Below are 57,671 nucleotides of genomic sequence, written 5' to 3'. Positions count from 1 at the left end.
GGAACTGCCGCTCGATCGAGGCCAGGTCCGGGAAGATGTCCGCATGATCGAACTCAAGGTTGTTGAGGATCGCGGTACGTGGGTGGTAGTGGACAAACTTCGAGCGCTTGTCGAAGAAGGCGCTGTCGTATTCATCGGCTTCGACCACGAAGAACGGCGTGTCGCCCAGGCGCGCCGACACGGAGAAGTTCTGCGGCACACCACCAATCAGGAAGCCCGGGCTCATGCCGGCATGTTCCAGCACCCAGGCCAGCATGCTGCTGGTGGTGGTCTTGCCATGAGTGCCGGCAACGGCCAGTACCCAACGGCCTTGCAGCACGTGGTCAGCCAGCCATTGCGGGCCGGACACATAAGGCAGGCCCTTGTTCAGCACGTACTCCACTGCCGGGTTGCCCCGCGACATGGCATTGCCGATGACCACCAGGTCTGGCGCCGGGTCCAGCTGGGCTGGGTCATAGCCTTGGGTCAACTCGATGCCCTGGGCTTCGAGCTGGGTGCTCATCGGGGGATAGACGTTGGCGTCCGAGCCGGTGACGCGATGGCCAAGTTCCTTGGCCAGCACTGCCAGCGAACCCATGAAAGTGCCGCAAATACCGAGAATGTGAATATGCATGGTCGACCTCGCAAAACATCGAGGCAGGGTAGCCCAGGGCGCGACAAATCGCACCCGCTGTTTCGCTCAGTCGGCCCTGGTGATGCCGTGTTTGCGCAGTTTTCGATACAAGGTATTGCGGCTGATGCCCAGGTGCTCGGCGACGCGGGTCAGGTGCCAGTGTTTTGCCTCCAGGGTCGCCAGCAGCGCATGGCGCTCGGCCTCTTTCAACGCTGCCGACCCTATCGCCGGCAAGCCAGCTCCCACAGGTGCAGCGTCAGCTTCGAAAGCCCTATTTACCCTGTAGGTGCAACTGCCTTCCAGCGCCTGCTCTGGCCCTGCCACCGGCAAGCCGGATCCCCTTGGATTTACAAATGGCTTGAAGCCAGTGTGATCGGGGTGGGAGCTGGCTTGCCGGCGATCGAGGGCAGAGCCCTCGCGGACGACGGCGGGGAGATCCGAGAACATGATTCGGGCATCTTCGCAAAGCGCTACCAATGTACGCAGCACATTGCGCATCTGCCGCACGTTCCCCGGCCAGGTGAAGTCCAGCAGCGCCTGGCGCGCACTGGGCTCCAGCTCGACCCGATGCCCCTGCGCCTCCTGACGCAGCAGGAAGTCCAGCAACTGCGCCTTGTCACTGCGATCGCGCACCGCCGGCAACGCTACCTCCAGGCCATTCAGGCGGTAATACAGGTCCTCGCGGAAACTGCCCTGCTCCACCCGTTCCAGCAGGTGGCGGTGGGTAGCGCTGACAATGCGCACGTCAACCGCTTGCGGTTCACCCCCGATCGGCACCACCTGGCGCTCTTCCAGCACCCGCAGCAGGCGGGTTTGCAGGGCCAGCGGCATGTCGCCGATCTCGTCCAGTAGCATGGTCCCGCCGTCAGCCTGCAACAGCTTGCCGCGCATGCCTTCCTTGCGTGCGCCGGTAAAGCTGCCACCGCGGTAACCGAACAGCTCGCTTTCAATCAGGCTCTCCGGGATCGAGGCGCAGTTGATGGCGACAAACGGCTTGCCGCGCCGCTCGCTGGCCTGGTGCACGGCCTGGGCGAACGCCTCCTTGCCACAACCGGTTTCGCCGCGCAGCAACAACGGCACGTCACGCTCGAACACCCGCACGCAGCGGCGAAAATCGTTTTGCAACGCCGGGTCGAGCAGGCAGATGGCCGGTTCCACCTCGCGAACGGGCTGCCGGTAGGCGGTGGGCACTGACCATACCGGCGTACGGGCCTGGCCACGCAGGCTGGCGAACACCTGGCGGCCGTCCAGGGTGTGTAGCGGCCATACCGTGCTGCCAGCGGGCATGGCGCGGTTGAACAATTCGTCGTGGCTGCAGGCGAAGAAGCGCTGCATGGGTTTGCCCAGCACGCCACCGCGCACAGTACCCAGCAGGTTCAGCGCGCTCTGGTTGGCCGCGCAGATGCGCCCGTCACCGTCGAAGGCCAGCAGCCCTTCACTGAACAGGCCGACCGACTCGGCCTGCAGGTGGAAACGCAGCAGCCACTGCTGCTCGAAATGGCGAAGGAAATAGCAGCTTTCGATCATCTTCGCCGAAAGGTTGACCAACGCCATGGTGTGGAACTGGCTCTGGCGCGAAACATCGGGCCGGGCCGACGATACGTCAAGCACCGCCAGCAGTTCGCCATGCGGGTCGAACACCGGGCTCGCCGAACAGGTCAGGCCGGTATGGCGGCCACGAAAGTGCTCGTTCTGGTGGATGGTCAGGGCCTGGCGCTCGACCAGGCAGGTGCCGATGCCGTTGGTGCCCTCGCGCGCTTCGCTCCAGTCGGCGCCCAGCCACAGCCCGGCACGCTCGAAGCTGCGCCGCTCGGTGGGCGCGCTGACGCAGTTGAGGATTACCCCACGGGCGTCGGTCAGCAGTACCGCGTGGCCGGCCCCGGAAAGCTGCTGGTGCAGGCTGTTCATTTCAGGGTCGGCAATTTGCAGCACCTGGCGCAGGCGCTCGCGGCTTTCCAGCAGGCGCCCGTGCTCAAGCACCACCGGGGCCGCGATCACCGCAGGGTCGAGGTGGTAGTCCTCCAGGCAACGCAGCCAGGAGCGGGCGATGGACGGGTCACTGCCGCCCTCCCCGGCGCCACCATGGGCAACGGTATGGACTTGCTGGGCATGGCGACTGAAATGATTGCTCTGCATTGTTGTAGTTCTCTGCAGATAGAGAGTCACATCAGCATCCTCCACCCGGGAAGGCTTTGCAATGCAGCCTGCCGTGACGTGTCGCAAATGGCACAAAGTGTCACCCCCGCGTGTACCGGCCCTGGCACAACGGCCGCTCACCGGGGCCGGGCAACTGACCTAAATCATTGATTTGCCTAGGGTGCCCAACGCTGGCCCAACCTTTGCTCTACGCTTCTCAACTCCTCAACAAACATAACAGCCAGGAGACACACCATGCGTTACGCACATCCCGGTACCGACGGCGCGAAGGTTTCCTTCAAGAACCGCTACGGCAACTACATCGGTGGCGAGTTCGTAGCTCCGGTCAAGGGGCAGTACTTCGAGAATACGTCCCCGGTGAATGGCAAACTGATTGCCGAATTCCCCCGCTCCACTGCCGAAGACATCGATAAAGCGCTCGACGCTGCCCATGCCGCTGCCGACGCCTGGGGCCGCACTTCCGTGCAGGACCGCTCCAACGTGCTGTTGAAGATTGCCGACCGCATCGAGCAGAACCTTGAACTGCTGGCCATTACCGAAACCTGGGACAACGGCAAACCTGTCCGCGAAACCCTCAACGCCGACATTCCGCTGGCCGTCGATCACTTCCGCTACTTCGCCGGCTGCATCCGCGCCCAGGAAGGCGGCGCTGCCGAGATCAATGAAGGGACCGTGGCTTATCACATCCACGAGCCGCTGGGCGTCGTCGGGCAGATCATTCCGTGGAACTTCCCGATCCTGATGGCGGCCTGGAAGCTGGCGCCTGCGCTGGCCGCCGGTAACTGCGTGGTGCTCAAGCCTGCCGAGCAGACCCCACTGGGCATCACCGTGCTGCTGGAAGTAATCGGCGACCTGCTGCCACCTGGCGTACTCAACGTGGTGCAAGGCTACGGCCGCGAAGCCGGTGAAGCCCTGGCCACCAGCAAGCGTATCGCCAAGATCGCCTTCACCGGGTCTACCCCGGTGGGCTCGCACATCATGAAATGCGCGGCCGAAAACATCATCCCGTCCACCGTCGAGCTGGGCGGCAAGTCGCCGAACGTGTACTTCGAAGACATCATGCAGGCCGAGCCAAGCTTCATCGAGAAGGCTGCCGAGGGCATGGTGCTGGCGTTCTTCAACCAGGGCGAGGTGTGCACCTGCCCGTCGCGTGCCCTGGTACAGGAGTCGATCTACCCGCAGTTCATGGAAGTGGTGATGAAGAAGGTGCTGCAGATCAAGCGCGGCGACCCGCTGGACACCGACACCATGGTCGGCGCCCAGGCTTCGCAGCAGCAGTTCGAGAAGATTCTCTCGTACCTGCAGATCGCCCAGGAAGAAGGCGCCGAGCTGCTGACCGGCGGCAAGGTCGAGAAGCTGGAAGGCTCGCTGGCCACCGGTTACTACATCCAGCCGACCCTGCTCAAGGGCAACAACAAGATGCGCGTGTTCCAGGAAGAAATCTTTGGCCCGGTGGTCAGCGTCACCACCTTCAAGGACGAAGCCGAAGCACTGGCGATTGCCAACGACACCGAGTTCGGCCTGGGTGCCGGCGTGTGGACCCGTGACATCAACCGTGCCTACCGCATGGGCCGCGGGATCAAGGCCGGGCGTGTGTGGACCAACTGCTACCACCTGTACCCCGCGCATGCCGCGTTTGGCGGGTACAAGAAGTCCGGCGTCGGCCGCGAGACCCACAAGATGATGCTGGATCACTATCAGCAGACCAAGAACCTGCTGGTGAGCTACGACATCAACCCGTTGGGCTTCTTCTAAACAGCGTCGCGGCCTTCGCGGGCTCGCCCGCTCCCACAGGTTCATCGTTGCTTCCAGAACCGATGCAATACCTGTGGGAGCGGGCAAGCCCGCGAAGAGGCCGGACCTGATCTACACAAAACCCAGAGCGGCACCGTGCACCAACCGCTCTGGCTCGCTTCCTGCAGTACACATCACCATCGGCCCGAACCCTTCCGGCCACCAAGAAAAACAACAGGTGAATCTATGCCAAGCGATCATTCCGCCGGCTCGCCGGCAGGCTCTTCCGTCGACTTCGAAAAAGTCGGGTCGGACTATTTCCAGCAACGTGAACTGAAAAAAGGCGCCGCCGGCTGGGTACTGCTGGTCGGCCTGGGCGTGGCCTATGTCATCTCCGGCGACTATGCCGGCTGGAACTTCGGCCTGGCCCAGGGCGGCTGGGGCGGCATGTTCCTCGCCACCTTGCTGATGGCCACCATGTACCTGTGCATGTGCTTCTCGCTGGCCGAGCTGTCGTCGATGATCCCCACCGCAGGCGGCGGCTACGGCTTTGCCCGCAGTGCGTTCGGCCCATGGGGCGGCTTCCTGACCGGCACGGCAATCCTCATCGAATACGCCATTGCGCCCGCTGCCATCGCCGTGTTCATCGGCGCCTATTGCGAGTCACTGTTCGGCATCGGCGGCTGGGTGATCTACCTGGCGTTCTATACCGTGTTCATCGGCATCCACATCTTCGGTGTGGGTGAAGCGTTGAAACTGATGTTCATCATCACCGCCGTCGCCGCCATCGCCCTGGCGGTGTTCCTGGTGAGCATGGTGCCCCATTTTGATGCAGCCAACCTGTTCGACATCGCCAAAACGGACGCAGTAGGCGCCAGCAGCTTCCTGCCGTTCGGCTATGTCGGCGTGTGGGCGGCCATCCCTTACGCCATCTGGTTCTTCCTTGCCGTCGAAGGCGTGCCGCTGGCCGCCGAAGAAACCAAGAACCCCAAGCGTGACCTGCCACGCGGCCTGATCGGCGCCATGCTGGTACTGCTGGCCTTCGCCCTGCTGATCCTGGTGGTCGGCCCCGGTGGTGCAGGCTCCGAAGCGCTGAAGGCATCCGGCAACCCGCTGGTCGAAGCGCTGTCCAAGGCCTACGGCGGCAGCACCTGGATGGGCGGCTTCGTCAACCTGGTCGGCCTGGCCGGGCTGATCGCCAGCTTCTTCTCGATCATCTACGCTTATTCCCGCCAGATCTTTGCCCTCTCCCGTGCCGGCTACCTGCCGCGCAAACTGTCGGAGACCAACAAAAGCAAGGCCCCGGTACTGGCCTTGATCATCCCCGGCATCATCGGCTTTGCCCTGTCGCTGACCGGCCAGGGCGACTTGCTGATCCTGGTGGCGGTGTTCGGCGCTACGCTGTCCTATGTGCTGATGATGGCCGCGCACATCACCCTGCGCATCCGCCGGCCGAAGATGGAGCGCCCGTACCGCACCCCCGGTGGCATCTTCACTTCGGGCGTGGCACTGGTGCTGGCGTGCATCGCCGTGGTTGCCGGCTTCCTGGTCGACCCACGGGTGGTAATTGGCGCCGCAGTGATCTATGCGGTACTAATTGCCTACTTTGCTTTCTACAGCCGCCACCACCTGGTCGCGGGCACGCCGGAAGAGGAATTCGCCGCCATCCAGCAGGCCGAAGAGGCCTTGCACTGATTGCCGCCACCCGCCGCGGGGCAACCCGCGGCTCTGGAGATTCTGTATGGCAAGTTTCGTACACACGGTAGGCCACCTGGTCTACCGCTTCGACAGCCTCAAGGACGTGATGGCCAAGGCCAGCCCGGCCCGCTCGGGGGACTTCCTGGCAGGCGTCGCGGCCAGCAATGACGGCGAGCGTGTCGCTGCGCAGATGGCGCTGGCCAATATCCCGCTGACCCATTTCCTCAATGAAGCCCTGATCCCTTACGAAGCCGATGAAGTCACCCGGCTGATCATCGACACCCACGATGCCCAGGCCTTCGCCCCGGTCAGCCACCTGACCGTGGGCGGCCTGCGCGACTGGCTGCTGAGCGAAGAGGCCAATGAAGACAGCCTGCGCGCCCTGGCGCCAGGGCTGACGCCGGAAATGGCTGCGGCCGTGTCGAAGATCATGCGCGTGCAGGACCTGGTGCTGGTGGCGCAGAAGATTCGCGTGGTCACCCGGTTCCGCGGCACCATGGGCTTGCGCGGGCGCTTGTCTACGCGCTTGCAGCCCAACCACCCGACCGACGAGCCGGCCGGTATCGCCGCCAGCATTCTTGACGGCCTGCTGTACGGCAACGGCGACGCGATGATCGGCATCAACCCGGCCACCGACAGCATCGCCTCGATCTGTGCCCTGCTGGAAATGCTCGACGCCATCATCCAGCGCTACGACATCCCCACCCAAGCCTGCGTGCTGACCCATGTCACCACTTCGATCGAGGCGATCAACCGTGGCGTGCCGCTGGACCTGGTGTTCCAGTCCATTGCCGGCACCGAGGCGGCCAACGCCGGGTTTGGCATCAACCTGAACGTGTTGCAGGAGGGTTACGAAGCGGGCCTGTCGCTGAAACGCGGCACCCTCGGGCAAAACCTGATGTATTTCGAAACCGGCCAGGGCAGCGCACTGTCGGCCAACGCCCACCATGGCGTCGACCAGCAAACCTGCGAGACCCGCGCCTATGCCGTGGCCCGCCACTTCAAGCCGTTTCTGGTCAACACCGTGGTCGGTTTCATCGGCCCGGAGTACTTGTACAACGGCAAGCAGATCATCCGCGCGGGCCTGGAAGACCACTTCTGCGGCAAGCTGCTGGGCGTGCCGATGGGCTGCGACATTTGCTACACCAACCACGCCGAAGCCGACCAGGACGACATGGATACCCTGCTGACCCTGCTGGGGGTGGCCGGGATCAACTTCATCATGGGCATCCCCGGCTCCGACGACATCATGCTCAACTACCAGACCACCTCGTTCCACGACGCGCTGTACGCGCGCCAGACCCTGGGCCTGAAGCCCGGGCCGGAATTCGAGGCATGGCTGGCCCGCACCGGCATCTTCACCCAGGCCGATGGCCGGGTGCGCTTTGGTGACAACCTGCCACCGGCCTTCCGCCAGGCCTTGGCACAGCTTGCATAGGGATGACCATGGACCATCGCACGCCTACCCCCGACAACCCTTGGCTGGCCCTGCGCAACCTGACCCCGGCGCGCATCGCCCTGGGCCGTGCTGGTACCAGCCTGCCGACCGGGGCGCAGCTGGACTTCCAGTTCGCCCATGCCCAGGCCCGCGATGCCGTGCACCTGGCCTTCGACCATGCCGGCCTGGCTACCCAGCTGGGTGACCGCGGGCGCGAAAGCCTCGTGCTGCACAGCGCTGCCACTGACCGCCACCAGTACCTGCAGCGCCCGGACCTGGGCCGGCGCCTGAACGAAGAGTCGATTGCCACCCTGCGCCAGCATGCCCAGGCCAACCCCGGCGGCGTCGACCTGGCCATTGTGGTCGCCGATGGCCTGTCGGCGCTGGCGGTGCACCGCCACACCTTGCCGTTCCTGGTCCGTTTCGAGGAACAGGCCGCCGCTGACGGCTGGACCAGCGCCCCGGTTGTGCTGGTGCAGCAGGGCCGCGTGGCAGTGGCTGACGAGGTCGGTGAACTGCTGGGCGCACGGATGACCGTGATGCTGATCGGCGAGCGCCCGGGGCTGAGCTCCCCCGACAGCCTTGGCCTGTATTTCACCTACGGGCCAAAAGTCGGCCTGACCGATGCCTACCGCAACTGCATCTCCAACATCCGCCTGGAGGGGTTGAGCTATGGCATGGCGGCGCACCGCCTGCTGTACCTGATGCGCGAAGCCTGCCGTCGGCAGCTTTCCGGAGTGAATCTCAAGGACGAAGCCGAGGTCCATAGCCTGGAAAGTGAGCACACTGGTAACCAGAAGGGCAACTTCCTGCTCGGCAAAGAGTAAACAACATGTCACGGAAGGCGGATTGCACTTGTGACGCGCATTGGGCAGCATGCCCTTGTAAGCCGCTGGCATTCCGCTGTTTCCCTAAATGGACTCTGAGGGCCGCACATGCGCATCATCAAGGCAACCCTGGAACACCTCGACCTGCTCACGCCATTGTTCGTCAAATACCGTGAGTTCTACGGGCAGCTCCCCTACCCCGACAGCTCGCGCAGCTTCCTGGAAAAGCGCCTGAAGCGGGATGAATCAGTGATTTACCTGGCACTTCCCGATGATGATGACGGCAAGTTGATGGGCTTTTGCCAGCTTTACCCGAGCTTCTCGTCGCTGTCGCTCAAGCGCGTGTGGATTCTCAACGACATCTACGTGGCCGAAGACTCGCGGCGCATGCTGGTGGCCGACCACCTGATGCGTGAAGCGAAGAAAATGGCCAAAGAGACCAACGCCGTGCGCATGCGGGTGTCGACAAGCGCGAACAATGAGGTAGCGCACAAGACCTACGAATCCATCGGGTTTCGTGAAGATACCGAGTTCAAGAGCTACATCCTGCCCATCAGCCAGGATTGACCCTCATGCCTGCCCCGGCCTCATCGCCGGCAAGCCAGCTCCCACAGGTCAACTACTGCCCTGAGCTAGTGGTCAACCTGTGGGAGCTGGCTTGCCGGCGATGAGGCCGGTACAGTCGATACAACTATCCAGGCCCTTCACCGTAACCCCCCGCTACAAACTCCCCGGGCATGATCGTCACTTCGCCGTATAATGCCCCACCTGTCATGTGTGAAAATTTACCCATCCCCAGGTAACCCAGCCTACGCCCAAGAACACAGGTGCTGTACATGGATTTCAACCCGTTGGACCTTATCCTGCATCTCGATGCCTACCTCGATCTGCTGGTCACCAATTACGGTCCCTGGATCTACGCCATCCTTTTCACCGTGATCTTTTGCGAAACCGGGCTGGTGGTAATGCCCTTCCTGCCGGGCGACTCGCTGCTGTTCATCGCTGGCGCCGTAGCGGCGGGTGGCGGTATGGACCCGGTGCTGCTGGCTGGCCTGTTGATGGCTGCCGCAATCCTGGGCGACAGCACCAACTACGTGATCGGCCGAACAGCCGGCGAGCGGTTGTTCAACAACCCCAACTCGAAAATATTCCGCCGCGACTACCTGCAGCGCACCCATGAGTTCTATGAACGCCATGGCGGCAAGACCGTGACGCTGGCGCGCTTCCTGCCCATCCTGCGCACCTTCGCACCGTTCGTCGCCGGCATCGCCCACATGCATTACCCACGTTTCCTGGGCTTCAGCGTTGCCGGTTCAATCCTGTGGGTCGGCGGCCTGGTCACCCTGGGCTACTTCTTCGGCAACGTGCCATTCATCAAGCAGCACCTGTCGCTGATGGTGGTGGGCATCATCATCCTGTCGCTGGTACCGATGATCCTCGGCCTGTTGCGCGGCCGCCTGGGCCGTGCGGCCAAGGCTCACTGAACACTTAGAGAACAGCAGGCATGTGGTCGTTCAGCGCCTGGCGGCGCAAGCGCGCACTGGCGCGCTACCCCATCGAGCCAAAGCAGTGGCAGGCCGTGCGCGAGCGCCTGCCCATGCTGGACGGCATCAGCGACGACGAAGACCACTGGCTGCGCGAAGCCTGCATCCTGTTCCTGCTCGACAAGCACCTCACCTGCCTGCCAGGTGTCGAACCCGACGACGAGCAGCGCCTGTTGCTGGCCGCCCAGGCGCAGTTGCCGCTGCTGCACCTGGGCGAGCTGAACTGGTACCAGGGCTTCCACGAAATCATCCTGTACCCCGACGACTTCAAGAGCCCCCAGCGCCACCGCGATGCCAGTGGCGTGGAGCACGTGTGGGACGGCGAGCACAGCGGCGAGGCCTGGCAACAGGGGCCGATCATCCTGGCCTGGAACGGCGTGCTGGCCAGCGGTGGCTGGGAGGCCTACAACCTGGTCATCCATGAGCTGGCGCACAAGCTCGACATGCTCAATGGCGATGCCAACGGCCTGCCGCCGCTGCACAGCGGCATGCCGGTGGATGAGTGGGCAACGGCCATGCAGCAGGCCTACGACGACCTCAACCGCCAGCTGGACAACAACCCCGACGCCGAAACCGCCATCGACCCGTATGCCGCGGAAAACCCGGCGGAGTTCTTTGCTGTCACCAGCGAATACTTCTTTAGTGCCCCCGACCTGCTGCATCAGGCTTATCCACGGGTCTACCACCAGTTGTCGCAGTTCTACCGGCAAGACCCGCTGGCGCGGCTGCTTCGGCTGCAGGCCGAACACCCCGAGTACCGCGAAAGCCACGCCTGACGGGGCCGCACATCAGGCCAGGCGTGGCATGCCCCGGCAGAATGTGCCTATAATCGCCGCCACTTTTTTGGTCAAACACGGGGGCACTGCCCAATGAGCTACAGCAAGATTCCGGCGGGCAAAGACCTGCCGAACGACATCTACGTCGCCATCGAAATCCCGGCCAACCACGCGCCGATCAAATACGAGATCGACAAGGACAGCGACACCCTGTTCGTCGACCGTTTCATGGCTACCCCGATGTTCTACCCAGCCAACTACGGCTTCATCCCGAACACCCTGGCTGACGACGGTGATCCGCTGGACGTGCTGGTGGTTACCCCTTACCCGGTAGCGCCAGGCTCGGTTATCCGCGCCCGTCCGGTTGGCATCCTGAACATGACCGACGACGGCGGCGGTGACGCCAAGGTCATCGCTGTTCCTCACGACAAGCTGTCGCAGCTGTACGTCGACGTGAAGGAATACACCGACCTGCCAGCCCTGCTGATCCAGCAGATCGAGCACTTCTTTGCCAACTACAAAGATCTCGAGAAGGGCAAGTGGGTCAAGATCGAAGGCTGGGATGGCGCTGACGCCGCCCGTGCTGCGATCACCAAATCGGTTGCTGCCTACAAAGGCTGATACCGGTTGTAAAAAAAACCCGCTCCGGCGGGTTTTTTTTTGCCCGAAGGGGCGACAGCACCTTCATTCGGTAAAAAGTCCTACGCAGTCCTACACCAACGCCCTACAAGCAGGCACTTTTCGTACAAATTCCGTCAACAAGCGGTTCATTTCCTTGCGGGTACCCCGTCGCTACACTCGCCCCCATGAACACTTCCGGCGACCGCCTCAAAGCCCTTCTCCACGAATGTGGCCTGTCCGCTTCTGATTTCGCCGCTCAGCGCAGCGTCACACCGCAGCACGTCAACAACTGGTTCAACCGCGGCGTACCCCTGGCCCGCCTGGACGAAATGGCCGACCTGTTCTGTGTGCATCGGCGCTGGCTACGCACAGGCGAAGGGCCCAAACACCCAAACCCGATCCAGCGCAACCACGCGCCACGCCAGGCACCGGCCAACCCGCCCAGCCCACTGTCGGCACACCGTGCCCGGGAGCTGAGGGTGCCTTTTTACGAACTGCGAAACGGCCTGCTTGCGCCGGTGGCCAGCAAACACCTGCGCCTGCCGGCAAAAGCGCTGAAAGGGTTGGGTGTGCACGCCCATCACGCCATCTGCCTGGCCATGCCCGCCAGCAACATGGTCCCGCTTATTCCGCAGGAGGCCATCCTGGCCGTGGACCTGGGCATGACCCGGGTAATAGAGGGCGAAACCTATGCCCTGCTGCACAATGGCGTGCTCAGGGTAAACAACCTCAGCCTCGGCCCGCAGGGCACGCTGTACCTGCACAGCCATGACCGTCGCAATTACGCCGTCGAACGCTACACCTGCGCCCAGCGCCAGGCGCAGGGCCTGGAGATTATCGGTTGGGTATTCCACTGGTCGCATTTCCGCCAGCAGCGGCCCGGCTGAAACAACCTGTGCCATTTTTTGCTGGGCATCCTGCGCGTGCCCTTGTATGCTACGCCGCACATTAAGCCCCGACCAGCGCTAGCCGCGGTCCAGAGGGCTCGGCGATATCCCACACGGGCATCTGCCATCTCTTTCAGGCCCTTGATGGCCACACAGTTAAGGCGATTGCGGCTTACCATAAATTAGTCGGAAGCGTCCCCGAGAAGCCGGCCACAAGCCGGCTTTTTAATGCCCTCAAAAATGTCGGGGCGCTGGCGAAACCTTCTGCGCCAACGCCCTCTGCGGCCTTCAGAACCGCGTCACTACCCCCACCCGCAGCGTGCGCCCCGGCGCCGGCATGAAGCTTTGCGCCAGCGGGTCCAGATAGTAGCGATCGGTCAAGTTCTGCAGCGAGGCATTCACCTCGGTGTTCTCGAGCAACTTGTATTTCAGGAACAGATCGAACAGCGCAACCGAGCGGTATTCGATCTGCGGCGTGGTAGCACCGGACTGCCAGGGCTTGTCGAGGGTACTGGTCGGCCCGGAGGTGTAGGTCACCCGGCCACCCACGGTCAATGCCTCGTCGAGGAAGCGCACGCCGCCAGTCAGGTTGGCTGAAAACCGTGGCGGGTTCTGGGTGTTGGTGTAAGAGCCCATGAAACTGCCCGGCGTACAGTTGGGCGTGTTCTCGGTCTTCTGGTACGGGTTGGCGGTAGCGCGGAGTTTGCCGGCGAAGTCCGCATCGCAGGTCTCGGTCTTGAGGTAGTAGGTGGCCGAGAGGTCGGTAAACACACGGCCGGCATCGTAGTGTGATTGCAGCTCAAGGCCGCGGGTGCTGAAGCTGTCGGTGTTGCTGAAGGTCATCAGGCCCCAAAGCCCCGGGCTTGGGTCGTAGTAACGGGTGATGTAGTTCTTGATCACGTTGTCGAAGTAGGCAAGCTTGACCGCGGCCGAATCGTGCTCGGTCAACAGGTTGTCGCGCAACGCACTGACCCCGATCTCCCAGCTCTGCGAGCGTTCGGGCTTCAGGCTTTTACCGGGGGAGACTTGCTGGGTACCCTGGCTGGTCTCGAACAAAGACGGCAGGCGCAGGCCCTGGGTGTAGGTGACATAGAAGAACGTGTCGGGCATCAGCTCGACGTTGATGCCGAATGCCGGCGAGAAGCCGCCGCCACTGCTGCTGCCCTGCGGGCTATGGTCGTAGCCTGTGACTACGCTGCTGATGCCTTCGGTACCGACCTCCACGCTGGTCGCGCCGAAGTCGTTGAAACGCACGCCATTGAACGGCTCGTTGCTGTTGCCAAAGACGATGCCGTTGTTCAGCCTGGGGTCGGTGGCATCGGTGTACTGGCCGTTCTGGTCAGGGAACCAGGTCATGCTGCCCCAGCCTTTCGGGCCACTCGCCGAGATGTATCGTACCTCGCGGTCCTGACGCCGGGCGGTGGCCAGCACGGTGTTGTCCCTGGTGCGGAAGTGGCTGTAACGGCCACCGCCCCACAGGGTCAGTTGCTCGATCGGCTGGTACTCGAGCTTGCCGTTGAAGTTGAACTCCTGCCTGGAGGCATCGCGCAGGGTGCGGTTGGCATCGATGTCATGCTGGGTGATAAGCACACTTTTCTGCGGTTGCAGGTCTTCTAGCTGGAAAGCGCCGCCCAGGTCGAGCTTGAAGTCGCCATGGGTCGTCTCGAACCGGGAGACGTTGTTCAGGTCGCCACCAATACGGCGGTTATCCTGGCGGGTCCAGCTGCGGTCAGAACGAAACAACTGCGAAGCAGGCGCCGTCCAGGCTGAGCTCAAGGTGCTGGTTTTGGCGTCTGTCATCCACAGGTTGCTGGTCAGGTCGACCCAGGGGTTACCGGCAGGCAGGTAGTGGTAGCGCGCCGTGTAGGTGTCGATCTTCACCTCGCCCAAGGGGTACTGGTAGATACCCGCGGTGCCGAAACGATAGATGTCGGAAGGCATGATCTCGGCAGTGCGACCGTCGTAGCGGCGATAGCCCAGGTCCAGCGTATGGTCGTCGGCTATCCGCCAGGTTGCCTTCAGCAGGTACGAGTCGGTTTTCGATGAAGAGTTGAGCACTTCTTCGCCGGCGTTGTAGGTCATTGCCACGCTTGGCTGCTCCCGGCCGTCTTCGTCATGGATGCGGTAGCGGTCCTGGCCTTTCTTGCCGGAAAAGTAGTTGCCCTGGTTACGGTGTGCATACGCCGCCACCACGTCCAGCCGCTCTGTGGTAAAGGCAAAGGCAGCGCTGCCAGACTCAGCCTCGGAGCCAAACAGGCTGCCCCGGCTGTCGCGTGGCGGCGCGGTCAGGCTTTCATCCCTGGAGCTGGCGCTGCGGTGGGCGGGGGCTACGCCGTTGTCCCAGAAATCACCCTTGAGGCGCACGCCGACCTGGTTGCCGTCCACCAGAATGTCCTGCACACCGATCGTCTGCATCTCCACCGTGCCGCCTATCGCCCCGGACTTGGTCGACGGCCCTTTGTTCACGGTCAGACTGCTGATCAGGTCGGGATCGATATAGCTGCGCTGCTGGGTACCGCCATAACCTCGATAGACATCCAGGGCCTGCTCAGAACCATCGACCTTGACCGCCACCCGGCTCTGGCCCTGGATGCCGCGGATGTTGACGTCCAGGGCACCGCCATTGCGGGTGTCACCAACCTGCACGCCAGGGATACCGTTGAGCAGGTCGCCCGCAGACACCCGGCCGAAGCGGTCGATCTGGTCGCTGGTCAGGTGCACTGACGAACGTGGCGCTCTGTAGGTTTCCACCTCTGGGCCCTGCGCGGCGGCCTCGACCATCGTCGGCGACAACTCTGCTGCTGCACGGGCAGCGGTGCCCTGCGCCATCAACACGTAGGTGCCGGTAGCACTTGGCACCAGCCGCAAACCGGTATTGGCGAGCAACCGCTGCATGCCCTCGCTGACCGTATACCGCCCTTTCAAGGCGGGCGCTGTTCGCCCGCGAATCAGGGCAGGCTCGTACGACAGCAGCAGCCCGGCCTGGCTGCTGAAGCTGCCGAGGGCTGCCCCCAACGGGCCTTGGGCAATGTTGTAGTCACGCAGCGTGGCGTCGTCCAGGCGGGTAGCCGTGAGCGCAGCCTTGTGGGCATCCTCGGCCAAAACCGCGCTGCTGTGCAGCAGGCCTGAAGCGCAGCAACTGGTCAGCGTGCAACGCAGCACAAAGTTGATGGGCAACAGGCAAGGCCGAGGGCGCGGAGCAGGTGAAGGACAACGTACTGGGAGCATGCTTTTCTCGCTCGTGGGGTTCGCGCCCACCACTGGCAGCGGGCTGTTACCTCCTCTGTCGCACGAGATCGAAAAAAGGATATGAATGGCTAGGAAGCGTCCGAATTTACCGAACTGGCCTTGTGACTTGAGCAATTCTAGTGATAATGGTTTGCATTTGCGACAGCCCATGTATCAATTCAATCGACGATGAATGCCCCCTTCTCCCCGCCGGACAGTACCGAGCCGTGCAGTATCGAAACGCTGTACATCGAGAATCACGCCTGGCTGCGTAACTGGCTTGCCTACCGGCTGAGGTCCTGGGGGCGCGGGGTGGCCGACGATCTGGCCCAGGATACGTTCCTGCGTGTGCTGGCCAGCCGCGAGGGCGCGCGGGTCGAGCCGATTCGTCAACCCCGCGCCTACCTGACGCGCATCGCGAACTGCGTGCTGGTGAGCTGGCGGCGCCGGCAGTCGCTGGAGCAGGCGTGGCTCGAAGCGCTGCTGTTGCTGCCAGAGCCCGAGTATCCGTCGCCTGAGCTGCAATGTGTGATCCTCGAGACCCTGCATGAGATCGACGCAGTTCTGCACAAGCTTCGACCGCGTGCAAGGCAGGCATTCCTGATGGCGACCCTGGACGGCATGAAGCACAAGGACATCGCCGTGGCCTTGAACATAGCGCTGCCGACGGTGAAGAAGTACATCCACGACGGCTACCTGACCTGCCTGACGCAGATGCCCGATGACTAACGGTACTGCAACACCCGACGATGCCATCGCGCAGCATGTGCTTGCCCAGGCAGCCTCGTGGCTGATGCTGATGCAGGAAGGGCCGCTGCTGCCTGCCCAGCAGCTCGAACTGGAACGATGGCGGCTTGCCAGTGATGAGCACGAACGTGCATGGAAAAGGGCGCAGCGCCTGCTTTCACGCCTGGGCAGCCTGCCGCCAACGCTGGCCAGGCACACCCTGCAACGCCCCCCGGGCAGGCGCGCGGTACTGCGCGGGCTGGCGCTGCTGATGGGTGCCGCACCGCTTGGCTGGTGGGGCTGGCGCTCGCAGGTCGGGCGTTTTGCCAGTGATTACCATACGGCTGTGGGCGAGCGCAGACATGCGCGACTGGCCGATGGCACCCAGATCATCCTGAATACCGACAGTGTCCTGCAGCTGCTTTTCGATAGCGCGCAACGGTTGCTGCATCTGCGCCGTGGCGAGGTGTACATCGTGACCGCTGCCGACCCACGGCCGCTGATGGTGCAGACCGTGCATGGGCAGTTGCTTGCACTGGGCACGCGTTTCAGCGTGCGTCAGCTGGCCGATGAAACCTTGCTTGAGGTGTACGAAGGCGCCGTGCAGGTACGACCCGAAAGCACCAGCGTGGCGGGAGTCGAGAACATCATTCGCGCCGGGCAGCAGGTTCGATTCACCCGGGAGCGTCTGGGCCTTGTCGGGGAGGTGCGTGAAACCAGCCTGGCGTGGCAACGCGGCTTGCTGGTGGCCGATGACATGCCATTGCAACAGTGGGCGCAGGCATTGATGCGCTACGCCGACCAGCGCCTGGAGTGCGACCCCGCGTTGAGCGAACTGCGGGTGTCTGGCACCTTCCCGGTCGATGATATGCCGCTGGCGTTGGCCATGCTGGCCCAGACCTATGGGCTGCAGGTTCGCCAAGCTGGTGGGCGCCTGGTTATCAGTCGGTGATCGGGGCGCCCGTCGTCAGTCATTTGGGGCGCGCGGGCTTGCAGAGGGTGTCAAACTGCTCTTCAGGAACTCCTCGCGCACCTGATGCATCTGCAAGTGTGTTTTCCCGGTCGCATAATCCAACCCCGCAAGCCCCATTTCCAGCGCCAGCTCGGGATGCCGGGCAGCATGACGAATACGGTCTGCCAGGCTGGACGGGTTCCCGGTTTCGAACGTCAGCGCGTTGTGCTTGCTGGTTATGTCCAGGACCCCGGATGTGTCAGAACCGATGACGGGAACGCCCTGGCTGAATGCGTCAAAAATGATTCGGGGTTGTTCCTGTTTCAATGTCGGCACCAACAGCCAGTCATGTTGGGCAATGATCCTGAAAAAATCTTTGCCGTAATCAACCGCGTCCTGGAACCTCACCTCGACGCCGCCACGCTTTTCGGCAGCAAAGCGTCGGCAGTGCTCTTTCAAATCACCATCACCCATCAGGGTGACGGTGATATCAACGTCTTCGGTTTTCAGCTGTTCAATGGCTTCAAGGACTACCAGTACACCTTTATCCAGAACAAGGCGGGATGGGTAAAGCACGTTGAGTGTGCGGCTGCGCCTGACTTCGAATCTATGTCTGACGGCCTCAGGGGATGCCATGAATTTCTTGTCGAGCCAGCTGGCAGGGTTAATTAACGTGCGACTGTTATTGCTCCCAAGAAAATATTCCTTGTAGAAGGACTGGGTAAAAATCCTGGCATTCGCCAACTTCAGGCAGCACTTCAATAACAGGGTGTGCACGTGGTGTTCGATGATTGCTCTGAGGGTTCGCGCCTGCCCCTGAGCCAACATCCAGAATGAAGACTCTATGACAATTACCCATTGGAAGCGGAACAACGGCTTGAGCGGCAATAGGTAAAAGGACAAGGGAAATGCCCAACCGGCGCCGTCAGAATGAACGATCCGGGCATGCTTGCAGGCATTGATGACGGTTATGAAATTCGGAAAAAAGTTCTTTAATACTGACGAAAGCCCATAGTCTTTGCGCAACCCATAGAGCCATTTAACATCCAGATGGCTAATGCTTTGCAGCCCGTCGACGTTGCCGCCTCTCTCGACAGGGCAGCACATGCCGAAGTTTTCTATGTAGGTGAGGTGAAGCTCTATATCTTTGACCCACAAGGGGTCTGTAAACAAACCACCTTGCTCGTCTACGACAACAGGAATACGGGTGAACAACATGTATGGGTCTTCAATCATATTCCCCTCACAGGGATGCCAGGACACTAACTTTCAAATTGTTTACATGGGGCTTACTCCTCAATACCAGCCGTCCATCTCAACAACGCTGTAGCGTCCTTGCAGACCTCCTGCGTACGCAGCAAGCGCTCCGTTCGAGTTCACTCTAGTGCGCCTTCACAGATTGCACACGCGGTGTAGCAACAATTTCTCATCGTTTGCCGCTCCTACAGGGACCGCACGCGTACCGGAACGAACCGATCAGAAGTCTTGTACCCACCTGAGGCATGAGCATTATCGTAAATAACACCAAAAATCAATAGTTTGTGATAAATTAAATTTACGCTTAACCCACAGTTAGCAAAAAATGGAGCATTTCTAAGGCTCTTTTTTACATTTCTCGATGCTTCAAGAATGGCTTTCTTGATGCTTCCTTGCAGACTGACAGTTATAAGCGCACAGCTGCTGTGCTCTCGTCAGATCACTCAACATCCACGGACTGTCAATGCTGAGATTAGGGATTGACCACTTGCTGTGGATAGCCAGATCACGGGTTTCCTCCGCGATTTGAAGCCTTACCCGAATGACCCAGACATCTTTCAATCGGAGCGGAGCTTTTTGCCCGATCAATTTTCCTTTGTTCCGAGGCTGATGGCTGCTGGTAGACATGGTATTCATGGCTTGTCCTCCATGCGAGGGAGGACAAGGATGGTCAGCTCGACCCAAAGGCGCTAACCGACCCATTTCGGTCGTTCGTTGATTGAACAACCAGCTAGCCACTACTCCATTTCAAGATTAGTGGATGAACGAACCGCACCTGAACCGATGACACCGACCAGTTGATTCCCCCTGCAAGAAGGGATGCTCCAGTCGTCGCAGACTTTCAGTTCGCCAAGCATACTCGCCCCCGCTGTTGTTTGGCCTGATACATTGCCTGGTCTGCCGCCTTCACCAGCATGTTCGCACTGGAGGCATGCGCAGGCGCGAACGCAAGACCGATACTCGGCGTGACGAAATCGATCAACTTCCCCCCCACACGGACCGGTGCACTCAACACGGCCAATAGCCGCTCGGCCAAGGCGCCTGCCGCCGCCTCGTCGATTGCCGGCAAGATCGCCGTGAACTCATCGCCGCCCAAACGATAGGCCGTATCCTGCTTGCGCATGGCATTGCGCAGACGCTCGGCCATGCACACCAGCAAAGCATCGCCGACATCATGGCCAAAACGGTCGTTGACTTGCTTGAAGCGGTCCAGATCAAGAAACACCACCCCTAGCGGCAAGCGCTGCGCATCCAGCAAGCGCTCAAGTTGCTCATGGAAAGCCTTGCGATTGCCAAGACCGGTCAGTGCATCACGGTAGGCCATGTCCAGCAACGCTTGTTGGTACTGAACGTGCTCACTGACGTCATGCAAGATGCCGCGATAGCCGATCACATTGCCTGCTGCATCGGTGATCCTGGTAAATCGCGTTTCGTAGTAGCCTACCGTTCCATCCGCACGCTGTAACCGAGCGGAAAGCGGCGCGCCTGGTTCGGTGTCGAACACCACTCGCGAACTCGGCCTGCTACCGTGTTCCTGCGGCTGCAGCGCAGCGAATGTGTTACCTGTGACATCCGCAGCGCTGTAGCAGAGCATTTTGCAGAAGGCAGGGTTCATCGATTGGATGCGGGCGTGTGAGTCGAGTTCGAAGTATCCATCTTCCATACCGTCGAGAATGATCCGTCCACGAGCCTCGCTCTGTTCAAGGCGGTCCAGGGTGCGGTTAGCCTCCTGCGCCAACATGCCCAACTCATCATGCCCTGAGTCGGACAAACGCCCGCTCGCTGAATCAGCTCCTACAGCCAGAAACTCCCGATTCAGAGCAGAAATCCGTCGGAGCAGCGTGACATCCAAGGCGAGGTAGATAACCAACCAGGCAAGGCTGATGATTGCAAACATAGCACCCATCAACAGTTTGAGTTGCTGGATGCCCTCGCTGTAGAGATGCCGTTCCCGGTGCAACTGCAACTGCACTTGCGGCTCGCCCAAGCTGTTATGAAATATCAAATCGATACGCTGGTGGCGCTCGTCGCTGATCTGGCGGTTGCCGATACTGATGAACTCGCCATCCGCTGGCGAAGCAACAGACTGGACGCCCCCAGTTTCCCATTGCAGCACTGCGCCCAGTTGCCGTTCCAGTCCGTCATTTCGCTCGGCATCGAGAAAACGCCCCGCAAACAGAGTTTCCCGTGCACTGGGGGGGCCGACATCCACCGTTGCCAGAATGAAAGGCTGACGATGTACAACCATGAGCTGAGGAGAGGATGCCGAAGCCATGGAGCTAGACAAGCGACCGAGCTGACTCGAAACCTCACTCTGCAGTGATTCGAATGACAATGGCTTGCTGTTACCGGTATCACTGAACACTGGGGCCATCGTTCTCCAGGCCGATCGCTGCCCTGTGGGCGTAACCAACGCGAGAAAATCGAAATCTGTACGGTTAAGAATGTGGGATGGCAAAGGGAATGCCGACGCGATGGGGCGAGGCAGCGACTCGGCAAGTTGCTCCAAGCGATCGGCATCGCGCTCAAACAGGTTGTTCAGCAAAGCACGCACACGCTTCGCCTCGCTAACCAACAGGCGCTCGTCTTGCTTGTCCAGCCGTTCGAGCAACACATTATGCGTCGCGAAGAAAGTCAGGCCCAGCACCAACAATAGAGGCGGCGCGAACTGCCAGAGCAGCTTAGTACGTAACGTCATTCTGACTTCCTTCGAAGTGCGTAAAAGTGATGATGTCGAAGCACCCCAGAGCTCTGTTCGTCACCGCAAGCACAGCGCATCACGTTCATCTCCCTCTCCTAGCCCGCCATTGCAGCAGCTACCTATACAGTGCCGCTGTCACTTACGCCGAACGTCCCCGCCACTCACTTCAGTAACTGGCGTGGCCCAGCTAGATTCACCAATCAAGTCCAACCTGTCCACGGAAGTTACAAACGTTCATTTGACCACTGCCGCCGGACATAACGATCAACGCTCGCTGTGGAGGGTAATATAGTGAACTACAATTGCGCAGAGTGCGCCTTCCAATATGCGGGTTGCGCGTTCGCCTTGTCCGGTATGGTCGTACGAAGAGAAGGTGTACACCGAGGCGACCAAGCGCGGCGACGAGTGCCTCGATGTCGCTTACCGTCTCTTTGCTTGTGAGCAGTACGTCCAGATCGTCAGCCATGGCCTCATAGGTAAGGCCTGCTTCGCATTGTTATAGACGTCCAACGCAAGGCACAGCAGCTCAGCTACGCTAACTGGTCCGGCATCACATTCATTGTGTTCCTAGGCTATGCTAAAAATTTACGATGAAAGGACGCGTACGTATGAAAGCTACAACCGTTGCTTCCATAAGCGAGCAAATCAGACTCTGTGAGCAGGCCGCTGCCTCTTTCAAAACCTACCATGAAGCCAAGGGAGTAGTACCTCCTCAAGAACTTGAAAAACTTCGGTTACAGGCTGAATTTCATTACGCGACCATCAATGATTACCTTTTGAGATGCCGGCAGGGCATACATGGGGATAATCACTAGAGGGTTGGTGCAGGTGGAAGCGCTGACAAAACGGAATAGGGGATGTCATGCAAAGCACCTTCTCCTCACCGAAAATTGGATTTGGGGCGCAGGACCTGCCTTACTCCTCCCGACCGGCAGTGATGATTTGCTTAGCGGGAACAATGGGTAGCAAAACCCACGGCTATGGCATTGAAGCAGTCCAATGGGTGGGCGTGGCGTGCTGGCTAATCATCTCTGGGGGGTTAGAGAGCTCGCCGGCAGATGAAGGAACAAATCATTCAAACCTTCCTCCAGCTTTTCTTCTACAAACAACTCACTTCATGACATTCGGGATAAACAGCAAATCGCCGCGCAATTGGCGGACCTATCAAAGGTCGGTACCGCTCAAGCTGACTATCACCCAACTTCTTACGGTAGGAGGCCTCTGACTCTTGAATTCGGGCCGCGTTACAGGCTGGAGAGCGAAACTCGGATGGCCTGAAGGCTGGGGACTTCGTGCCGCTATCACGTATTGTTTCCGTGCTAACGGAAGCCCCAAGAAGAACAGGCTGTGGGATCAAGGTTTCGCCGTGACTCGTCTCGTCCACCTTGAAAATATCAGGCACACAGGGTTGAACTAGTATTACAGACGAGTTGGGTGAAGGTTTGTGTAGGTTGTCAATTTGGAAGGAGTCAAGATGATATCGACCATTAATGCACCCCGCTACCTGCTTCTGATGGTGGCCTTGAGCAGCGTTGGCGTCCACGCCGAGGGGGAGGCGACTGATCAAGCCCCACAAATGATCCGCGTGCTACTGGCGGCCGAGCTGGAAACCACCCTGTCCAGCCAGATGAGCGGCACCCTCGGCGAGCTCAAGACACGCTTCGGTGAGCACGTGGCCAAGGGCGCCAGCCTGGCCCGTTTCAATTGCAACGAGGCCCAGGCACGCGGCAAGGTTGCGGTGGCCGAACTGGCCATGGCCCGGCAGAACCTCGAAGCCAAGAAGCAGCTGCGCAAGCTTGATGCCGTGGGAGATATCGAAGTGGCCGCGGCCAATACCGAAGTGCAGAAAGCCGACGGCGCGCGTGCCATGGGTGAAGCGCAGATGAGCTACTGCCAGGTGCTGGCGCCGTTTTCGGGCCATGTGGCCAAGGTTTACGTAAAGCCCTACCAGACTGTCAGTGCCGGTACGCCGCTGTTCGACCTGGTCAGTGATGGCGCGTTGAAGGTGCGCCTCAATGTGCCTTCGAGCCAGTTGAAAGACCTCAGCCCCGGCCTGCCCCTGCAGGTAAGCGTGCACGAAACAGGCAAGACCTACCCGGCCAAGGTCAGCGTGATCAACGCCCGGGTCGATGCGGTGGCACAGACAGTTGAACTCGAAGCGCGCTTCGATCAGCGCTACCCCGAACTGATCGCGGGCATGAGCGGCACGGCACGGTTCGACCATGAGCGTGAATAGGCCGCTCCCCCACCCGCAGCTGTTGCTGCAGCTGGACGCCCTGCGCGACAAGGCCATGGCCGCCGAGACACTGAACGCGCTGGCGTTCAGCATGGCCAACGACCTCTACCCGCTGCTGCCCTTCCACCAGGCGCTGGTGTTCGAACAAGGCAACAGCGGTCTTGAGTTGTTGTGCGTATCGGGCCTGGCGCGGCCCACCGAAGACTCGCCCTATCTGGTGTGGCTGCGCCGTGCCAGCCGCTGGCTGGCCGAGCGTCTGGCCGATGCACAGCCCACCTGGTTGACCCAAGCCAATTGCGCGCCCCCTGAAGACATCGCCGAGGGCTGGGCCGAATGGTGGCCTGCCGGCCTGTGGTGCCTGCCGTTGCATGGCCCTGCCGGCCAACGTCTCGGGGTACTGGTCTTGCTGCTCGAAGAGGCCCCGCCCGCAGTACTGCACCAGCAACTCGAAGGCCTTGTCCGCACCTGGGCCTACTGCTGGAGTGCGCTGACACGGCGCAGGCGGGTCAGCCGCTGGCGCCCCAGCCGCCGTCAGTGGCTGATCACCCTGCTGGTGGCCGCCGGGCTGTTGCTGGTGCCGGTCAGGCAGACGGCGCTGGCCCCGGCGCAAGTCGTTTCGCGCCAGGCGCAGATCGTCAGTTCACCCATCGATGGCGTGATCGCCCAGGTGCTGGTGCGCCCCAACCAGCCCGTGGAAGCCGGCACGCCGTTGTTCACCCTCGACGAAACCACCTTGCGCAGCCGCGCCGAGGTGCTCGGCAAGGAAGTCGCGGTGGCCGATGCCGAATTACTGGCCGCCAGCCAGCGAGCGTTCGACAACCCGCAAAGCAAGAGTGAGCTGACCCTGCTGCAAGGCCGTGTCCAGCAACGCCGGGCGGAACTTGCGGCGGTGCAAGCGCAGCTCCGGCGCACCCAGGTCGTGGCGCCACGCGCCGGGGTGGCGGTGTTCAGCGACCCCAACGACTGGCTCGGCAAACCGGTTTCGACCGGCGAACGCATCATGCACGTGGCCGACCCGACGCAACCGGCCATGCAGATCCAGCTGGCGGTGGCCGATGCCATCGCCCTGGAGCCGGGCGCCGAAGTCACGCTGTTCCTCACCGCCTACCCGCTCAGCCCGCTCAAGGGCAAGATCCTTGAAACCAGTTACCAGGCCAAGCCCAGCGATGACGGCGTAGTCGCCTACCGCCTGCTGGCGAGTATTGACGAGCACGCCGAGCATGCCCGCCTTGGCCTGCATGGCACGGCCAAGCTGTACGGCGGCCGGGTGATGCTCGGGTATTACCTGCTGCGCCGCCCACTGGCCTCGCTGCGGGCCTGGAGCGGCTGGTAATGCTCGACCTTACCGACCTGCCGCTGCCCCCGCTGCGCGAGGACCTGCGGCTGTGCGAAGCCGCGGAAAGCCGCGAAGGGGAACCGGCGTGGATGATCCACGACACGGTGCTCAACCGCTTCTACCGCATCGGCTGGCTGGAGTTCGAATGCCTGCTGCGCTGGGGCCAGACACCGCGCCAGATCAGCGAGCAGGTGGCGCGTGACAGCGCGCTGAAACCGGATGTCGAACAAGTGCTGGCATTGCGTGGTTTTCTCGAACACCACCATCTGCTGCGCCCCGGCACCGAACAACTGGCCAAACTCCAGGCCGCGAGCGAAGCGCGCACCTGGTCAAGCTGGCGCTGGTGGTTGCACCACTACCTGTTCTTCCGCTTGCCGCTGCTGCGCCCGCAAGCCGGCTTGCAGCGTCTGGCGGCGGTCCTGGGCTGGCTGTTCCATCCGCTGACCGGGGTGCTAGTGGCGAGCCTGACGCTGCTGGGCATCATCCTGGTGATGCAGCAGTGGGACAGCTTCACCCATGCCGTGGTGGAGTCGTTCTCCACCGAGGGCCTGCTCAGCTTTGCCCTGGCGCTGGTGGTCGCGAAAACCTTGCACGAGCTTGGCCATGCGCTGGTCGCCACGCGCCTGGGCCTGCGCGTCGGGCACATGGGCGTGGCGTTCCTGGTGCTGTGGCCGATGCTGTACACCGACACCGGCGAAAGCTGGAAGCTCAAGCGCCCCAGGCAGCGGTTGGCGATCGCTTCGGCGGGCATCGTCACCGAATTGTCCCTGGCGGGCCTGGCGACCCTCGGCTGGGCCTTGTGTGACGATCGCGCGCTGCGCAACGCGCTGCTGTACCTGGCCACCACCAGCTGGGTGCTGTCGCTGGCGCTCAATGCCAGCCCGTTCATGCGCTTCGACGGCTACTTCATCCTCAGCGACCTGCTGGATTTTCCCAATCTGCACGAACGCGCCTCGGCGCTGGCACGCACGGCCTTGCGGCGTAACTTGCTGGGGCTGAACGACCCGTGGCCCGAGCCGTTCCCAGTGGGGCAGCGACGGCTACTGATCGCCTTCGCCTTCGCCACCTGGTTGTACCGCTTGGTGTTGTTCCTGGGCATCGCCGTCGCGGTCTATCTGTTCTTCTTCAAACTGCTGGGGATCGTGCTGTTCATGGTCGAATTGGCCTGGTTCATCGCATTGCCGGTCAAGCGTGAGCTAAGCCACTGGTGGCAGCAGCGTGCGCGCATTCCGGGGCGGCGCAAGCACTTGATCTATGCCTGCCTGGGACTGGCCGTGCTGGGCCTGGCGTTGCCTTGGCACAGCCAGGTCGATGCCGTGGGCGTGGCCCGCGCCGAACATCAGTGGCGCGTCTACACCCCCTACCCTGCACGGCTGCAAAGCCTGCACCCGGCAGGGCCGATCAAGGCCGGCGAGGTGCTCGCCGTGCTTGACGAACCCGACCTGGATTCGCGCCTGCGCAGCAGTGAAGCCAGTGCCCGCAGCTACCAGGCGCGCTTGTCCGGGTTGCTCGCCGACCCTGGCGGGCTGGCCGAGGATGCCGCCACCCAACAGCGCCTGAATGTGCAGAACGAGGAAGCCCGCGCCGCCCGCAGCGAAATTGCCCGGCTGAACTTGCAAGCACCGTTCGCGGGCGTCTGGCTCGACCTTGACCCGGACTGGCGCCCCGGCCAGTGGCTCAACCGCCAGCAAGCGCTGGGCATCCTTATCGACCCTGGCCACTGGCAGGTCGATGCCTATGTGGCCCAGGACCAGGTCCATCACCTGGCCGTTGGCAATGCCGTGAAGTTTTACCCCGAAGGGCAAGCCACAGCGTTACACGGCACAGTGCTGGCCATCGGCAGCACCCGCGCCGGGCAATTGGCCCACCGCATGCTTTCTTCGCATTTTGGCGGCCCAGTGCCGACCACAAATGAGCCCCTGGTCCCCAGCAATGCGTTGTTCCAGGTATTGATTGCCCTTGATGAGCCGCTGGCCACTGTGCGCGAGACGCGCGGCAAGCTGAAGATCGAAGGGGAAAAACGCAGTGTCCTAGGCGAGATGGGCAAGTGGCTGCTGGGCGTCGGGCTGCGGGAAAGCGGATTCTGAGCAGTGCCTTTCGGCGCCTGCTCTGCCGCGCAAATGAAACCCGACTACGATTGCTTAAGCCTCGCATCTGGCGTCGAACTTCTTAGCAGGGTACGGAAATGGACATCAACCGCAGAGCCGGCTTTGCCACAGTGTCACGCCCTCGGTCGCAGACCCTGGCGCTTGAACAACGGATCCTCTTCGACGGCGCCGCCGCAACCGCTGTAGACCAACAGCACCACAGTGACGCCAGCCCCGCTGAAACCCAGGACAGCAGCCATCCCGCACCGACCGCCAGCGAAGCGCAAACCGCTGCCCCGGCGCCCGCCCCCCGCAATCTGGTGGTAGTCGATGCCCGTGTGGAAAACCGCGACCAGCTGGTCGCCAGCTTGCCCACCGGCACCACCGCACTGGTGGTGGACCCTGGCCAGGATGCCATCGCCGCCATCAGCACGGCCCTTGCGCAGTTGGGCAAGGTCGACTCGATCCAGGTGTTTTCTCATGGCGCCTCTGGCCAGTTCACCCTGGGCAACCAGGTGTTCACCAGCCAGCCGGTCGAGCAGTTGGGCGACCGGCTGAGTGCCTGGCGCGGCGAGCTGAATAGCGGTGCCGACATTCAGCTGTACGGTTGCGATGTCGGTGCCGGCAGCGCCGGCCAGGCGTTGGTCAACGAGCTGGCCCGCTGGACCGGTGCCGACGTCGGCGCCTCCAGCAATGCCACCGGCAGCCCCTTGGCGGGTGGTGACTGGCGCCTGGAAGTCAGCAGCGGCGATGTCGACAAAGCCATCGCCCTGGCCGCCGCCACCCTCGACCGCTTCCAGGGCCTGCTGGCCGATGCCAGCCCCACCGCCAGCCTGGGCAGCGGCGGTGCCGAGGTGCAACTGGGCGAGCAATTCACCTTTACCGTGAGCTTCAACAACCCCTCGACCCAGGAAGGCTACGCCCCGTTCATCGACGTATTCATGCCGGCTACCGGGCGCGACGGCGATGATGGTGCCAGCTTCGTCTCGGCCACTTACCTGGGCCAGACGGTAAACAGCTTCGTGATCACCTTCGATGCCAACGGCAACGCCACCCACCCCCTGGCCAAGGACGCCAGCGGCAACGCGTTGGTGATCAACGCCGCCAGCGTGGGCATGAAACCCGGCGACCAGATGGTGGTGCTGCAGCTGCCCTACGCCAGCGTCACCAACGGCCAGCCCAGCATCGACATCCAGATTACCGCGCAGCTCAGCAACCTGGCAGATACCACTTACTCCGACGGCGCGCCCAACCTCACCATCAACACCCGCGCCGGCTTTGAATACGGTAACGACTCACTGAACAACCCGGTCCAGGACCCGAGCCTGGTGGAAGCCGCACTGCACAGCTTCGTCGTCACCCCGACCCTGCTGAAGGTCGAGCAAACGGTCAATATGCCCGAAGGTGAAACCGTCACCGGTCCGAACTTCACCCGCACCCAGACCGTGACCGTGACGCCCGCCCCGGGGCAGACCCTGAGCAATGTCACCGTGACCCAGACCGTGCCCGATCAGGTACACGTCAGCGCCATCACCCCGGGCCCGGGCGGCACCCTGACGTCGGTGACGCTGCACGACGGAACCGTACTCACCAATCCGGCGTTGATCGCCCTGGCGCTGGCCAACCCCAACGCCTTCGTCGCCAGCTACGATGTGCACTACGACACCCTCAGCGCCGCCAGCACGACCCAGGTCAGTTTCTATGTGCCGGAAATCGACGCCAATGGCCGGCCGGTGATCGACCCTGCCACAGGCAACCCCGTGCAAATCAACTTCGGCACCGCCAGCGTCACCGGCGACTGGAACCCGCTTGACCCACGCGACCGCCCCACCGACCCAGACGGCTACCCGTTCAATGAAACTGGCAATAGCCAGGGCGTGACCTTCGTCGCCAAGTCGATCACCCTGCTCAAGCAGGTCAACTTGCAGACCGATGTCGGCACAGCCGGCCTCACCCCCGGCGACACCCTGCGCTACACCATGGACGTGGCCATTTCCGACTTCTTCGCCTTTGGCGAAAACATTCTCGAGCAAGGGCAGTTCACCCTGACCGACCTGCTCAGCGATGGCCAGACCTTCGACCCGAACAACCCGCCCACCCTGCTGATCCAGCAACATGGCGTGGCGCAAAACATCGCTCTGATCTACACCCAGACGGTGAATGCCGACGGCAGCACCACGCTTGTCTTCGACATTGCCGAGTCGATCCGTCAGGCCATCGCCGGCCCCGGCATCGCAGCGCTGTTCGGTGACCTGTACGACGACACCGTGCAGGAAGGCGCCACGCGCCTGAGCATCGTCTACGACGCAACGATCGACGCCACCTACACCAGCGACCACCCCCCCCACGACCAGCTCAACGAAGGCGACAGCGTCGGCAACAACGCCACCGTCGATGCCACCGTGCTGCGCGACGCGGTCAACCTCGGCGGTACTCAGACCGATGGCTCCAGCACCACCAGCACCATCGACACGTCCACGGTCGACATCGAACTCACCCAGGTCAACGGCGGCAACCCGCCGAGCAACGGCGAGCTGCGCCCTGGCGATGTGGTGACCTTCACCATCAACTACGACCTGCTGGTAGCCGATTACGAGAACTTCAAGCTCACGGCCTACCTGCCACTGCCCCTGCTCGACGCCAGTGGCATCAACTGGAGCTTTGGCACAGGCGTTGGCCAATGGACGTTCGGCAGTGGCAACAACATCCTGGATGTGCCTGACAGCGTCACCACCGGCCCTGGCAACTCGATCATCTTCGACTTCGGCAATTTCGTGTCCGGCGGGCTCAATGGCGGCACCGTGCAGGTGCGCTTCACCATGGTGGTGGGCGACCAGCCGTTTGCCGACCAGCGTGAACTGGACGTGCTGGCGCAATCGAGCCAGACCACCACGGTGGACAAGACCGTGCTCACCTCATCGGATGTGGCCGTGATCGAGTCAGTCGCCGAGCCCGTACTGGACATCAAGCACGGCGTGGTCTCCAGCACCAACGGCAGCGTCACCGGCACCACAGGCAGCTGGACCGCACCCGGCACCAGCGGCGTGCCCTTCAGCGGCAGCGTCACCAGCCTGGCTGCCGTGGACGGCAACGTCAGTGGTATCGATGGTGCCGACACCCTGCGCCTGGCCACGGCCCTGAAAAACACCGGCGGCGGTGGTGCCTTCGACGTCAGCACCAGCATCACGCTACCCGCCGGCCTGTCGTTCGTCGGCGGCAGCCTGGGCGCCGCCAACCTGCAGATCTACCGCGGTGACGGCACCTTGCTGGTGCAGGGCACCGACTACAGCGTTACCGGCAACGCCATCACGTTCCTCGATGCCAACGGCCAGGCCACCTTGCTGGCTGGCCGCGCAGGCACTGCCAGCGACTTGTCCGGGGCCAACGTGGTGGTCATCACCTACGACGTCACGGTAGACAATGCCATCCTCGCCTCCAGCACGCTGCAGAGCACCGCATCGCTGACCTACTACGCCAGCGTGAACGGCGGCCAGGACTTCACCCCAACCGATATCACCGAACTCGCCAACCAGCAGGTCGCCGCGCCGACCATCAGCAAGACCTACAAGGATGGCAGCCTCAGCGAGGATGACTCCAGCGCCACGCACACCACTGGCAGCAACCTGGTAATCGGCGAAAGCATCACCTACGACATCGTCGTCACCCTGCCGGAAGGTGCCACAGGCAGCCTGCGTATCAATGACCTGATTCCGCCTGGCTTGCGCCTGGATCCGCGGTTCAACGGCAACCTGGGCTATGAGATCATCACCACCACCGCAGGCAGCGGTGCCCTGTCGGCCAACTTCAACGGCATCCTCAACGTCAATCCGGTGACCCTGGATGGCAGCGACGGCGCCGACCTGATGCTGGCGTTCAGCAGCGCCGGGGCCACGGCCGACAACGTCATCGGCAACAACAGCTTCGTCATCCGCCTGGTCCTGGTGGCCAGCAACGTGCCTGGCAACCAGCAAGGCACCACGCTGAACAATGGCGCACAACTGGTCTACAGCGACCCCGACGGCGACACCCCCAACGGCACCGCCCCGATCGATCGCAGCCTGGTCAGCCCTCAGCAGCCCGGCGTAAGCATTGTCGAGCCCACCCTCAGCGTCACCCAGCAGGTGACTTCGACGCCCACTTTCGGCGGCTTCGACGAGGGCGATACCGTCACCTTCACCATCACCGTGGCCAACAATTCCGGCACCGATGCCTTCGACATCAGCCTGCTGGACGTGCTGCCCACCGAGATCGACAACCTGGTGGTCAGCGGCACCATCCAATACAACGGCGGTGCCAGCAACAACGGCGGCGTCGATTTCGTCATCCTCAACGGCCAATTGGTGACCGCCAGCGGCGCCAACATCGACATCGCCAACGGCGGCAGTATCGTCATCACCCTCAGCGGCGTGGTCAACGCCACCGCCGCAGGCCAGGCCGCAATCCCCAACAACGTCGACGTGCGCTGGAGTAGCCTGAACGGCACCAATAACACCACCGATACAGTCAATGGCGAACGCAGCGGTGACGATGGGCTGCTCAATTCGGGCGTGCTCAACGATTACCAGGTATTGAGCGCTTTGCTGATCCCGGTCACCAACGGGATCCAGGTGTCGCGCGTTGGCGGGGTGTCCGACACGCCGCCCGCCACCAATGGCAGCGGCGCCACTGATACCAGCGGCCTGCAGGAAACCGTGGCGGTTGGCGAAATCGTCCGCTACCGGGTGGCCGTGCTGGTACCGACCGGGGACAACCCCAGCTATCAGATCCGCATCGAACTGGCCGCAGGCCTGGAATTCATCCCGGCCGACCTCAACAACATCCTGATTGCCATGGTGTCGAGCCAGCTCAATGGCCTGACCACCGACGCCACCAACCTGCTCAGCGGTGGCACGCTGTACATGACCGGCAACCAGAATAGCGACGTGGCCTTGCCTATCCACACCGACCTGGGTGGCGTGGAGCCTTCCGGCATTTTCGATGGCAATAACGGCCGGCTGCAGATCACCACCAACGCTGATGGTAGCCAGACCATCACCTTCAGCCTCGGCAACCTCACCAACACCGAAGCCAACGACAGCGATATCGAAGGCGTGATCCTCGAATTCAACGTGCGCGTCAGCAACGTGGCCGGCAACCAGGCCAACACCCAGCTGGGCATGACCGTGTTCGAGCATGTCGGCGACAACGGCGGCGTGGATCGCGGCAAGAGCGATACCGTGTTCGAGCGCGTGGTGGAGCCGAGCTTCACAGGCATGGACAAGTCGGTCATCGACGTGACCCCGGGCGCCGTAGCCGGCACCACCGACGCCACGGTGTCGGTGAGCTTCACCCAGAACGGCGGTGTGCCAGCCTACGAGACGCACCTGGCCGACCAGTTCCCCAATGGCAGCAACTACCAGGTGCAGAGCATCCTGCTCAACGGCGTGGCACTGGACCTGGGCAACCTACCTGCGGGCGTCAGCTTCACCGACGGCACAGCCATTGCCGTGGACTTCGCGCGGCTGGCGCCCAACGATACGGTTCAGGTGATCTACACCGTCACCCTGCCCAACCAGACCATCGCCGACAACGCCGCCAGCGCTGCCGTGCTGACCTGGACCAGCTTGCCCAGCGACTTCGAAAACACCGGCTGGGGCGGTTCGCTACCCGCCACTGCCGGCGGGGCCACGGGTGAGCGCACCGGCCAGGACGGCGCGGCCGGCTTGAACAACTACATCCTCAGCGACGGCGCCGGCATGGGCGTGATCCAGGGCACGCTGTGGGACGACACCCGCAGCGCCACGGACAACGTCAGCCCCGACGGGCCGGGCCTGGACGGCATCGGCGTCAGCCTGACCTGGGCCGGTGACGATGGCCAGTTCGGCACCGCCGACGACCACACCTTCAGCACCGTCACCAGCAATGGCGGCCTCTACCAATTCGCCCTGCTGCCCTCGGGCAGCTACCTGATCGCCGTGGCCCAGGACCATCAGGCCAGCGCCAACAACAACTTCCGGGTACGCATCGATACCGACACCGGCGCGGCCTTGGGAGGCCTGGGCCGGGTCAATGTGGCCCTGGGCGAAGGCAGTACCGGCATCGCCGACGCAGGCTACGTGCACATCAACGAGGCGCCGATCAACACCGTGGCCGACCAGCAGGGCCAGGAAGACACCGTGCTGCATATCGGCGGCCTGGCCATCAGCGATGTCGACGTGCACGTCGGCAACTCCGACGGCATCATGACCATCACCCTGACCGTGGTGCATGGCGTCATCTGGCAGACCGCCACCCCACCGGCCCCAACCGCCACACCGCCCGCCGGCAGCGGCCGCACCTTGGTACTGACCGGCACTCTGAATGAGCTGAACGTGTTGCTGAGCCAGCTGTATTACAAAGGCGACCAGGACTTCAACACCTTCCGCGATGCGGAAACCCTGACCATGGTCAGCAACGACCAGGGCAACTTCGGCGACGCACCGCTCAACGGCGACGGTATCCCCGGGCAAAACCCGGCCGACGCGCTGACCGACACCGACGTGATGAACATCGTCATCGACCCGGTCAACGATGCCCCAATCGCCCACGCCGACCTGGCCATCGCCGTGGAAGCCGGCGGCTTGAACAATGCCGACCCGGGCGTCAACCCGACCGGCAACGTGCTGGCCAACGACACCGATGTCGATATCCAGACCAACAACGACGTGCTCACCGTGACCCGCATCGCCAGCAATATCGTGCCAGGCGGTGTGGCAGTGCCGGCGACCGGCGTCACGGCCATACAGGGCCGCTACGGCACCCTGCTGATCACCGCGGGTGGTGGTTTCCAGTACAACGTCGACAACGCCAACCCAGAGGTACAGGCGCTGCGCACGGCAGGCAATTTCATCAGCGATTTCTTTGGCTACGACATCGTCGACAGCGGCGGCTTGCCCAGCAGCGCGGTGCTGCAGGTGAATATCCACGGCGCCAACGATACCCCCGTGGCTGCGGCCGACACTGCTATCGCCCTCGAAGCCGGCGGTACCAACAACACAACGCCAGGCCAGGACGCCACCGGCAACCTGCTGACCAACGACACCGACGTCGATTCGGTGGCCTTGGGTGAAACCAAGCAGGTCACCGCCGTACGCTACGACGGGCCCGGTGGCGGCCGGATCATCCCCGTCGCCACTGGCCAGGCGACCACTGTGCAAGTGAATTTCGGCACGCTGACGATCAATGCCGACGGCAGCTACCGCTACGTCATCGACAACAGCAACCCCGCCGTGCAGGCGCTCTCCCCCGGCCAGACGCTAACCGAGGTGTTCACCTACCAGATGGCCGACGCCGGTGGCCTGAGCTCGGTGAATATCCTCACCATCACCGTGCAGGGCGCCAACGATGCGCCGGTAGCCGTGGACGACGTGGGCAGCGCCAGTGCCGGGGCCAGCGACGGCAGCCCGGTGCCGGTCAATGCCAGCGGTAACGTGATTACAGGCAATGGCGGCGTGGGCACCGACACCGACGTCGACAACCTCGACCAGCCGACCGCCACGCAACTGAAGGTCGATGGCGTGCGCAGCGGCCTGGAAAGCGCCGGTGGCGCCCTCAGCCCGGTGGCCAACGGCGCACCTGCGGCCATTACCGGCACGGTAGCGCGGCTGGCCGACAGCAGCCTGATCAGTGGCAACTTCGGCCAACTGGTCCTCAACGAAGACGGCACCTACAGCTTCGCGGTCAACAGCGCCGACCCGGCGATCCGCGCGCTGAGCGCCGGGCAGAGTCTGCAGGTGATCTTCACCTACCAGATCCACGACAGCGGCGACCTGACCGACCAGGCGCAGTTGGTGATCACGGTAACCGGGGTCAATGACCCGCCCGTGGTCAATCCGGTCAGCATCGACGCCATTGAGGCAGGGGGGCTGAACAACGCACAACCCGGTCTGGACCCTGCCGGCAGCATACGTGCCGCCTACAGCGACCCGGATGGCGATACCCTGACCATCAGCGGCGTAATCAGCCCGAACGGCATCAACGGCACGCCTGGCCAGGCCCTGGCCGGCAACTACGGCAGCCTGGTGCTCGATGCCCAGGGCAACTACAGCTACGTGGTGGACAACAGCAACAGCGCGGTGCAAGCCCTGCGCACCGATGCAGACCGGCTGACCGAGGTGTTCCAGTACAGCGTCAGCGATGGCAACGGCAAGGTCGTCACCGCCACCTTCACGGTGGTGATCCATGGCCGCGACGACACGCCCATCGCCACCATTGACAGCCCCATCGCCATCGAGGCCGGCGGGGTCAACAACGGCACGCCCGGCCAGCCAGGCAGCGGCAACGCGCTGGGCAACGACACTGACGTCGATGCCGGTGACAGCAAGACACTCGACGGCATCTACCTCGGCACCCTCGCCGCTGGCGGCACGTTCATCCAGGTCAATGCCGGCGCGACCGTGGTGGCCGGTACCTACGGCACGCTGAGCATCGACGCCAACGGCAACTATGTCTACACCGTAAACGACAGCCTGGCCGCCGTGCAGGCGCTCAAGGCCGGCGAGCAGCTGCGCGAGACCTTCAGCTACCGCATGCACGACACTGACGGTGCCAGCTCCCAGGCGCAGATCAACATCACCATCGAAGGCCGCTACGACACCCCGGTGGCCAATGACGACTTTGCCTACGCGGTGGCCGTGGATGACGACGGTTCTGGCGGACGCAACCCCACCGGTAACGTGCTGAACAACGACACCGACGTCGATGCCAACGACACCAAGGCCGTCACCGCCGTGGGCGTGGGTGCCGAGAGCAACAACCCGGTCCTCGACCCGCTGACCGGCAGCGCGACCGTGACCACCAACTTCGGCACCCTCACGCTCAATGCCGACGGCAGCTATCAGTTCGTGGTCAACTCCAACGACCCCACCATCATCGCCCTGGGCCCGCTGGGCTTCGTCATCCAGCGCTACACCTACCAGGTCACAGACGCCGGCGGGTTGAACGATACCGCGACCCTGACCATTTTCATCCGCGGCGAAAACCAGCCACCGGTTGCTGGCCCAGACCAGGGCCTGGCCGTCGAAGCCGGCGGCACCGACAACAGCATCCCGGGCAGCGACCCCAGCGGCAACGTGATGGACAACGACAGCGACCCGGACACCATCAACATACTGTTCCCGGAAACCCTGGAGGTGCTGGCGTTCTGGAGCGGTGACGGCCCGCTGCCAAACGATGCCAGCCTGGTCGGGCAGACTCTGCGCGGCCAGTACGGCGACCTGACCGTCAATGCCGACGGCAGCTGGAGCTACGTGCTGGACAACAGCCTGCAGGCCGTACAACAGCTGCGCACCAGCGGCCAGACCCTGGTCGACAACTTCACCTACCTGCTATCGGACTTCTGGGGCGGAACGGCCAACGGCTTGCTGACCATCACCATCGACGGGCGCAACGACTACCCCGTGGCCAATGACGACATCGCCAACGCCGTCGAAGCCGGTGGCGTGAACAATGGCACCCCCGGCGTAGACCCGCAGGGCAATGTGCTGGACAACGACACTGACGTCGACGGCGTGCAGTACGGCGAGAGCAAGACGGTGCTGCAGTACACCGGCGAAAATGGCCAGACCGCCAGCGCCGGCCAGGTATTGCAGGGCGTTTACGGGACGCTGCTGATCAGCGCTGACGGCCGCTACCAGTATGTCGTCGACAACAGCAACCCGACCGTACAGGCCATGCGCAGTGCGGGCGAATCGCTCCGGGAAGTGTTCACCTACCGCATGCGCGACACTGCCGGCATTACCGCTGATGCCCGCCTCACCGTCACCATTCAGGGCGCCAACGACAACCCGGTAGCCCGCGACGACAGCAACACCGCCAGCGACCAGGTGCCGGCGCCACACACCAGCGGCAACGTGCTGCCCAACGACAGCGATGTGGATGGCGGCGACGGACTAAGCGTGACCGGCATCCGCAGCGGCCAGGAAGCCGGCACCGGCAACGCGGGCGTGATCGGCCAGCCGATTGCCGGCCAATACGGCACCCTGGTGCTCAACGCCGACGGCAGCTACACCTACACCATCGACCTGAGCAACCCGGACGTGCTGGCAGCCGCAGGCCTTGGGCAGGTGCTCAAGGACTATTTCACTTACACCATTGGCGACCTGGCCGGCGCCACCGATCAGGCCCAGCTGATCATCACTCTGGATATCTCCACCCCATACATTCCACCGGGCCCGTACTTCGACCGCGACAGCCAGAACCGTCTGAACAATCTGCCGCTGCCAGACGTGAGCCCGGCGATCTTCGTCGCGCCGGTGGTCGAACGCGTCAACCAGGCCCTGACCCTGTCCGCCTGGGACGCCGATGGCAGCGATGTGCGCCTGTTCGCCACGCCTGAAATCGAAAGCCAGTCGCTTGGCAACGGGCTTGGCCTGGTCCCGGGCCAGTTCGTTGCCAGCGCGGTGGCCGAGAGCCGGCGCGCCAGCCTGGAGGACCAGTACTGGATCGACGGCCGACACGGCGTCATCAGCCTGACCGCCGACGGCCTGCTGCCGGACCCTTCGCTGTGGGCGCCCGTACCCACCGACATGGTCGCGCCACCGGAGCAACCGCCACAGCCTGCGCGCGGCTTCCGCGCGCAATTGCGTGAAGCCGCCCAGCGCCGCGGCAGTAACGCCCCATGAAGCCGATACATTCGCCGACGGACCAAGGACTGCCTATGTCAGTATCGACCTTTAAGACCCTCAGCACCTTCACGGCTGTCAGCGTCCTGCTCAGCGCCTGCTCGGCTTTCCAGCCCAAACCCTTCACCGAAGACGAAATGCGCCAGCGGGTGGTCGAAGACCAGGCGCGCATGTACAAGGAGCAGGAGCCGGTCAACGGGCCAATCACCTTCTACGAAGCTTCGGCACGCGCCCTGAAGTACAACCTCGACTACCGCCTGAAGCTGCTGGAAAGTGCGCTGGCCTCGGACCTGCGCGATGTCTCCAGCCACGAAATGCTGCCGCGCCTGGTGGCCTCGGCCGGTTATGCCGGGCGCAACAACGATTCCGGCGGCACCTCGATCGGCATCGAGGACCGCCAGGTCAGCTTGCGCCCGTCCACCTCCGAAGAGCGTTACCGCACCCTCTACAGCCTGGGGCTGTCGTGGAGCCTGCTGGACTTCGGGGTCGCCTACTTCCGCACACAGCAGAAGAACGACCAGATGCTGATGGCCGAAGAGCGCCGGGAAAAGGTTGCGCAGAATGTCCTGCAAGACGTGCGCAACGCCTACTGGCGCGCGCTGGGCGCCCAGCGCCTGCTGCCCGAGGTGGACGGCCTGCTGATGCGCACCCACCGCGCCCTGACCGCGGCCCGTGAAGCCGAAGGCAAAGGCCTGCTGCCGCGCCAGGACATCCTCGCCTACCAGCGCGCCCTGCTCGACTCGGTGTACATGCTCACCGTGCGCCGTCAGGACCTGGAATTCGCCCGCGCCGAGCTGGCCGCCCTGATGTCGCTGCCGCCGAATACCCGCATGGTGCTGGCCGACAACGCCGAACAGCCGCTGCCCCTGTTGACCAGCAACGTCGAGCAACTGGAGCGCCTGTCACTGGAGCGGCGCCCGGAAATCATGGAAGAGTGGTACCGCAAACGCGTGAGCATGAACGACCTGAAAATCGCCAAGGCCCAGTTGTGGCCGAATGTGAGCTTCAACTACGGCTATGAGTACGACTCCAACAAGTACCTGTACAACAGCGACTGGAACCAGACCGGCATCAATGTCTCGATGAACCTGCTGCGGCTGCTGCAGTATCCGGACATCGCCGCAGCGGAAAAAAGCCAGGAAAAAACCGACGACATGCGCCGCACCGCGCTGTCGATGGCGATCCTCACCCAGGTCCGCGTGGGCCTGTTGCGTTACCAACTGGCGCGTCAGGAAGTGGAGTTCGCCGACGAAAGCCTGCGCGTGGACCAGAGCCTGCTCAGCTACGCCCAATCCTCGCGCAACGCAGCGCTGGGCAGCGAACTGGAGCTGATCCGCGCCGAAGGGCGCCTGCTGCTGTCGCGTTATCAGCGCGAAGCCGCCTATTCCGACGCTCAGGCGGCCTGGGGCCGGCTTTATAACTCGATTGGCTTCGGAGTTATGCCAAAGGAAATTGAGCAGCACGACGTCAAAACTTTAGCTCATGAGATTGAGAACACGATGGATAAGCAAACCAGGGAGCACCTGCTATCAGTGGGAGCGCCTCTGTGAAAAGCTCTGCTGGTATACCGTCTGGAATGGAATAACTAGAGCCCTTATTAGGGCTCAGACGCAGAATAGGTTTCGCTCTTTCGGACTATCAGAGGGGAGGGTGTCTGGATTGAGGGAAGCCCCAGCTTTAAGACGCCCTGGCCAGACCCGACCGATCTGGAGTCGTGCAATGTGCTATGCACGGCAAAGTAGGTCGGGCCCAGCACCAGTAAAAGAGCTCGCGTGAAGAGCCCGAGCAGCCTGGTGCGGAGCGTCATTGAAACTTCCGTGAAAGTGCACAAAGACTTGATACTAGCAACAGAAAGCGGCCTGAACCCGACTATGCTGCAAGCAATCCACTAGCAGTCACAGGGGCTGATAAATGGGCAGGAAGCGCACGTTCGGATGGGGTGCTTGGCTGATACTTTTGCACCACTTGCTGTTTTCCCCTCTGCTCCATGCGGCCCCCCCTCAGTCCCAGCCAGAGCTAGAAGGGGTCCTTGCCGAGCCCGCCCCCCTGACCGTCATCAACCGCACGGTGCTGGTGTTCCGTGCGACCCTGCTGGGCGAAACACCTGCGGTGCGTGCCCAGCGAGCCAAGAAGGTCATCGAGGACACGCTCCAGGAAACCAATGACCTTGACGTCCGCCTCGACCCTATCCTGCACAGCTACCTGGTACTGCTGGGCGGGCGCCGTGCATTCATCGTGACGCCACTGGATGCTGCGGCCGATAGCATCACCGCGGGCGAGGCCGCCGCGCAGGCGGCCGAGAATCTTCGTCTGGTTGTCGAGGAAACCCGTCAGGCGCGTAGCCTGCGCTTTTTGCTCACCGCGATAGGCTACAGCGCTGCAGCAACTTTGATCTTTTTCATTCTGGCCAAGGCCGCAAGCTACTGTCGCCGCAAGCTCCTGGGGCTGTTAGCTGTGCTGATGGGCAAACACTCCGAGCGTTTCAAGGTCGGTCACACGCAACTTTTCGACCTGCAAAACCTCTACTACCTGATAGACCGCTCACTCTGGCTGCTGTATTGGTTGGTATTGTTGTTGCTCTGCTACCAATGGCTGGGTTTCGTGCTCTCTCAGTTTCCTTATACCCGGTCTTGGGGTGAAAGCCTCAATATCCACCTGATGGAGCTTCTCGACTACCTGGTCAGCGGTATTTTGCGTGCCCTGCCCGGCCTGGCCGTTGCGCTGTCGATCTTCTTCATCGCCCGTGGCATCAGCTCCTTCTCCAAGCGCGTGCTAAGGCGCATGGCACGCCCGGGCACGTTGAAATGGCTAACCGTCGAAACCTTGCAACCGACCATGCGCCTAACTTCGCTGGGAATCTGGCTATTCGCCCTGGTGATGGCCTACCCCTATCTGCCCGGCTCAGGTACCGATGCCTTCAAGGGGCTGTCAGTATTGCTCGGTCTAATGATTTCGCTGGGCGCAACCAGCGTCATCGGCCAAGGCGCTGCCGGATTGATCCTGACCTACACCCGCACGCTGCGCGTCGGTGAATTTGTGCGCGTGGCCGATTATGAGGGCACAGTAACCGAGGTGGGCATGTTCACCACGACGATTCGCACTGGGCTTGGCGAAGTTCTGACACTTCCCAACTCAATGATTACCGCCTCGGTCACGAAGAACTATTCACGCATCGTGCAAGGGCCAGGTTATGTGGTCGATACCGTTGTGACCATCGGCTATGACACGCCCTGGCGCCAGGTCGAGGCGATGCTGCTGGAAGCGGCGCGACGCACCGAGGGCGTGCTGCAGGAGCCCCAACCCCAGGTATTCCAAACGGCACTTTCGGACTTCTACCCCGAATATCGCTTGGTGGCCCAAGCCATTCCGTCAGAACCCAGACCACGCGCGTTGCTGCTGAGCCTGCTGCACGCCAACATCCAGGATGTGTTCAACGAGTTTGGCGTACAGATCATGTCCCCACACTACCTTGGCGATCCGGAGCAACCCAAATGGGTGCCCAAGGAGCAGTGGCATGCGGCTCCGTCCAAACCTGAAAACACCGCTTGAGCAAGGTTCGCTCAGGTGGTGGTCAGCGCAATGATCACCGGCCCACAGACCGCCAGCAGAACGTTGGAGATGGCATAGCACACGGTGAAGCCGATGACCGGCGTATTGCTGCCGGACTGCTCGATGATTTTGTTCATTGACGCCGCTTCTGTTTGCGCGCCGGCCAGTGCGCCAAACAGGATCAAGGGGTGCAGCCGCAACACGTAATAGCCAAAATACAAGGTCACCACCGGCGGGATAAGGGTGACTGCTGCGCCGGAAATCAAGAGCGCCAGGCCTTGCGTTTCGATGGCAGCCAGCGCGGCGGGGCCTGCCAGCAGCCCGACGACCGCCCCAAAAGCCGTGAGCCCGAATTCCGAAAATGCCCACTGCGCCGCAGGCGGGAGCGCGCCGAAATCAGGGTGGCGCGAGTTATACCAGCCAATCAGCAAGCCCACCAGCAACACGCCGCCACCCACCCCCAACTCGACCGGGATGATGCCTATGTGAGTAGACAGCATGCCGAGCAGAGACCCCACCACCAACCCCAGAGCATGGATCGCGATATCGCTCTTATGATGCACCGGACGAATCCGGCCCATCTGCTCGGCCAGCGTTTCGACACTACGGCTACGACCGTTCAGGGTAATCACGTCGCCGCGGCGCAATACCGTGTCGGGCAGCAGAGGCAAATCCAGGCCCTGACGAGTGATGTCGACGATATAACAGCCCATACGCGTGGCACCGACCAGTTCATGCTTGATCTGTCTCAGAGTTCTGCCCGACAGCTTGCGCGAGGTGAGTACAATTTGCGCCGTGCGGGTGGCGAACGACATCGCTATCGAGTCATCCACTTCGGGACCTATCCATTGGCTGAGCTGAGCAACGGCTTCGCGCAAGGCGTAAACGCCAAGCACGTCACCACGCTGTAGGCGCAATTGTCCATTCCGCTCCAGCACCCGGCCGTCTCGCACAACCCGCTCGATACTCAGATTGGGGTGCCGGGCCTCGATATCGGCAATGCTCCTACCCTCAGCCGCCGGCCCTACCAGTTGATGTGCACGCACCACGATACGCGTGTAGGGAATGCTCAAGGCAGCATCCTCCTGCTCGATACCCAGTGAGCGCTCCAACTCTCGCGCAGAGCTGGCCAAATCCACGCGTAGCAGCCGCGGAGCGATGCTGCCGACGAAGACCACCAGGCCAATGGTACCGAACACGTAGGTGATGGCGTAGGCCACTGCCATATGGCTGTTGAGTTGCGCCTTGGCTACCTCGTCGATAGACAATTGAGCGATGGCACTGCTGGCCGTGCCCATGATGGCCGTGTCAGTGAGGGCGCCAGCGCCAAGCCCGGCGGTGAATCCGGCATCGAAGCCATACACGCTGTACATCGCCAGAATCGTTGCCAGCGCAGTGCCGCACAAGACCACCGAGAGCAGCACCAGTTTAAGCGTGCCTCGGTTCAGGCTACCGAAGAATTCAGGACCACTCTTGAAACCGACGGCGTAGATGAACAACGCGAAGAAGACCGATTTGAGCTCATGTGGCACCTCAAGCCCTATTTGCCCAATGAGCAGCCCCATGAGCAGTGCCCCGGCAACCGAGCCCAGGTGAAAACTGCCCATGTGTACTCGCCCGATCAGAACGCCCGATGCGATGGCCAGGAACACGGCAATTTCCGGGTTTGCACGTAACGCATGGAGCACGAATTCGATCATTGCCGTTTGTCCCTGAACTCATCGTGGTGTAGATAGCCATACGCCTGCTGCGCGGCCTGCATGCCCGATATCTACCGGTGCGTTCAGCGCTTGCCGCCGGTGAACCAACGCATGTAAGGATTCTTGGCGCTGATCGGTGCCAAGGCCCGCGCCTCGCGCATCCAGCCCTGGCGATTACCGTTGTAAGCCAATAGCGACAAACCATAGAAACGACGCAACAGCGCCCACTCATCATTCACCCCGGCTTGTACCGAAGGGCTAGCGTTTTCCAAGGGCGGCGCTACCCGCAGCGCCAGTAGCGCAGGCAGCACACGGGTGATTTCATGCGGCCGTACCCACGGCGCATACTCGATACGGGGCCGATCATCGGTAACCGGTTGTGCATCGCCGGCATAGCGCTCAAGCCCTTGTCTGTCGGTAACCCAGGTGGCCAGCAACGCCTCGACCGAGTTTACGCCGACCTGGGCCAGGGAAGCCGAAACCTGGGATTGCTCGAAGCGTTGGCGAATGCGCGAAACATCCAGCACCATCGGCGTTGCCGAACCGATCAACAGCATCTCGTGAAACTCGGTGGTCCACAACGAGGCATGTGGGAACACATCAAGAAAGCTGCGTACCAGCGAGCGACTGTCCTCGTCATTCTGTGTGGGAAGCGGTAGCCACTGCGCTACCAGACCATGCTCGTGCAATCGAGAGGCTGCCAACTGGTAAAAATCGCGCGAATACAGGTTGACTACACCTGCCGCTGAAGGCGGTGGTGGCTCCAAGGTGATCACGTCGTATCGTTGCTCATTACGCAACAGCTCACGGCGCCCATCACGCAGGCGGATGTCGAGGCGTGGGTCGTTCACAGCGTTGTAGTTACCAGAGAACAGGGGCGCCGCGGCCAGCACCTGCGGCAGCAGTTCGGCCACCACCGGGTGCTCCAGGCCGGGGTAGCGCAGCATCGCCCCGGCGGTGATGCCGGTGCCGAAGCCGATCACCAGGGCCGAGCGCGGCTCACCACGATGGATCAGCAAAGGCAGTAAGGCCTGCAACCGCATGTAGCGCAGTGACGGCATGGCATCACCGGTGTTGGACACACCCTGGATGTACAGCCGGTTGAAGGCTTGCCCTTGGCGCTGCTGGTTGACCACTGCCACCGTGCCACCGCGGCCTTCCTGGTAGAACACCAGCTCGCCGCTCCGCGCGCCTGGCAACAACTGCGCCAGCCGCTCTGATGGGGTGAGCACGCCGGTGACCAGGGTTGCGCCGCCCACCAGCAAGACCAAGGCCCGCATGCCCTTGTGCACGGCGTGGCCGCGCCATGCCGCGACGGCGCCGATCGCCGCCGCCACGCAAGCGAGTACTGCCAAGGTGCGCACCAGCCCGAGTTCAGGCACCAGGACAAACCCTGTGAGCATGACGCCAATGATCCCGCCCAGGGTGTTGAGGGCAACCACCGCCCCAACGTCCCGGCCCACCCGGCCGCTGTCCACGGCCAGGCGCAAGGCCAGGGGGAATGCCGCCCCGAGCAATGTGGTCGGTATGAACACCACGCACACCGCGGCAGCCGCAAAGCGTGCGCACATACCCGCCAATTGGCTGCCGGTCAGCTGCACCACGTGGCTTTCCAGCAGCGTCTGCCAGGCCACCAGCCAACGCCCGAGCCCGGCAATCTGCAGCAACGCCAGCAGCCCGGCGGACGCGATCAGCAGGGCGAACAGGCCCCAAGGGTCACGGATGCGGTCGGCGCGCCGGGCGTACAATGCACTGCCCAGAACCAGCCCCGCCAGGTAAGTGGCCAGCACCACCGAGAACGCAAAGGCGCGCGTGCTCATGAATTGCACGATCGATTGCGTCCACACCACCTCGTATCCGAGCGCCACGCCGCCGGCCAGGCAATACAGGGCGATGGCCAGCCGAGCCTGCGGCGTGCGCGGCAGCGCAGTGTCGCCCGAGCTCGGCAGGGTGCGCTCGTCCCTCCTGCGCCCGCACCAGGCGCCCAGCGCGGCCAGCAGGTTCAACGCCCCTGCTACGCAGGCGGCACCGGTGACGCCGAGCAGGGGCAGCAAGACGAATGCCGCCAGCAAGGTGCCGCAGATCGCGCCGGCGGTATTGGCGGCATACAATCGACCACCCGCCTCGCCCGTCTGCGCGTCAGTGGGGGTCAGCGCACGCACCAGCACAGGCAAGGTTCCGCCCATCAAAAATGCCGGTAGCCCGACCAGACTGAATGGCAGCAGCCAGGCTAGCAGGCCGACACTCGCCTCCAGGCGAGCAAACAGTGCCGCACTCTGCGCCAGGCCCAGGGTCGCCGCCACGGCCAGTACCGCAACCGCCAACTCCAGCCCCGCATACAGTTTCAGCGGGTGACTCAGCCCGTCTGCCCAGCGACCGAACAGCAGGCCACCCAGTGCCAGCCCCGCAAAAAACGCACTGATGCCAGCTGTGATGGCGTATACCTCAACCCCAACCACCAGAGATAACTGCTTGACCCAAAGCACCTGGTAGATCAGCGCTGCGCCGCCAGACGCGAACAGCAGCGCCGCAGGCAGCAGCCACGGCAACGGTGCTTGAGTTTCGTTAGTGCTGCGATTGTCGGCGCGGGAAAGGTTCACAACTGCGGGCATCATCAAGCCTTAGCAGACCCACGGGTCTGTCCGCACTGAATATGAAAGAATGCGCCCGCCATGGGCGGGCGCGGGCATTGCCGTTACTTCTTCATCTTCTCTTCGATCTTTTTGTCCACGTCAGCCCGGATCTGGTCGATGCTGAAGCTTGCCGGGCGCTGACTCGGCGGATACTCCACGAATGTCTGCAGGAACGCGGCAGCCTTGCGGGTACCCTGGAAGATCAGGTAGTCGTTCTTGGTCACCCAATCGTAGTACTGGTTGGAGACCACATCGGCGCGCTCATACGGGTCCATACGCAAGTTGAAAATCTTGGGCACCCGCAGGCAGGTGAACGGCTCGCTCCAAACCGCGAAACCACCGGGGGCGCGCTGTTCGCAGAACACCAGCTTCCAGTCGCCGAAGCGCATCGACACCAGTTCACCGTCATCGTTGAAGTAATAGAATTCGCTACGTGCGCTCTTGTCCGCTTTGCCGGTCAGGTAGTCCAGCTGGTTGTAACCGTCCAGATGCACCTTGAAGTTCTTGCCACCCACATCGGCGCCCTTGAGCAAACGGTCCTTGATGCCAGTGTCACCGGCTGCGGCCAGCAGTGTCGGGAACCAGTCCAGCCCCGAGAAAATCTGGGTGGACACCGTGCCCGGCTTGACCTTGCCAGGCCAACGGATCATCGCCGGCACGCGGTAGGCGCCTTCCCAGTTGGAGTTCTTCTCGTTGCGGAACGGTGTGGTCGCGGCATCAGGCCAGGAGAACTGGTTAGGGCCGTTGTCGGTGGTGTAAACCACGATGGTGTTGTCGGCGATCTTCAGATCATCGAGGGTCTTGAGCAGTTTGCCCACGTCACCGTCGTGCTCGACCATGCCATCTGCATACTCATTGCCCTGCATACCGCTCTGCCCGCGCATCGACTCGCGCACGTGGGTATAAAGGTGCATACGGGTGGTGTTCATCCACACGAAGAACGGCTTGTCAGCCTTGGCTTGTTTGTCGATGAAGTTGATTGCCGCCTGGGTGGTCTCGTCGTCGATGGTCTCCATGCGCGACTTGGTCAACGCACCGGTATCCTCGATCTTGCCATCGGCGCTCGACTTAATCACACCCCGTGGCGAGGTAGCCTTGACGAATGCCTCATCATCCTTGGGCCACAGTTCACGCTCCGGCTCTTCCTCGGCGTTCAGGTGATACAGGTTGCCGAAAAACTCGTCGAAGCCATGATTGGTCGGCAGGTATTCATCCCGGTCGCCCAAATGGTTCTTGCCGAACTGGCCAGTGGCATAGCCCTGCGCCTTGAGCGCCTGGGCGATGGTGACATCGCGCGCCTGCAAACCCACGGGCACACCAGGCATGCCGACCTTGGACAAGCCGGTGCGCAGCGGTGTCTGCCCGGTGATGAAGGAAGAACGCCCAGCGGTGCAGCTGTTCTCGGCGTAATAGTCAGTGAACAGCATGCCTTCCTGGCCGATGCGGTCAATGTTGGGCGTCTGATAGCCGACCACGCCCTTGCCATAGGCGCTGATGTTGGTCTGGCCAATGTCATCGCCGAATATCACCAGGATATTGGGCTTTTCCGCGGCGGTTGCCGTGCACACGCTCACCGCTGCAGTAGCGGCTAGCGCGAATGTGGTTATCCATCTTCTGCTGGACTTCATGGGGCGGTTTCTCCATATCACGTCTACTGGCGTTGGCCACGACTACGTGCACGATCGACCTACTGCTTGGCTGGTTCCCTGTGCCCTGCGGTTCTCTTTCATTGAGCCTGGTTGCTTTCGAATGGGTAGATGCGCTGCCACTCGCGGGCCATATCGACCACGGTCCAGTTCGCACCCTTGGCGGCATCCAGCGCCTTGTCCAAGCGCCCGACCTTGCTGTCGCGGTCATAGGCCCATTCGCGTGTCGCGTCGGTGTGATGGACCAGGCCGGCAAAGCGCTTGCCGTCGCCAGCCATGGTCCATTGCAGCATTTGCAAGTCGCCGTCGGAGTTGCCAAAGGCGAAGATCGGGCGACGGCCGATATGGGCATCGATGCTCACCGGCTTGCCTGGGCCATCGTCGTTGTGCAGCAACTTGGGCAGACGTTCGATCGACAGTTTGCCGTTGTCATCGATGAAGCGAGCCTGCAGCGTGGTGCCGATCACCTGCTCTGGCGGCACCCCGTAGACTTCCTCTGCGAATGCACGCATGAACGCCACCTCACCGCCCGAGACGATGTAGGTCCTGAAACCGTTGGCCCGCAGGTACTGCAAAAGTTCGAGCATGGGCTGGAAGACCATCTCGGTGTACGGCCTGTGGGTGCGAGGGTGTACGGCCGTTGCCAGCCAACGCTGGGTATTGGCGATAAACGCCTCGGTGCTGACCCCGGCATGAGTGGCGGCGACGATCTTGAGCATGCCGTCCATGCCGCTGTCACTCAAAGCCTTCTGGTCGCCCTCCAGAACGGCCTTGAACGGCTGCTGGCTGGTCCATTCCGGGTGTTGCGGTGCGAGTCTTTTGACCTCATCAAGGGCAAACAACACCTCAAAATACAGCGGCTGCTCGCTCCATAGCGTGCCGTCATTGTCGAAGACGGCAATGCGCTGGGCCTCGGGCACATAGTCTTCACTGCCTTCGGTGGTCACGGCGTCCACGAACGCTTCGATGGCTTGCCGTGAGGGGCCATCCCGCCAGGAAGGCAGCGCATTGGCCGCCTGCACCGCCAAAGGCAACACGAGTAACAAGGCCAACCACCAGCGCGCACGGTGTAGATCGAGCATGAAGTATCCCTTCTCAGTGCTGCCTATCACTTCAGGCAAAGACTCATGGGTTGAGTGGTTTCAAGCCTTCAGGGTGACTGACCTGCCGCCCGCTCACTGCCGCTCGCCGCAACGCTGGTAGGATCGGGCTCAGTGACGGCGCGCTCTGGCGTACTTCACTGCCATTGCCGTAGCGGTTCTGGAGCCAGTCTAGTAGACGTATTCGCAATTGGGGCGGCAAAGCTAAGGAAAATTCTGACACTGTGCGCTGCCCGGTAGCCCTGCGAATCCACAGGTACAGCCCGTCGAGCTGCGGCGGGTCTTGCGCAAGTTGAGCACGCGCCTGCCGCCAGGCATGGTCAGCAGAGTGCAACCGCGCCATACGCCGCGCTGCTTGCCAGCTTTGCAAATGCCGCCACACCGCCCACAGCCACGGCCGTGCAACGTAAATCAGCGCCCCGCCAAGCAGCAGCAAGCCTGCAGCCCACAACCAGTGGCCAGGCAGGCGCAACTGTGCCTGACGGCCGAGCGCGCGCAGGTCCTGGTCGATGGAAAACGGCGCTTTGTAACCACCCTCGATGGCGGTGACGTCGATCGGGGGCAACGTTGCTTGCCTGGCCTCACCCGTCGCCGCATCCCACCACTGCAGTTCGATCGCGGGCAGCTGGTAACGTCCGGCGGCCGATACCACATAGCTCACACTGTCTTCGCGCTGGCCGCCGGTCGAGCCCCCTCGCCCATCGCTTAGCGGCGCAACACGAGGGGTTTGCACATAGCGTTTGAGGCCTTCGATCTCGATCAGCGGTGGCGGTGGTATGAGCATCGCCTGCGCACCTTCGGCTCGCGTCACCACCCGACGGGTAATGCTGTCCCCTGCACGCAGCGGTGAATGCGACAGCTGCGTTTGTTGCTCAAGGCTGACCTTGCGTGCCACCAGGCGGTGCACGGTCGCATCACCGGCGAGGGCCTTGGCGACGAATGAAAGCGGCTCGCTGGCTAGTGTGACCGGCGCATCCGACTGACCGGGGAACACCTGAAAGGTTTGCGCAGGAAGGGTGAAGGCCTGGGCCGTTTGCGGGGTGATCTGATAGGTATAGCGCAGGCCGAAGAAGGCCTTGCCGTCGAGCCGTTCGTTCAGATGCTGCGCTTCTCCGCTGGGTGCGCTCACCGTAGCACCCGGCAACTCGATCACCGGCAGCACGGCCGGCTGGGTGAACCAGGTGTCTACCAGCAGATCGACCTGCAACTCGAGCGTCGCGCCAACCATCGTGTCACCGGGCGGCAGCAGGCGCGCCTGCACACGAGCCTCGGGTGCCGCGACCGCGAGCAATGGCAGGTAGAGCCCTAGCAGCAACAGCATGCGTTTCATCAGGTGCCCTCCGCTGTTTGTCGTGAGGCATCCTGAAGCAGGAACTTGCGCCTGAGGAACTGCGCCGGCGACGTCGTCAGGTTATTCAGCCAGACCTGGTCCGAAGCGGCCTGGGGCGTTTGCTGCTGCTTTTGCCGGGCGCCTTTGGAAGGCGTCTGGTCCTCCACCACCTTGTCGGCCTTCTCGTCGGGTGTGCCTGCCTTTTGCTGGTCTTCATAGTCTTTGAGCAGCGCCTGCGCCAGTGCCAGGTTGGCACTGGCCTCGGGAAACGCAGGCTGGCGCTGCAAAGCCTGTTGGTAGGCCTGAACCGCCTGGGGAAACTTGAACTGGCGCACGTAGATATTGCCCCGGTAGAAAAAAGCCTGGGCGGTGTCGAGCTTGCCGAGGCTGGCCAAGGCAACGTCATAGTCGGCGGCGGTGTAGGCAGCCAGGCCTTTCCAGTAAGGGTCGTTGAAATGCGCTGCGGCCTGCGGGTAATGGCCATGCTCGAAGGCCCAGCGGCCCTGCTGGTCAGGGGTGAAGAAGGCATCCGCGACAGGCCCGGCCCGCGCGCTTTGCGGCTGCGTGCCCAACACTACCGCCACCAGCACGGTGGCCAGCCAGTGCACCTTCCAGCCCCGGCGCAGGCACAGCAGCGCAATCAGCGCCAGCGGCCAGCACAGCCAGTAGCCGGCGTCCTTCCAGTGCACCTGCTGCGGGTCGCCTTGGGCTGCCTGAAAATGCTGCTGCGCATGCAGTTCGATCCAGTCCAGGTCATCGTCGCTCAGGGTCAGGCTGCCCAGCGGGCCGTTGACGGCGTTGGCCAACTGCCTCAAGCCCTGCTGGTCGAAGTCCGCCTGCAGCGGGCGCCCTTGGGCATCGACCCGGGTACGGCCCTGGGCGTCATGCACAACCCCGCTGTCTTGGCTGCCCACGGCCAGGACCATCACCTGCAGGTCGCTACCTTTCAGCGCGCCCGTCAGTGCCGACAATTGCCCGGTATCGGCGCCATCGGTCAGCAGCACCAGCGTGCCGGGCACCTGCTCGGCTGCCAGCAAGCGTTTCGCCACGTCGATCACCCCTGCTACATCCTTGCCGGGTTGCGCGATCAAATCGGTGGTCAGTGCTTGCAAGAAGGTGTCGAGCAACTGTGGGTCTTCGGTGGCGGGCAGCACCAGGTGCGCGCTGCCGGCATACGCGATGAGCGCTGTGCGTGCCCCTGCGCGGCGCATCACCAGGTCGTGCAAGGTATGTTTGGCGGCTTGCAGGCGGGATGGAGGTACGTCGTCGGCATCCATCGACGGCGACAGGTCCAGCGCCAGGATCAGCGGCGCACGGTTGTCGACGAACGCGGGGATGTCGCGCTGCCAGGTCGGCCCCGCGGCGGCCAGGGCACCCAGGCCGAGCAGTGCTGCCAGCAGGTGAACGGGCCGCAACCGCGCTTGCTCATCGGGGGTGATGAGCAGATGCTCGACCAGGTGTGGAGCGATCACGCCGTGCAACTGCCGCTTCAGGTCATTGCGCCGCTGCCATGCCCAGGGCAGCAGCGCGGCCGGTAGCCACAGTAACAACCAATAGGGGCGCAGCAGGTGCAAGGCACTAAGGTCGATGTCCATTCATGGCCTCCCCTGCGCAGGCCGTGCCCGCAACGGGCCGGCCACGGCTGCCAGGCTATGCCCCAAGGCCAGCAACAGCAAGGCCGCCCCCAGTGGCCACCAGAACAGGTCACGCTTGGGCTGGTGGCTGAAGGTCTTCACGCTGTGGGGGGTGATCCGGTCCAGCGTGGCATACACCTGGGCCAGCGCGCCCCGGTCGTCGGCGCGGAAGAACCTGCCACCGGTGGTGCGTGCGATGCCCTCCAGCGCTTGCAGATCGACCTTGTCTTCACCGCTGGCCTGGGGGTCGCCGATCCCAATGGTATGTACCACGATGTTCCGCTCACTGGCCAAGCCTGCCGCGTGTGCGGGTGTGATCGCACTGCCGGTGTCATTGCCGTCACTCAGTAGCACCATCACCTTTTCCTGCTCCTTGGCCTGATCCAGCAGCTTGATGGCAAGGCCAATGGCATCGCCTATGGCGGTGTTCGGCCCGGCCATGCCCACCCCGACTTCATCGAGCAGCAGCGAGAGACTGGCGTGATCGAGGGTCAGGGGCGACTGTGGGTAGGCGCCGGTGCCGAATACGATCAAGCCGATGCGGTCTTGCTTGCGCTGGGCGATGAAGTCGCGCACCACCGCTTTCACCGCGCTCAACCTGTCCACTTGCTGGCCATTGGCGTCGGTAAAGTCCTTGGCCTGCATGGACTGAGAAATATCGATCGCCAGCAGCATGTCGCGGATGGGCTGCTCACGCTCGATGGCCTTTTCCACCAGTACGGGCCGCGCGCAGGCGGCCAGCAGAAGGCCCCATACCAGCAGGTTCAAAAGCACTTGCCAGCGCCCCCCCGAGGGTGGCGTGGTGCCGGGGAGCTGGTTCACCGCACGGCTCATGGCGAAGAAAAACGGCACCCGCAATGCGCTGCGCGCTTCGTGATAGGGGCGCATGAAGCGGTAGGCCAGCCAGGGCAAGGGCAGCAGCAAGAACACCCACAGGTAATCAAACTGCCACATGGTGAGCCTCGATCCAGCGCCTGCAGGTGTTCACCAAGGTTCGCAGCTCAGGCTCGCCGATTGCCTGCACCTGCAGGTCTGGCGCATAAGCCAGCGTGTGCAGTTGCGCGGCGAACTGCTCAGGCAAGGCAAAGCGTGCCCGCTGCTGCAAAAACACCTGCCATTGCTGGCCTGACAGGCCGTGCACCGCTGGCGCGTCAGGCATGGAAAGCGCTACGCGCTTGAGCAACGCCGGTAATTCACGCAGCGCTGGCAAACGCTGCTCGGGATGGGCCTGCGCCGCAACAAGGGCGTCGAGCCGCTGCAACGCCTCACGTCGATAACGATCACGCTGCCAGCGCCGCCAGGCATACACGGCATACGCGAGCCCTAACACCACCACAACGGCCAGCAATACCGCCCAGCCCCAGGTTTGCGGGGCATAACTGAACGGAGGCACCGGCAACGGCAGCTCCTTGAGCTGGTCGATGGCGGCAGGCGACGGCCGGGCGCTCATCGGCCACTGCCCCCAAGCCGCCCCAGTTCACGCTGCACCTGGCCCAACACCTCATCGCCGGTACTGATCATCATCAGCGGTATCTGGCTGCGGCGCAGCAACTGCGCCACTTGCTCAAGGCGCCCGGAGAGGAAATCGCCCAGCGGCCGGTGCACCTGGCGCCGCCCGATTTCAAGGTCGATCTGCATCTCGCCCTGGGTCACGCTCAAACGCCCCTTGTCGGGGACATCCAGCGCGATAGGGTCATACACCTGCATGGCGATCACGTCATTGTGCGCGCTCAGTTGCCGCAACAGCTTCAAGGTCTGCTCCGTCACCCCGGCAAAGTCACTGATGATGCAGACCAGCGCATCATGCCCGGCCAGGCCGATGACGTTGCGCAGCGCAGTGTCGAGTCGCCCCTCTTGCTCGCTGTCCGGGCCTGACGCGCTAAGGCGGTTGTTGCTGCGCACCACTGCCGCGCACAGGGCCTGCACCCGTGCGCGGCTGCGCAGCGGCCTGATGTGCACCACTTGCTGATCATCGAATACCAGCCCGCCCACCCGATCACCGGCCTGCAGGGCTATCCATGCCGACAATGCGGCAAGCTCGGCAGCGGTGACTGACTTGAAACTGCGCCGGGAGCCGAAATACATGTTCATGCGTTGATCGACCAGCAGCAGTGTCGGCCGGTCGCGCTCTTCGGTGAAGGTGCGCACGAACGGCTTGCCGTAGCGTAACGATGCGCGCCAGTCGAGGTGGCGCAGATCATCGCCAGGTATGTAACGGCGCAGCTCGTCGAAGCTCAAGCCGCGGCCACGCAGGCGGGAGGCGTGATTGCCCGCCAGGATGCTTGCCAGCGGCTGACGCGCCAGGAAGCTCAAGCCGCGCACGCGGTATTCGAACGCCATCAGCTGGCTGAGCGAGGCGTAGACGAAACCATCCTGGGTCGGTTGCATGGGCTCGCTCCGTTCAGGCCGGGATGGCGACCGTGTCCAGCAGCCGGTCGATCACCTGGTCGGCGCCGATGCCATCGGCAACCGCGTCGTAGGAGAGCTGCAATCGGTGGCGCAACACCGGATGGACCACTGCTCGCACATTGTCCGGGGTGACGTACCCCTGCCCGGCCAGCCATGCGTGGGCACGCGCCACTCTGTCCAGGCTGATCCCGCCACGTGGGCTGGCACCGATCTTGATCCAGCGCGCAAGGTCCGGATCATACTCGACCGGGTGGCGGGTGGCGTTGATCAGGTCGATCAGGTAACGATCGATCGCCGGCGACACTTCAATGCCCGCGATCGCACTGCGTGCGGCGAACACCACGTCCTGGGGCAGACGCCCAGGCGCCTGGTGCGGGTGGCCTGCCTGTTGTTCCTCGTTGCGCACCAGGCGCAGCACCAGGGTTTCATCCTCCACCTTGGGATAGTCCAGTTGCAGCTTCATCAGGAACCTGTCCATCTGCGCCTCGGGCAACGGGTAGGTACCCTCTTGCTCGATGGGGTTCTGGGTCGCCAGCACCATGAACAGGTTTGACATCGGGTAGCTCTGACCGGCCACGGTAATCTGGCGCTCCTCCATGGCTTCAAGCAGGGCCGCCTGAACCTTGGCCGGGGCGCGGTTGATCTCATCGGCAAGAATCACGTTGCCGAACAGCGGCCCGGGTTGAAACTTGATCTCGTTGCCCTGTGCGGTCTGCTGGAGGATTTCGCCACCAGTGATGTCCGACGGCAGCAGGTCGGGGGTGAACTGGATGCGCCGCATGCTGGCCTCCAGGTGGGTGGCCAGCGCCTTGACGGTACGCGTTTTGGCCAGCCCCGGCAGGCTTTCCAGCAATACGTGACCATTGGCCAGCAAGCCAAGAATCACATGCCGGATGGTGTCGGCCTGGCCCAGCACGCTCTGCGCCACACTGGCTTCGAGTTCAGCAATCTGATCGCGTATATCCACTGCTCGGTCCTTGTCAGTCGGGGCATCGACACGAGGCCCCACGGATGTTCGCAACTGCTCGAAGGCGACGAGGTAAATCTAGCCGCTCACAGCGCCATCGCCAGCTCAGTTGGTGCTTTCGTATTTTTGCCAGTAAGGCTCGATGCCTTGCAGGCGTGAATCGTCAGGAGCCGCTTTGCGCATCCGTTGCACATAGGCATAGGCTTCGCTGCGTTCACCGGCCAAGGCATGCAGGTAGATCAACGAGTACAGAAGGTCGGCGTTATCCGGTGCCTGCTCAAGGCCACGCTCCAGCGCCGCCAAGGCCTCATCGCGACGGTTCATGCGCGACAGCAGCAAACCTTGGTTGTAGCGAATCCGCGCATTGCCTGGCAGCGCGACCGCTGCCGACTCCATCAAGCCCACGGCCTCTTCGGGCTGGCGTCGTTCCACCAGCAGCAGGGCCAGCATGTACGCCAGGTTGCCGTGATCGGTCGTCGACATCTTTTCCAGCGCCAGGCCTGCGCGCAGTACGTTTTCCGCTTCATCGAGCTGGTGCTCGGCTGTGGCGAGATTGGCCAGGTTGACCCGCGCTGGCACAAAGTAAGGGTCAAGGCGCAACGCCTGCCGGTACTGCTCCATGGCTTCTTGCTGACGCCCCTGGCGGCTCAACAGAACGGCCAGGTTCAAGCGCCCGCCTGGCAGGTCTGCATTGCCACGCAGGCGCGCCTCGTAGTCTGCCAGCGCTGTGCTGAACGCCTCCTTCGCCTGGGCGGGCAACTGCGTGCTGGGCACATCCGCAAGCGCCCGCACTGCCTCATCGCGCACCGCCAGGGAGGGGTCTTCGAGCAGGGGCAACAGCGGCTTGAGGCGCTGCTCTGGCGGCACGCTCGAGAACCCAGACGTGGCATAGGCACGCACCAATGGGCTCGGATCGTTCAACGCCCAGCCCAGGCTGATGAGGGCTTGAGGGCCCAGGTCAGCCATCTGTTCGGCGGCAGTGGCGCGCACGATGCTTGGCTTGGTCTTGTCTGCCAGCACCGTGCCCAAAAGGCTCAATGGGATACCTTGGCCATTGCGCACCGCCTGGAACGCCTCGCCAAACAAAACCGGGCGCTGCGGCTTGCCAAACCACTGCTCGATCGCCTTGGCGGCCCAAGCCGGTTGCTGGTCTTGGTGGCAAGCCGTGCAGGCATCGGGGCTGTCGACCTTGCTGGCGAGGTCCGGACGCGGGATCCGCAAGCTGTGGTCGCGCCGGGGGTCGACGACCATGTAGGTCTTGGTCGGCATGTGGCAACTGACACACTGGGCGCCAGGGCTGCCGGCGACGTGGTGATGGTGCGCGGGCGTATCATAGTCCTTGGCCTGCAGGGTGGCGAAGCGGGCTACCGGTGGATTGCCGTTGTGGCATTGCAGGCACAGCCCGTTGCCTTCGACCTTGACCTTGGCGGTGTGGGGGTTGTGGCAGTCGGTGCAGCCCACCCCTGCGTTGTACATCTTGCTTTGCGTGAAGGAGCCGTACTCGTACACCTCACCGTCGATCTGGCCGTCTGCGTGATAAAGCCCCGCGCGCAATGTTGCCGGCAGGCTCTGGTCGAGCTGCGGATGACCGGGTAGCTGGCCCACGCCAAGGGTCTGCCGCCGGCTGTGGCAGAACGCACACTGCTCGACCAGGCCCTGACTGCCCAGCGCCTTGTAATCGACGGCCAGGCCTATGTCCTTGGCCGATGCATAGGCTTGCTCGGCTGGTTTGGTTTTATTCGCCCAATCGACATGCGCCTTGCCAGGCCCATGACAGCTCTGGCAGCCAACGTTCTGCTCTTTCCAGGTGGAGGCAAAGCTGTCCTGGCGATCGTCGTAATGCTTCATCAAGCGAGTGGAATGGCAATCGGCGCACATGCCGTTCCAGTTCTGGTAGCGACCGGTCCAGTGCAAGGGGTCATCGGGCGCGAAGCGTTGGCCTGGGTAAAGCGAGAACCAGCGCTGCCCACCCTCGCCCTTGGCTCTGCTGTCCCAGGCGATGGTCAAAGCCTGCAGGCGGCCCCTGGGAAGGGCAACCAGGTACTGCTGCAGCGGATAGTAGCCGAAGGTGTAGAGAATTTCGAAGTCTGCCGGCTGGCCATCCTCACCTTCGGTATTGACGTAAAAGCCGCCGTGCCTGCGAAAGAAACGCGCCGAGACCCCGGCCTCGTCGAAGCGTGCGTCGTTGAAATTGCCAAGCACATTGGCCTCGCTGGCGTCGCGCATCGCCCAACCGTGATCCGAGTCCTTCCAGGCCTTGGCCTGGTCAACGTGACAGCCAAGGCAAGTAGCGGCAGCCACATAGCCTTCGGATTCGGTCGAAAAGGCGGGCTCAGCCCCCGCCTCCTCGGCAGACAGAGCAGTGCCCACTGAGCCAACCAGGCAGGTAATCAAAATTGCCAGACAGGACAAGGCCTTCAATGGCCAACTCAGAATCTTGCTTTTATTGCGACGCCCCATCCTTAGCTCCGTGATCATACGAATCAGCAGCCCTTCAGGGCGCTTCTGGCATTCTAGGTAATGACGCCTGCGTGAATCACGCTGTTACTTCAAATACTGCTCACAGACCCGTGCAGGGTTGAACACTCAGCCGCCATAGGCTGCGGAAACGACCTGCGTCAGCTTCATGCCAGCTGCAGGCGGCTGGTTCATGAGGATAGCCGCAAACTGAGATTGCGCTTCCTTGTGACTGACGCGTCTGATTGCCCGGCTCAGCGCGGAAACAGCAGCGTCACAGCAAGGCGAAAGCCCCAGCCGTCTGGGCCATTGTCCGGTGAGTCGAGCCAGTAACGCGGGCCGGCCTGGACGGTAATGGGATAGCCACCCACCTTCAACAACTGGGTAACGGTCAGGTTGATCGGGATGGTCCATGCCTTGGACTGCCAGTCGTAGGTTGACTCGCTGTTGATGCCGAATGTGGTCAACGTACTGTTCGTGTATGAAACAAACGGCTGCACGAAGGTCTGGTTGACCTTCTCCTTCCCATCTGCAGGGCTGCCCTGCAGCCCCCAGATATGGTTAGCCAGTATCCCATGCGTCCACCCGTTGGACTGCTTCAAGGCCACTGCAGTGGGTCCGAGCCCCCACTGTTCACTGCTCAGCACATCGTTGCTGCCTGTCGGTATCAACAGCGCAGGCCCTGCGCCGAGTATCCAGCCACTGGCAGTAGGTTGTTTCGGTGAGAAGAAAAAGCTCTGGGTCACATCGCCCACACCTGAGGTGTCTGCCGGGCCACCCAGGCCGTG

At 62.6% G+C, this 57,671-nt stretch carries 36 protein-coding genes and 1 pseudogene (2 of these 37 running past the window's edge); 19 read left to right on the top strand and 18 right to left on the bottom strand.

Translation table 11 applies throughout. The annotated features are described in order from the left end of the window. Positions 1-613 carry the 5' end (the start) of a UDP-N-acetylmuramate:L-alanyl-gamma-D-glutamyl-meso-diaminopimelate ligase gene (gene mpl, locus PP4_RS03170; RefSeq protein WP_016497844.1) on the bottom strand. The gene continues 737 nt to the left of window position 1, outside the view, so the window shows 613 of its 1,350 coding nt (coding positions 1-613); the start codon lies at positions 611-613; the stop codon falls past the left edge of the window. A gap of 66 nt (positions 614-679) precedes the next feature. Further along, on the bottom strand, positions 680-2,749 hold the full coding sequence (locus PP4_RS03165; protein ID WP_016497843.1) for a sigma-54-dependent Fis family transcriptional regulator: 2,070 nt from the start codon (positions 2,747-2,749) through the stop codon (positions 680-682). A 255-nt stretch (positions 2,750-3,004) separates the two neighbouring features. On the opposite strand from PP4_RS03165, the gene exaC reads away from it, so the two are divergent. The 9 genes from exaC to PP4_RS03120 all read left to right on the top strand — a co-directional run bounded on the left by exaC (position 3,005) and on the right by PP4_RS03120 (position 12,295). Then, complete coding sequence (gene exaC, locus PP4_RS03160; protein ID WP_016497842.1) at positions 3,005-4,525, top strand: acetaldehyde dehydrogenase ExaC; 1,521 nt, start codon at positions 3,005-3,007, stop codon at positions 4,523-4,525. Positions 4,526-4,750: 225 nt separating this feature from the next. Further along, positions 4,751-6,199 (top strand): ethanolamine permease, encoded by a 1,449-nt coding sequence (eat, locus tag PP4_RS03155; protein ID WP_016497841.1) that lies wholly within the window; start codon positions 4,751-4,753, stop codon positions 6,197-6,199. A 46-nt stretch (positions 6,200-6,245) separates the two neighbouring features. Further along, entirely contained in the window at positions 6,246-7,640 is a 1,395-nt protein-coding gene (locus PP4_RS03150; RefSeq protein WP_016497840.1) for an ethanolamine ammonia-lyase subunit EutB, read from the top strand. Between the two features lie 8 nt (positions 7,641-7,648). After that, a complete protein-coding gene (gene eutC / locus PP4_RS03145) occupies positions 7,649-8,467 on the top strand; it encodes an ethanolamine ammonia-lyase subunit EutC (RefSeq protein ID WP_041167957.1) in 819 nt (272 codons plus the stop codon). Between the two features lie 108 nt (positions 8,468-8,575). After that, on the top strand, positions 8,576-9,034 hold the full coding sequence (locus PP4_RS03140; RefSeq protein ID WP_016497838.1) for a GNAT family N-acetyltransferase: 459 nt from the start codon (positions 8,576-8,578) through the stop codon (positions 9,032-9,034). 269 nt (positions 9,035-9,303) lie between these two features. Then, the gene (locus tag PP4_RS03135) at positions 9,304-9,951 is read left to right on the top strand and encodes a DedA family protein (protein WP_041167541.1); all 648 of its coding nucleotides are present in this window, start codon (positions 9,304-9,306) and stop codon (positions 9,949-9,951) included. Between the two features lie 20 nt (positions 9,952-9,971). After that, positions 9,972-10,787, top strand: a complete 816-nt coding sequence (locus PP4_RS03130) for a M90 family metallopeptidase (protein WP_016497836.1) — start codon at positions 9,972-9,974, stop codon at positions 10,785-10,787. A gap of 93 nt (positions 10,788-10,880) precedes the next feature. Then, positions 10,881-11,408 carry an inorganic diphosphatase gene (ppa, locus tag PP4_RS03125; protein WP_016497835.1) on the top strand — a complete coding sequence of 176 codons (528 nt, stop codon included), beginning with the start codon at positions 10,881-10,883 and terminating at the stop codon, positions 11,406-11,408. A 185-nt stretch (positions 11,409-11,593) separates the two neighbouring features. After that, entirely contained in the window at positions 11,594-12,295 is a 702-nt protein-coding gene (locus tag PP4_RS03120; protein ID WP_016497834.1) for a LexA family transcriptional regulator, read from the top strand. Between the two features lie 288 nt (positions 12,296-12,583). On the opposite strand, the gene PP4_RS03115 is transcribed toward PP4_RS03120, so the two are convergent. Continuing rightward, positions 12,584-15,523 carry a TonB-dependent receptor gene (locus PP4_RS03115; protein ID WP_302073617.1) on the bottom strand — a complete coding sequence of 980 codons (2,940 nt, stop codon included), beginning with the start codon at positions 15,521-15,523 and terminating at the stop codon, positions 12,584-12,586. 189 nt (positions 15,524-15,712) lie between these two features. Between PP4_RS03115 and PP4_RS03110 the strand changes: the two genes are divergently transcribed. Continuing rightward, positions 15,713-16,252 carry a sigma-70 family RNA polymerase sigma factor gene (locus PP4_RS03110; protein ID WP_016497832.1) on the top strand — a complete coding sequence of 180 codons (540 nt, stop codon included), beginning with the start codon at positions 15,713-15,715 and terminating at the stop codon, positions 16,250-16,252. Continuing rightward, complete coding sequence (locus PP4_RS03105; protein ID WP_016497831.1) at positions 16,245-17,201, top strand: FecR domain-containing protein; 957 nt, start codon at positions 16,245-16,247, stop codon at positions 17,199-17,201. The genes PP4_RS03110 and PP4_RS03105 overlap by 8 nt, the downstream gene beginning before the upstream one ends. Positions 17,202-17,216: 15 nt before the next feature. Here PP4_RS03105 and PP4_RS03100 read toward each other — a convergent pair whose 3' ends face one another. From PP4_RS03100 to PP4_RS03095, 3 genes and pseudogenes are all read right to left on the bottom strand, one after another. After that, a complete protein-coding gene (locus tag PP4_RS03100; protein ID WP_231859010.1) occupies positions 17,217-18,419 on the bottom strand; it encodes a glycosyltransferase family 4 protein in 1,203 nt (400 codons plus the stop codon). Between the two features lie 468 nt (positions 18,420-18,887). Continuing rightward, a pseudogene (locus PP4_RS29465) lies at positions 18,888-19,094 on the bottom strand (integrase); the annotation flags it as partial. A gap of 205 nt (positions 19,095-19,299) precedes the next feature. Beyond that, positions 19,300-21,156: a diguanylate cyclase domain-containing protein gene (locus PP4_RS03095; RefSeq protein ID WP_016497829.1), complete on the bottom strand. Its 1,857-nt coding sequence runs from the start codon at positions 21,154-21,156 to the stop codon at positions 19,300-19,302. A 611-nt stretch (positions 21,157-21,767) separates the two neighbouring features. Between PP4_RS03095 and PP4_RS28525 the strand changes: the two genes are divergently transcribed. The 8 genes from PP4_RS28525 to PP4_RS03060 all read left to right on the top strand — a co-directional run bounded on the left by PP4_RS28525 (position 21,768) and on the right by PP4_RS03060 (position 41,007). Next, positions 21,768-21,974: a hypothetical protein gene (locus PP4_RS28525; RefSeq protein WP_144063125.1), complete on the top strand. Its 207-nt coding sequence runs from the start codon at positions 21,768-21,770 to the stop codon at positions 21,972-21,974. Positions 21,975-22,021: 47 nt separating this feature from the next. After that, positions 22,022-22,384 carry a hypothetical protein gene (locus PP4_RS28520; RefSeq protein ID WP_144063124.1) on the top strand — a complete coding sequence of 121 codons (363 nt, stop codon included), beginning with the start codon at positions 22,022-22,024 and terminating at the stop codon, positions 22,382-22,384. Between the two features lie 249 nt (positions 22,385-22,633). Further along, positions 22,634-23,395: an efflux RND transporter periplasmic adaptor subunit gene (locus tag PP4_RS03090; protein ID WP_016497828.1), complete on the top strand. Its 762-nt coding sequence runs from the start codon at positions 22,634-22,636 to the stop codon at positions 23,393-23,395. Further along, positions 23,382-24,728 (top strand): efflux RND transporter periplasmic adaptor subunit, encoded by a 1,347-nt coding sequence (locus PP4_RS03085; protein WP_016497827.1) that lies wholly within the window; start codon positions 23,382-23,384, stop codon positions 24,726-24,728. Before PP4_RS03090 ends, PP4_RS03085 begins: the two co-directional genes overlap by 14 nt. Further along, positions 24,728-26,818, top strand: a complete 2,091-nt coding sequence (locus tag PP4_RS03080; protein WP_016497826.1) for a site-2 protease family protein — start codon at positions 24,728-24,730, stop codon at positions 26,816-26,818. Before PP4_RS03085 ends, PP4_RS03080 begins: the two co-directional genes overlap by 1 nt. 98 nt (positions 26,819-26,916) lie before the next feature. After that, complete coding sequence (locus PP4_RS03075; RefSeq protein WP_016497825.1) at positions 26,917-37,458, top strand: VCBS domain-containing protein; 10,542 nt, start codon at positions 26,917-26,919, stop codon at positions 37,456-37,458. A gap of 35 nt (positions 37,459-37,493) precedes the next feature. Next, a complete protein-coding gene (locus PP4_RS03070) occupies positions 37,494-39,008 on the top strand; it encodes a TolC family protein (protein ID WP_016497824.1) in 1,515 nt (504 codons plus the stop codon). Between the two features lie 361 nt (positions 39,009-39,369). Further along, positions 39,370-41,007 carry a mechanosensitive ion channel family protein gene (locus PP4_RS03060; RefSeq protein ID WP_016497823.1) on the top strand — a complete coding sequence of 546 codons (1,638 nt, stop codon included), beginning with the start codon at positions 39,370-39,372 and terminating at the stop codon, positions 41,005-41,007. Between the two features lie 11 nt (positions 41,008-41,018). On the opposite strand, the gene aspT is transcribed toward PP4_RS03060, so the two are convergent. The 12 genes from aspT to PP4_RS03000 form a co-directional block, all read right to left on the bottom strand. Then, positions 41,019-42,707: an aspartate-alanine antiporter gene (aspT, locus tag PP4_RS03055; protein ID WP_016497822.1), complete on the bottom strand. Its 1,689-nt coding sequence runs from the start codon at positions 42,705-42,707 to the stop codon at positions 41,019-41,021. A gap of 83 nt (positions 42,708-42,790) precedes the next feature. Further along, positions 42,791-45,319 (bottom strand): spermidine synthase, encoded by a 2,529-nt coding sequence (locus tag PP4_RS03050; RefSeq protein ID WP_041167536.1) that lies wholly within the window; start codon positions 45,317-45,319, stop codon positions 42,791-42,793. An 83-nt stretch (positions 45,320-45,402) separates the two neighbouring features. Beyond that, positions 45,403-46,968, bottom strand: coding sequence for an arylsulfatase (locus tag PP4_RS03045; protein WP_016497820.1), 1,566 nt, complete (start codon positions 46,966-46,968; stop codon positions 45,403-45,405). Positions 46,969-47,066: 98 nt separating this feature from the next. Next, positions 47,067-48,068 carry an HAD family hydrolase gene (locus tag PP4_RS03040; RefSeq protein WP_016497819.1) on the bottom strand — a complete coding sequence of 334 codons (1,002 nt, stop codon included), beginning with the start codon at positions 48,066-48,068 and terminating at the stop codon, positions 47,067-47,069. A 43-nt stretch (positions 48,069-48,111) separates the two neighbouring features. Continuing rightward, on the bottom strand, positions 48,112-49,416 hold the full coding sequence (locus PP4_RS03035) for a BatD family protein (RefSeq protein ID WP_016497818.1): 1,305 nt from the start codon (positions 49,414-49,416) through the stop codon (positions 48,112-48,114). Next, entirely contained in the window at positions 49,416-51,011 is a 1,596-nt protein-coding gene (locus PP4_RS03030; RefSeq protein ID WP_016497817.1) for a VWA domain-containing protein, read from the bottom strand. Before PP4_RS03030 ends, PP4_RS03035 begins: the two co-directional genes overlap by 1 nt. Continuing rightward, positions 51,012-52,004 (bottom strand): vWA domain-containing protein, encoded by a 993-nt coding sequence (locus PP4_RS03025; protein WP_016497816.1) that lies wholly within the window; start codon positions 52,002-52,004, stop codon positions 51,012-51,014. It lies immediately after the preceding gene. Beyond that, entirely contained in the window at positions 51,991-52,500 is a 510-nt protein-coding gene (locus PP4_RS03020) for a DUF4381 domain-containing protein (RefSeq protein WP_016497815.1), read from the bottom strand. Before PP4_RS03020 ends, PP4_RS03025 begins: the two co-directional genes overlap by 14 nt. Further along, positions 52,497-53,438 (bottom strand): DUF58 domain-containing protein, encoded by a 942-nt coding sequence (locus PP4_RS03015; RefSeq protein WP_016497814.1) that lies wholly within the window; start codon positions 53,436-53,438, stop codon positions 52,497-52,499. Before PP4_RS03015 ends, PP4_RS03020 begins: the two co-directional genes overlap by 4 nt. Positions 53,439-53,451: 13 nt before the next feature. Continuing rightward, entirely contained in the window at positions 53,452-54,426 is a 975-nt protein-coding gene (locus PP4_RS03010; RefSeq protein ID WP_016497813.1) for an AAA family ATPase, read from the bottom strand. A 105-nt stretch (positions 54,427-54,531) separates the two neighbouring features. Beyond that, on the bottom strand, positions 54,532-56,886 hold the full coding sequence (locus tag PP4_RS03005; RefSeq protein ID WP_016497812.1) for a tetratricopeptide repeat protein: 2,355 nt from the start codon (positions 56,884-56,886) through the stop codon (positions 54,532-54,534). Between the two features lie 251 nt (positions 56,887-57,137). Then, positions 57,138-57,671, bottom strand: the 3' portion of a protein-coding gene (locus PP4_RS03000) for a transporter (RefSeq protein WP_231859023.1). The gene runs 234 nt beyond the window's last position; 534 of the gene's 768 nt are visible here — the last part of the coding sequence; the start codon falls outside the window, past its right edge; it ends in the stop codon at positions 57,138-57,140.

Source organism: Pseudomonas putida NBRC 14164 (assembly GCF_000412675.1).
Classification (GTDB): domain Bacteria; phylum Pseudomonadota; class Gammaproteobacteria; order Pseudomonadales; family Pseudomonadaceae; genus Aquipseudomonas; species Aquipseudomonas putida.
The sequence above is the reverse complement of the archived record's forward strand: the minus strand, read 5'-3'. Positions and strand labels throughout refer to the sequence as shown.

Excerpts from the sequence above, each read along its gene's own strand:
- PP4_RS03045 (WP_016497820.1), bottom strand. The coding sequence starts at position 46,968 with ATGAAGTCCAGCAGAAGATGGATAACCACATTCGCGCTAGCCGCTACT.
- PP4_RS03025 (WP_016497816.1), bottom strand. The coding sequence starts at position 52,004 with ATGTGGCAGTTTGATTACCTGTGGGTGTTCTTGCTGCTGCCCTTGCCC.
- PP4_RS03140 (WP_016497838.1), top strand. The coding sequence starts at position 8,576 with ATGCGCATCATCAAGGCAACCCTGGAACACCTCGACCTGCTCACGCCA.
- PP4_RS03035 (WP_016497818.1), bottom strand. The coding sequence starts at position 49,416 with ATGAAACGCATGCTGTTGCTGCTAGGGCTCTACCTGCCATTGCTCGCG.
- PP4_RS03100 (WP_231859010.1), bottom strand. The coding sequence starts at position 18,419 with ATGTTGTTCACCCGTATTCCTGTTGTCGTAGACGAGCAAGGTGGTTTG.
- PP4_RS03080 (WP_016497826.1), top strand. The coding sequence starts at position 24,728 with ATGCTCGACCTTACCGACCTGCCGCTGCCCCCGCTGCGCGAGGACCTG.
- PP4_RS03030 (WP_016497817.1), bottom strand. The coding sequence starts at position 51,011 with ATGGACATCGACCTTAGTGCCTTGCACCTGCTGCGCCCCTATTGGTTG.
- PP4_RS03165 (WP_016497843.1), bottom strand. The coding sequence starts at position 2,749 with ATGCAGAGCAATCATTTCAGTCGCCATGCCCAGCAAGTCCATACCGTT.
- PP4_RS03085 (WP_016497827.1), top strand. The coding sequence starts at position 23,382 with ATGAGCGTGAATAGGCCGCTCCCCCACCCGCAGCTGTTGCTGCAGCTG.
- PP4_RS03040 (WP_016497819.1), bottom strand. The coding sequence starts at position 48,068 with ATGCTCGATCTACACCGTGCGCGCTGGTGGTTGGCCTTGTTACTCGTG.
- ppa (WP_016497835.1), top strand. The coding sequence starts at position 10,881 with ATGAGCTACAGCAAGATTCCGGCGGGCAAAGACCTGCCGAACGACATC.
- eat (WP_016497841.1), top strand. The coding sequence starts at position 4,751 with ATGCCAAGCGATCATTCCGCCGGCTCGCCGGCAGGCTCTTCCGTCGAC.
- PP4_RS03095 (WP_016497829.1), bottom strand. The coding sequence starts at position 21,156 with ATGACGTTACGTACTAAGCTGCTCTGGCAGTTCGCGCCGCCTCTATTG.
- PP4_RS03115 (WP_302073617.1), bottom strand. The coding sequence starts at position 15,523 with ATGCTCCCAGTACGTTGTCCTTCACCTGCTCCGCGCCCTCGGCCTTGC.
- PP4_RS03050 (WP_041167536.1), bottom strand. The coding sequence starts at position 45,319 with ATGCCCGCAGTTGTGAACCTTTCCCGCGCCGACAATCGCAGCACTAAC.
- PP4_RS03005 (WP_016497812.1), bottom strand. The coding sequence starts at position 56,886 with ATGGGGCGTCGCAATAAAAGCAAGATTCTGAGTTGGCCATTGAAGGCC.
- PP4_RS03150 (WP_016497840.1), top strand. The coding sequence starts at position 6,246 with ATGGCAAGTTTCGTACACACGGTAGGCCACCTGGTCTACCGCTTCGAC.
- PP4_RS03135 (WP_041167541.1), top strand. The coding sequence starts at position 9,304 with ATGGATTTCAACCCGTTGGACCTTATCCTGCATCTCGATGCCTACCTC.
- PP4_RS03110 (WP_016497832.1), top strand. The coding sequence starts at position 15,713 with ATGAATGCCCCCTTCTCCCCGCCGGACAGTACCGAGCCGTGCAGTATC.
- PP4_RS03060 (WP_016497823.1), top strand. The coding sequence starts at position 39,370 with ATGGGCAGGAAGCGCACGTTCGGATGGGGTGCTTGGCTGATACTTTTG.
- PP4_RS03070 (WP_016497824.1), top strand. The coding sequence starts at position 37,494 with ATGTCAGTATCGACCTTTAAGACCCTCAGCACCTTCACGGCTGTCAGC.
- PP4_RS03105 (WP_016497831.1), top strand. The coding sequence starts at position 16,245 with ATGACTAACGGTACTGCAACACCCGACGATGCCATCGCGCAGCATGTG.
- aspT (WP_016497822.1), bottom strand. The coding sequence starts at position 42,707 with ATGATCGAATTCGTGCTCCATGCGTTACGTGCAAACCCGGAAATTGCC.
- PP4_RS03090 (WP_016497828.1), top strand. The coding sequence starts at position 22,634 with ATGATATCGACCATTAATGCACCCCGCTACCTGCTTCTGATGGTGGCC.
- PP4_RS03130 (WP_016497836.1), top strand. The coding sequence starts at position 9,972 with ATGTGGTCGTTCAGCGCCTGGCGGCGCAAGCGCGCACTGGCGCGCTAC.
- PP4_RS28520 (WP_144063124.1), top strand. The coding sequence starts at position 22,022 with ATGCAAAGCACCTTCTCCTCACCGAAAATTGGATTTGGGGCGCAGGAC.
- PP4_RS03120 (WP_016497834.1), top strand. The coding sequence starts at position 11,594 with ATGAACACTTCCGGCGACCGCCTCAAAGCCCTTCTCCACGAATGTGGC.
- PP4_RS03075 (WP_016497825.1), top strand. The coding sequence starts at position 26,917 with ATGGACATCAACCGCAGAGCCGGCTTTGCCACAGTGTCACGCCCTCGG.
- exaC (WP_016497842.1), top strand. The coding sequence starts at position 3,005 with ATGCGTTACGCACATCCCGGTACCGACGGCGCGAAGGTTTCCTTCAAG.
- PP4_RS28525 (WP_144063125.1), top strand. The coding sequence starts at position 21,768 with ATGAAAGCTACAACCGTTGCTTCCATAAGCGAGCAAATCAGACTCTGT.
- PP4_RS03015 (WP_016497814.1), bottom strand. The coding sequence starts at position 53,438 with ATGCAACCGACCCAGGATGGTTTCGTCTACGCCTCGCTCAGCCAGCTG.
- eutC (WP_041167957.1), top strand. The coding sequence starts at position 7,649 with ATGGACCATCGCACGCCTACCCCCGACAACCCTTGGCTGGCCCTGCGC.
- PP4_RS03020 (WP_016497815.1), bottom strand. The coding sequence starts at position 52,500 with ATGAGCGCCCGGCCGTCGCCTGCCGCCATCGACCAGCTCAAGGAGCTG.